General features: G+C 41.8%; 58 protein-coding genes and 1 riboswitch (1 of these 59 running past the window's edge). Of the genes, 40 read left to right on the top strand and 18 right to left on the bottom strand.

Annotation, left to right across the window (positions count from 1 at the left end; translation table 11 throughout):
• Positions 1 to 1621, bottom strand: partial view of a tetratricopeptide repeat protein gene (locus CXF88_RS14055; protein ID WP_101087439.1) — the 5' portion only. 233 nt of this gene lie to the left of the window's left edge; only the first 1621 of its 1854 coding nucleotides appear in the window; the start codon lies at positions 1619 to 1621; its stop codon lies beyond the left edge, outside the window.
• 228 nt (positions 1622 to 1849) lie between these two features.
• Here CXF88_RS14055 and CXF88_RS14050 point away from each other — a divergent pair, with 228 nt between their 5' ends.
• Positions 1850 to 2182 (top strand): multidrug efflux SMR transporter, encoded by a 333-nt coding sequence (locus tag CXF88_RS14050; protein WP_059745271.1) that lies wholly within the window; start codon positions 1850 to 1852, stop codon positions 2180 to 2182.
• Between the two features lie 266 nt (positions 2183 to 2448).
• Here CXF88_RS14050 and CXF88_RS14045 read toward each other — a convergent pair whose 3' ends face one another.
• Positions 2449 to 3612, bottom strand: a complete 1164-nt coding sequence (locus CXF88_RS14045) for an iron-containing alcohol dehydrogenase (protein ID WP_101087438.1) — start codon at positions 3610 to 3612, stop codon at positions 2449 to 2451.
• 253 nt (positions 3613 to 3865) lie between these two features.
• On the opposite strand from CXF88_RS14045, the gene CXF88_RS14040 reads away from it, so the two are divergent.
• The 6 genes from CXF88_RS14040 to CXF88_RS14015 all read left to right on the top strand — a co-directional run bounded on the left by CXF88_RS14040 (position 3866) and on the right by CXF88_RS14015 (position 9082).
• On the top strand, positions 3866 to 4735 hold the full coding sequence (locus CXF88_RS14040) for an AraC family transcriptional regulator (RefSeq protein ID WP_101087437.1): 870 nt from the start codon (positions 3866 to 3868) through the stop codon (positions 4733 to 4735).
• A gap of 67 nt (positions 4736 to 4802) precedes the next feature.
• The gene (yqfB, locus tag CXF88_RS14035) at positions 4803 to 5123 is read left to right on the top strand and encodes a N(4)-acetylcytidine aminohydrolase (protein ID WP_197708450.1); all 321 of its coding nucleotides are present in this window, start codon (positions 4803 to 4805) and stop codon (positions 5121 to 5123) included.
• A gap of 284 nt (positions 5124 to 5407) precedes the next feature.
• Positions 5408 to 6745: a coproporphyrinogen III oxidase family protein gene (locus CXF88_RS14030; protein ID WP_101087435.1), complete on the top strand. Its 1338-nt coding sequence runs from the start codon at positions 5408 to 5410 to the stop codon at positions 6743 to 6745.
• An 89-nt stretch (positions 6746 to 6834) separates the two neighbouring features.
• The gene (locus CXF88_RS14025) at positions 6835 to 7680 is read left to right on the top strand and encodes a PfkB family carbohydrate kinase (RefSeq protein ID WP_101087434.1); all 846 of its coding nucleotides are present in this window, start codon (positions 6835 to 6837) and stop codon (positions 7678 to 7680) included.
• Positions 7681 to 7973: 293 nt separating this feature from the next.
• On the top strand, positions 7974 to 8666 hold the full coding sequence (locus tag CXF88_RS14020) for an MOSC domain-containing protein (protein WP_101087433.1): 693 nt from the start codon (positions 7974 to 7976) through the stop codon (positions 8664 to 8666).
• 56 nt (positions 8667 to 8722) lie between these two features.
• Positions 8723 to 9082 carry a DUF4870 domain-containing protein gene (locus tag CXF88_RS14015; protein WP_101087432.1) on the top strand — a complete coding sequence of 120 codons (360 nt, stop codon included), beginning with the start codon at positions 8723 to 8725 and terminating at the stop codon, positions 9080 to 9082.
• Between the two features lie 66 nt (positions 9083 to 9148).
• Here the strand turns inward: CXF88_RS14015 and CXF88_RS14010 are convergent, their stop codons facing one another.
• Together CXF88_RS14010 and CXF88_RS14005 are read right to left on the bottom strand one after the other, a co-directional pair.
• The gene (locus CXF88_RS14010; protein ID WP_101087431.1) at positions 9149 to 11059 is read right to left on the bottom strand and encodes a methyl-accepting chemotaxis protein; all 1911 of its coding nucleotides are present in this window, start codon (positions 11057 to 11059) and stop codon (positions 9149 to 9151) included.
• 218 nt (positions 11060 to 11277) lie between these two features.
• Positions 11278 to 12927 carry an electron transfer flavoprotein-ubiquinone oxidoreductase gene (locus CXF88_RS14005; protein ID WP_101087430.1) on the bottom strand — a complete coding sequence of 550 codons (1650 nt, stop codon included), beginning with the start codon at positions 12925 to 12927 and terminating at the stop codon, positions 11278 to 11280.
• 236 nt (positions 12928 to 13163) lie between these two features.
• A riboswitch (molybdenum cofactor riboswitch) is annotated at positions 13164 to 13296 on the top strand.
• Between CXF88_RS14005 and moaA the strand changes: the two genes are divergently transcribed.
• The 11 genes from moaA to CXF88_RS13950 all read left to right on the top strand — a co-directional run bounded on the left by moaA (position 13284) and on the right by CXF88_RS13950 (position 21827).
• Positions 13284 to 14264, top strand: a complete 981-nt coding sequence (moaA, locus tag CXF88_RS14000; protein ID WP_101087429.1) for a GTP 3',8-cyclase MoaA — start codon at positions 13284 to 13286, stop codon at positions 14262 to 14264. Its footprint overlaps the riboswitch before it by 13 nt.
• 87 nt (positions 14265 to 14351) lie before the next feature.
• Positions 14352 to 14828: a cyclic pyranopterin monophosphate synthase MoaC gene (gene moaC / locus CXF88_RS13995; protein WP_101087428.1), complete on the top strand. Its 477-nt coding sequence runs from the start codon at positions 14352 to 14354 to the stop codon at positions 14826 to 14828.
• Between the two features lie 64 nt (positions 14829 to 14892).
• Positions 14893 to 15141 carry a molybdopterin synthase sulfur carrier subunit gene (moaD, locus tag CXF88_RS13990; RefSeq protein WP_011635576.1) on the top strand — a complete coding sequence of 83 codons (249 nt, stop codon included), beginning with the start codon at positions 14893 to 14895 and terminating at the stop codon, positions 15139 to 15141.
• Between the two features lies 1 nt (position 15142).
• Positions 15143 to 15613, top strand: a complete 471-nt coding sequence (gene moaE / locus CXF88_RS13985; RefSeq protein WP_101087427.1) for a molybdopterin synthase catalytic subunit MoaE — start codon at positions 15143 to 15145, stop codon at positions 15611 to 15613.
• A gap of 39 nt (positions 15614 to 15652) precedes the next feature.
• Positions 15653 to 16504 carry a molybdate ABC transporter substrate-binding protein gene (modA, locus tag CXF88_RS13980; protein ID WP_101087426.1) on the top strand — a complete coding sequence of 284 codons (852 nt, stop codon included), beginning with the start codon at positions 15653 to 15655 and terminating at the stop codon, positions 16502 to 16504.
• Positions 16504 to 17184, top strand: a complete 681-nt coding sequence (modB, locus tag CXF88_RS13975) for a molybdate ABC transporter permease subunit (protein WP_101087425.1) — start codon at positions 16504 to 16506, stop codon at positions 17182 to 17184. The genes modA and modB overlap by 1 nt, the downstream gene beginning before the upstream one ends.
• Entirely contained in the window at positions 17165 to 18286 is a 1122-nt protein-coding gene (locus CXF88_RS13970) for an ABC transporter ATP-binding protein (RefSeq protein WP_101087424.1), read from the top strand. The genes modB and CXF88_RS13970 overlap by 20 nt, the downstream gene beginning before the upstream one ends.
• 348 nt (positions 18287 to 18634) lie before the next feature.
• Complete coding sequence (locus tag CXF88_RS13965) at positions 18635 to 19111, top strand: hypothetical protein (RefSeq protein WP_242445167.1); 477 nt, start codon at positions 18635 to 18637, stop codon at positions 19109 to 19111.
• Between the two features lie 13 nt (positions 19112 to 19124).
• The gene (locus CXF88_RS13960) at positions 19125 to 19802 is read left to right on the top strand and encodes a response regulator transcription factor (RefSeq protein WP_041413271.1); all 678 of its coding nucleotides are present in this window, start codon (positions 19125 to 19127) and stop codon (positions 19800 to 19802) included.
• A 67-nt stretch (positions 19803 to 19869) separates the two neighbouring features.
• A complete protein-coding gene (locus CXF88_RS13955) occupies positions 19870 to 21111 on the top strand; it encodes a HAMP domain-containing sensor histidine kinase (RefSeq protein WP_101087467.1) in 1242 nt (413 codons plus the stop codon).
• A gap of 38 nt (positions 21112 to 21149) precedes the next feature.
• The gene (locus CXF88_RS13950) at positions 21150 to 21827 is read left to right on the top strand and encodes a TIGR01621 family pseudouridine synthase (RefSeq protein WP_101087422.1); all 678 of its coding nucleotides are present in this window, start codon (positions 21150 to 21152) and stop codon (positions 21825 to 21827) included.
• Between the two features lie 31 nt (positions 21828 to 21858).
• Here CXF88_RS13950 and CXF88_RS13945 read toward each other — a convergent pair whose 3' ends face one another.
• Complete coding sequence (locus tag CXF88_RS13945) at positions 21859 to 23028, bottom strand: GGDEF domain-containing protein (protein WP_101087421.1); 1170 nt, start codon at positions 23026 to 23028, stop codon at positions 21859 to 21861.
• A gap of 305 nt (positions 23029 to 23333) precedes the next feature.
• Positions 23334 to 24539, bottom strand: a complete 1206-nt coding sequence (locus CXF88_RS13940) for a GGDEF domain-containing protein (RefSeq protein ID WP_157822802.1) — start codon at positions 24537 to 24539, stop codon at positions 23334 to 23336.
• Between the two features lie 155 nt (positions 24540 to 24694).
• Here CXF88_RS13940 and CXF88_RS13935 point away from each other — a divergent pair, with 155 nt between their 5' ends.
• Both CXF88_RS13935 and CXF88_RS13930 read left to right on the top strand, forming a co-directional pair.
• Positions 24695 to 24862, top strand: coding sequence for a YqaE/Pmp3 family membrane protein (locus tag CXF88_RS13935; RefSeq protein ID WP_011635586.1), 168 nt, complete (start codon positions 24695 to 24697; stop codon positions 24860 to 24862).
• Between the two features lie 114 nt (positions 24863 to 24976).
• Positions 24977 to 25183 carry a DUF2986 domain-containing protein gene (locus tag CXF88_RS13930; protein WP_101087419.1) on the top strand — a complete coding sequence of 69 codons (207 nt, stop codon included), beginning with the start codon at positions 24977 to 24979 and terminating at the stop codon, positions 25181 to 25183.
• 32 nt (positions 25184 to 25215) lie between these two features.
• Here the strand turns inward: CXF88_RS13930 and moeB are convergent, their stop codons facing one another.
• Together moeB and moeA are read right to left on the bottom strand one after the other, a co-directional pair.
• Positions 25216 to 25986, bottom strand: a complete 771-nt coding sequence (gene moeB / locus CXF88_RS13925; protein ID WP_011635588.1) for a molybdopterin-synthase adenylyltransferase MoeB — start codon at positions 25984 to 25986, stop codon at positions 25216 to 25218.
• A 7-nt stretch (positions 25987 to 25993) separates the two neighbouring features.
• Complete coding sequence (gene moeA, locus CXF88_RS13920; protein ID WP_101087418.1) at positions 25994 to 27247, bottom strand: molybdopterin molybdotransferase MoeA; 1254 nt, start codon at positions 27245 to 27247, stop codon at positions 25994 to 25996.
• A gap of 132 nt (positions 27248 to 27379) precedes the next feature.
• On the opposite strand from moeA, the gene CXF88_RS13915 reads away from it, so the two are divergent.
• Positions 27380 to 27670 (top strand): GIY-YIG nuclease family protein, encoded by a 291-nt coding sequence (locus CXF88_RS13915; protein ID WP_242445166.1) that lies wholly within the window; start codon positions 27380 to 27382, stop codon positions 27668 to 27670.
• Between the two features lie 101 nt (positions 27671 to 27771).
• Positions 27772 to 27906, top strand: a complete 135-nt coding sequence (locus CXF88_RS22195; RefSeq protein ID WP_277949093.1) for a hypothetical protein — start codon at positions 27772 to 27774, stop codon at positions 27904 to 27906.
• A gap of 344 nt (positions 27907 to 28250) precedes the next feature.
• On the opposite strand, the gene CXF88_RS13910 is transcribed toward CXF88_RS22195, so the two are convergent.
• From CXF88_RS13910 to hslR, 4 genes are all read right to left on the bottom strand, one after another.
• Entirely contained in the window at positions 28251 to 30107 is a 1857-nt protein-coding gene (locus CXF88_RS13910) for a M14 family metallopeptidase (protein ID WP_101087416.1), read from the bottom strand.
• A 188-nt stretch (positions 30108 to 30295) separates the two neighbouring features.
• Positions 30296 to 31852 carry a phosphoenolpyruvate carboxykinase gene (locus CXF88_RS13905; protein WP_101087415.1) on the bottom strand — a complete coding sequence of 519 codons (1557 nt, stop codon included), beginning with the start codon at positions 31850 to 31852 and terminating at the stop codon, positions 30296 to 30298.
• A 253-nt stretch (positions 31853 to 32105) separates the two neighbouring features.
• A complete protein-coding gene (hslO, locus tag CXF88_RS13900; protein WP_101087414.1) occupies positions 32106 to 32966 on the bottom strand; it encodes an Hsp33 family molecular chaperone HslO in 861 nt (286 codons plus the stop codon).
• 25 nt (positions 32967 to 32991) lie between these two features.
• The gene (hslR, locus tag CXF88_RS13895; protein ID WP_101087413.1) at positions 32992 to 33390 is read right to left on the bottom strand and encodes a ribosome-associated heat shock protein Hsp15; all 399 of its coding nucleotides are present in this window, start codon (positions 33388 to 33390) and stop codon (positions 32992 to 32994) included.
• A gap of 264 nt (positions 33391 to 33654) precedes the next feature.
• Between hslR and gspC the strand changes: the two genes are divergently transcribed.
• The 12 genes from gspC (at position 33655) to CXF88_RS13835 (ending at position 45271) form a co-directional block, all read left to right on the top strand.
• Positions 33655 to 34569 carry a type II secretion system protein GspC gene (gene gspC / locus CXF88_RS13890; RefSeq protein WP_101087412.1) on the top strand — a complete coding sequence of 305 codons (915 nt, stop codon included), beginning with the start codon at positions 33655 to 33657 and terminating at the stop codon, positions 34567 to 34569.
• 24 nt (positions 34570 to 34593) lie between these two features.
• A complete protein-coding gene (gspD, locus tag CXF88_RS13885; protein WP_101087411.1) occupies positions 34594 to 36726 on the top strand; it encodes a type II secretion system secretin GspD in 2133 nt (710 codons plus the stop codon).
• Entirely contained in the window at positions 36719 to 38278 is a 1560-nt protein-coding gene (gene gspE, locus CXF88_RS13880; protein ID WP_101087410.1) for a type II secretion system ATPase GspE, read from the top strand. Before gspD ends, gspE begins: the two co-directional genes overlap by 8 nt.
• 3 nt (positions 38279 to 38281) lie before the next feature.
• The gene (gene gspF, locus CXF88_RS13875; protein WP_101087409.1) at positions 38282 to 39514 is read left to right on the top strand and encodes a type II secretion system inner membrane protein GspF; all 1233 of its coding nucleotides are present in this window, start codon (positions 38282 to 38284) and stop codon (positions 39512 to 39514) included.
• A 96-nt stretch (positions 39515 to 39610) separates the two neighbouring features.
• On the top strand, positions 39611 to 40045 hold the full coding sequence (gene gspG / locus CXF88_RS13870; protein ID WP_059745209.1) for a type II secretion system major pseudopilin GspG: 435 nt from the start codon (positions 39611 to 39613) through the stop codon (positions 40043 to 40045).
• Between the two features lies 1 nt (position 40046).
• On the top strand, positions 40047 to 40619 hold the full coding sequence (gspH, locus tag CXF88_RS13865) for a type II secretion system minor pseudopilin GspH (RefSeq protein WP_101087408.1): 573 nt from the start codon (positions 40047 to 40049) through the stop codon (positions 40617 to 40619).
• 64 nt (positions 40620 to 40683) lie between these two features.
• Positions 40684 to 41094: a type II secretion system minor pseudopilin GspI gene (gene gspI / locus CXF88_RS13860; protein ID WP_277949094.1), complete on the top strand. Its 411-nt coding sequence runs from the start codon at positions 40684 to 40686 to the stop codon at positions 41092 to 41094.
• Positions 41075 to 41779 (top strand): type II secretion system minor pseudopilin GspJ, encoded by a 705-nt coding sequence (gspJ, locus tag CXF88_RS13855; RefSeq protein WP_101087407.1) that lies wholly within the window; start codon positions 41075 to 41077, stop codon positions 41777 to 41779. The genes gspI and gspJ overlap by 20 nt, the downstream gene beginning before the upstream one ends.
• Positions 41779 to 42765, top strand: a complete 987-nt coding sequence (gspK, locus tag CXF88_RS13850) for a type II secretion system minor pseudopilin GspK (RefSeq protein ID WP_101087406.1) — start codon at positions 41779 to 41781, stop codon at positions 42763 to 42765. Before gspJ ends, gspK begins: the two co-directional genes overlap by 1 nt.
• 51 nt (positions 42766 to 42816) lie before the next feature.
• Positions 42817 to 44022 carry a type II secretion system protein GspL gene (gspL, locus tag CXF88_RS13845; RefSeq protein WP_101087405.1) on the top strand — a complete coding sequence of 402 codons (1206 nt, stop codon included), beginning with the start codon at positions 42817 to 42819 and terminating at the stop codon, positions 44020 to 44022.
• 1 nt (position 44023) lies between these two features.
• Complete coding sequence (locus CXF88_RS13840) at positions 44024 to 44500, top strand: type II secretion system protein M (protein WP_101087404.1); 477 nt, start codon at positions 44024 to 44026, stop codon at positions 44498 to 44500.
• A 9-nt stretch (positions 44501 to 44509) separates the two neighbouring features.
• Complete coding sequence (locus CXF88_RS13835) at positions 44510 to 45271, top strand: type II secretion system protein N (protein ID WP_101087403.1); 762 nt, start codon at positions 44510 to 44512, stop codon at positions 45269 to 45271.
• 168 nt (positions 45272 to 45439) lie between these two features.
• On the opposite strand, the gene yrfG is transcribed toward CXF88_RS13835, so the two are convergent.
• Entirely contained in the window at positions 45440 to 46105 is a 666-nt protein-coding gene (yrfG, locus tag CXF88_RS13830) for a GMP/IMP nucleotidase (protein ID WP_101087402.1), read from the bottom strand.
• A gap of 77 nt (positions 46106 to 46182) precedes the next feature.
• Here yrfG and nudE point away from each other — a divergent pair, with 77 nt between their 5' ends.
• Together nudE and cysQ are read left to right on the top strand one after the other, a co-directional pair.
• Positions 46183 to 46770: an ADP compounds hydrolase NudE gene (nudE, locus tag CXF88_RS13825; protein WP_101087401.1), complete on the top strand. Its 588-nt coding sequence runs from the start codon at positions 46183 to 46185 to the stop codon at positions 46768 to 46770.
• Positions 46771 to 46886: 116 nt separating this feature from the next.
• Entirely contained in the window at positions 46887 to 47696 is an 810-nt protein-coding gene (gene cysQ, locus CXF88_RS13820) for a 3'(2'),5'-bisphosphate nucleotidase CysQ (RefSeq protein WP_101087400.1), read from the top strand.
• Positions 47697 to 47998: 302 nt separating this feature from the next.
• Here cysQ and mnmH read toward each other — a convergent pair whose 3' ends face one another.
• Positions 47999 to 49099, bottom strand: coding sequence for a tRNA 2-selenouridine(34) synthase MnmH (gene mnmH / locus CXF88_RS13815; protein ID WP_101087399.1), 1101 nt, complete (start codon positions 49097 to 49099; stop codon positions 47999 to 48001).
• Positions 49099 to 50154 carry a selenide, water dikinase SelD gene (gene selD, locus CXF88_RS13810; RefSeq protein WP_059745183.1) on the bottom strand — a complete coding sequence of 352 codons (1056 nt, stop codon included), beginning with the start codon at positions 50152 to 50154 and terminating at the stop codon, positions 49099 to 49101. The genes mnmH and selD overlap by 1 nt, the downstream gene beginning before the upstream one ends.
• 196 nt (positions 50155 to 50350) lie before the next feature.
• Here selD and CXF88_RS13805 point away from each other — a divergent pair, with 196 nt between their 5' ends.
• A complete protein-coding gene (locus tag CXF88_RS13805) occupies positions 50351 to 50965 on the top strand; it encodes a TetR-like C-terminal domain-containing protein (protein WP_101087398.1) in 615 nt (204 codons plus the stop codon).
• Positions 50952 to 52808, top strand: coding sequence for an MFS transporter (locus tag CXF88_RS13800; RefSeq protein ID WP_101087397.1), 1857 nt, complete (start codon positions 50952 to 50954; stop codon positions 52806 to 52808). The genes CXF88_RS13805 and CXF88_RS13800 overlap by 14 nt, the downstream gene beginning before the upstream one ends.
• 80 nt (positions 52809 to 52888) lie before the next feature.
• On the opposite strand, the gene CXF88_RS13795 is transcribed toward CXF88_RS13800, so the two are convergent.
• Entirely contained in the window at positions 52889 to 53998 is a 1110-nt protein-coding gene (locus tag CXF88_RS13795; RefSeq protein ID WP_101087396.1) for a fatty acid desaturase, read from the bottom strand.
• Positions 53999 to 54154: 156 nt separating this feature from the next.
• On the opposite strand from CXF88_RS13795, the gene fabR reads away from it, so the two are divergent.
• Positions 54155 to 54772: an HTH-type transcriptional repressor FabR gene (gene fabR / locus CXF88_RS13790; RefSeq protein ID WP_011635616.1), complete on the top strand. Its 618-nt coding sequence runs from the start codon at positions 54155 to 54157 to the stop codon at positions 54770 to 54772.
• A 64-nt stretch (positions 54773 to 54836) separates the two neighbouring features.
• On the opposite strand, the gene trmA is transcribed toward fabR, so the two are convergent.
• Positions 54837 to 55934 carry a tRNA (uridine(54)-C5)-methyltransferase TrmA gene (trmA, locus tag CXF88_RS13785; RefSeq protein ID WP_101087395.1) on the bottom strand — a complete coding sequence of 366 codons (1098 nt, stop codon included), beginning with the start codon at positions 55932 to 55934 and terminating at the stop codon, positions 54837 to 54839.
• Between the two features lie 129 nt (positions 55935 to 56063).
• On the opposite strand from trmA, the gene murI reads away from it, so the two are divergent.
• Positions 56064 to 56843: a glutamate racemase gene (gene murI, locus CXF88_RS13780; RefSeq protein WP_101087394.1), complete on the top strand. Its 780-nt coding sequence runs from the start codon at positions 56064 to 56066 to the stop codon at positions 56841 to 56843.
• Positions 56844 to 56890: 47 nt separating this feature from the next.
• Here the strand turns inward: murI and CXF88_RS13775 are convergent, their stop codons facing one another.
• The gene (locus CXF88_RS13775) at positions 56891 to 57334 is read right to left on the bottom strand and encodes an RNA-binding protein (protein ID WP_101087393.1); all 444 of its coding nucleotides are present in this window, start codon (positions 57332 to 57334) and stop codon (positions 56891 to 56893) included.
• Positions 57335 to 57671 lie beyond the last annotated feature (337 nt).

The raw sequence follows: 57671 nt of genomic DNA, 5'->3' as shown, positions 1-57671 counted from the left end.
TATCGGCTAATTCTACTTTATTCGTTTTAGTGCTTTTCTCCCAAATACTGATGCAATCAATCATAGTATTTACTAATAACTCCGCAAAAGAAGCTGTCAATTCAGAAGGCGATAATGGCGTAGATTCCTGTTGCTGGGCGTCGTCTTGCTCTGCTGTATCGTCATTAGATAATAAAAACAATTGCTGCTTATGTGACTCTATTATGGTCATTAAATGCTGCTGGGCTTTACGTTTTCTATAAATATAAAAGCTCACAATAAAGCCGACTAACAAGCCAACACTGGTGATGCCAAGGATTAAATTAAGTAATTTATCAATTTTTTGGCTCTTCTGTTGGCTGACAATTTGCTCTTCTGCTAACGCTCGTTGCACGCGTTCATTCTCTATATCGCTTTGAATGACTTTAATGTTCTCACTGTATTTTTTCTCCAATAAGGTCTCATGCAACTGTTGATATTTCTTTAGATAAACCAGGGACTCATAAGGGCGGCCATTGTCATAATATAACTCGCTTGCGTAGTGATAAATGTTCATTTTTTGCAATGAATCTTGTTTGGTGTCGCTATAGTCCATTGCGCTTTCAATAAATTTTATTGCCTGAGTCGCATCTTTTTGATGTGTGGCTATTTGGGCTTTTAAATAGAAAATTACGTCATGAAACGAATGGTCATCGCGGGTTAAATATTCCGATAATGTGTTGGCGACATCTAGAGCGGGCGTAAATTCATTAGCATTGATATGGATGGTGGCTACATTAATGAGCGCAGAAAGCCTGTCGTCACCGACAAGGTTATCGTTGTAGGCTTCGATGACCTTATTACTGTAGAAGTTTTTCTTATTAAACTGGTTGTTTATATTATATATCTCAGCAAGGTTTCCGTAGAGATGCGACATATAACCGATAACATGAATATCTACATTATGACTGGTGTAGCGTAAGTAATGCTCCAGTGAGAGTTCAAAATAGCGCTGGGATTCTTTAAATTTTTCGAGTTTTTTATAAATTAGACCAAGGTTGTTGAGGGTTATCGCAGTATTAAAGTCATTACCTAGAGCCTCTTTAATCGCTAAACTCTTCTGGTAGTAACTCAATGCTTTGTCATATTGATTCAAATACTGTTCAGTTAGTGCTAAATCGTTATAGCTTTTAGCCAACCAAATATCTGACTCTTGGGTTTTAGCAATGCTAAAAGCTTGTTCAAATAAGGTTTTAGCTTCTTGATAGGACTTTCTATAAAGTTTTTCCGCGGCTTTCTTACGTAACCAAAGATATTGAATATCGACATTTTGAGTAAATGCAGCGCTGTTTTTAACCTCATCAAGCATTTGTTCCGCAGCTACCTTATCACCTAACTCTTGGTAAATATCATATAAGGTTAGTTGTAACTTGGCGGCAACGATGGGGTATTTATCAATGTCTAATATTTTGAATTGTTGGCTGCAAAAGCCCAAGCTGGCTTGGGGGGGCACCTGTTTTATACGGGCTTTACATTGCTCTAATGCTGAACTGGTTTGTTGTTTCGTTTCTTCTTGGGCTGTTAACTTAGCCGCCGTTGCAGGTATATGCATCGAGCATAACGATAACAATACACATAGAAAAACTGCTGTAAGTCCCTTCACTCAACCACCAAGTCCAATCATTAATATTGTTTAAGTCTTATTACACCGTCAAATAGGTGTAATGTCAGTTAACATATTAACAACATAAACCGATAGCCAACGTAAATACAAGAGATAGTAGCGATTGACCATGTGCAGAGCTAAGTAACAGATCTAAAATCGAAGACTGTTTTTTTATTGTTTAGTCTTTATACTTGCCGGCTGTTTTGTCTTGGTAAAATGTGAAAAATGAAAAGTTGGATATTTTTGAGTGTGGCCATTTTAACTGAAGTTGTGGCAACTTCTGCGCTTAAAGCCAGTGATGGATTTTCAAAATTGGCGCCTTCAATCGTAGTTATTGTGGGCTACGTGTTGTCTTTTTATTTTTTATCCTTAGCACTAAAAGGTATTCCTGTTGGTATTGCTTATGCGACGTGGGCTGGGTTGGGTATTGTGTTAATTACAGCTATCGCTTGGGTGATGTATGGGCAAAAACTCGATTTAGGTGCGCTGGTGGGTATGACGTTTATTTTAGTCGGTGTCGTTGTGATGAATTTATTCTCAAACGTTACGCCGCATTAGTATTAGCGTTAGTACATCACAAATAACATAGACATTGCGTAGCCGAATCCTTGTGTTTTTATTCCCTTTTTTCTCAACTTTTCGAACCGACGGTACCCATTTCTCGTTAATAGTGCTAATGCGCAGCGTTTTTAGGCACAACAAAAGGGGGCTTAACAATGATAGTCATTGTTAAGCCCCCTTTTGTTTAGTGTTAGTCATAGCCTTGGATGTAGCCGCTCAAGCCTAAGCGATGAATGGGTTGATCGCCTAGGTTGTAAGCACTATTACCACGCCATATCTAAAATCTTACGGCTGGTGGCTAAATCGACTTGGCCGCTTTCAGATAATGCCGTCATACCGTGCGCTTCTAAAGCATCTACTACTAGGCTAAGTTGTTCTTGCGTTACACCGTGATCGCGTAAACGTACTGGTAACCCCACTTGCTTAAAGAAAGCCTCTGTTTTATCAATGGCTTGATCTACACGGCTAGCTTCATCACCTTCAGTGATATCCCAAACACGTGCTGCGTATTGCACTAATTTAGCGTGTTTTTGCTCTTTCAGCACACGCCATAGTGATGGCAATACAACGGCTAACGTTTGTGCGTGGTCGATATGGAATAGCGCAGTTAGCTCATGTCCAATCATGTGAGTAGACCAATCTAATGGCACGCCAGTGCCTATCATGCCGTTTAGGGCAGATGTTGCACTCCACATTAAGTTAGCGCGGGCATCGTAGTTCGTAGGCTCTTCAACAGTGATAGGACCAATTTCAATGAGGGTACGCATAATACCTTCTGCCATGCGGTCTTGTACGCGGGCATCAACAGGGTAAGTCGCATATTGCTCAAGCACATGCACAAATGCATCGACAACACCGTTTGCAACTTGAATTTTTGGTAAGCTGAACGTTAATTCAGGATCAAGCATGGCAAATGTTGGGTAGGCACATGGGTGATTTACTGGGAACTTACCACCTTGATAGCTTACGACTGCAAAGGCGTTCATTTCTGAACCCGTAGCTGGCAGGGTAGCAATAACGCCAAGTGGAATAACCTTGTCATTCGCCACTGGAACTGGTGTAAAGCCGTGATGTAATAAGCTTGCCGTGTCGCCATCAAACTGAGTTGCAAGGGCGATAAATTTGGTGCCGTCCATCACTGAACCACCACCAACAGCGAGTAAGAAGTCGATGTTTTCTTTACGAGCAACGTCAACTGCTTTAATCAGTGTGTCGTACTTAGGATTAGCTTCAATACCGCCAAATTCAAATACTGTGCGGTTACCTAATGCTGCTTTGACTTTATCTAGTGTGCCGAAACGTTGTACGCTGCCGCCACCGTAAGTGATTAATACTCGCGCATTGGCTGGGACAAGTTGGTCTAACTCTGCAATACGGTCTTTACCGAAAACAACATGAGTAGGGTTACGATAATCAAAATTAAGCATAATTGGTGCCTTTTGGTTTAGCGATGAAACAAATAAGTGACTGATGATGTAAATAGATTGATGATACACAACAGCAACGATAAATCATGTGGCTATGATAGCCTTTTGAGTCAAAATAAACATACACAGAACTGTCGTGTTCATGCCTATTCCTATCTTTATTGTGTGAATATGGTTATTTATTGGTAATTTTAATACCTTTTACTGCTTTTTTGGTAGTATCGATACCATAGATTTTTCTGAGGGGAAGGGTATGAGTGAGATAGCAACATTAATGGCACTGTTGGCCCCAAAAGAAGGGGTCAATGATACGCATTTATCTGGCGTGCATGTGTTTCGCAGCTCACAATATGGTGCGCGCGGGCCAATGTGCTATTCGCAAGGGGTGCTTATTGTCGGCCAAGGCAAAAAGCGGGTTTATTTAGACAATCAAACCTTTGAATACGATCGCCAACGCTCATTAGTGATGACAGTGCCATTGCCAGTAGAATGTGAAACCTTTGCCAGTATTGAAGAACCTGTGTTGGTGTTGATGGTTGATATTGATTTAGTGCAACTAAATTACATTATCCGGTTAATGGATGAGCATCATCAAATCCCTAAAGATTTAAACGAATCGCGTCAGAGCGGCTTTTTTGTTGCTGATAACACTGAAGATATGGATTGCAGTGTTATTCGGTTATTACAAGCGTTGCAGTCGCCGTTAGAAGCAAAAGTAATGGGCGAGGCGTTAGTGCTTGAGTTGTTATATCGCCTATTGGATTCCCCCAATGCAGCACCGCTTTATGCGTTGTCGTTAAGTCATACCCGTTTATCGAGGGTAGAAAAAGCCCTTAACTACATTCATAAACATTATGGTGAGTCAGTTGAAGTAGACACATTAGCAAGCTTGGTGAATATGAGCCCGTCGGCATTCCATCGTAGCTTTAAAGAAGTTACCGCTTCATCACCAATACAATATTTAAAAAAGATTCGCCTTAATAAAGCCAAAGCGTTGTTACAGTTGCAAAATCTAAAAGTAAAAGAGGTATCAACTCAGGTGGGTTATGAAAGTACGGCTCAATTTAGTCGCGAGTTTAAACGCTACTTTGATCAAAGCCCTGGCGAGTGCGCTAGGTTATAATTTGGATTTGAGCTTAACGAATGTGCTCCTAGAGGGCACGTAATAGTGTGAATGAAGGTTACCAATGATGACAGCCCCCATACATATTACTTTTTTTGAGTTTTTAACGCCGTTAGTCGCATCAGGGCAGAAGACGATTACTATTCGTGATGCCAGCGAAAATGATTATCGGCCTGGCAGCCAGGTTGAAGTGTTTACGCTCGAAAACCATATTAAGGTGTGCGATATCATTATTTTGGCCGTTGAACCATTAGCATTTGATGATATTAACGAGTTTCATGCTACTCAAGAAAGTTTGCCATTAATTGAGTTAAAACAGCTGATACAAACTGTGTACCCTAATCAGCAAGCCCTGTTTATGATTTCATTTAAATTAGTTGATGCGTAATACTCGTGACTCTTTAATAAACGCGAGTTAATATTTCCAATGCTGTTTATTGTTGTTTTATTCCCGTGATAATCCTTTCATCATTGCTAAACAGCAATGTCTAAAACATGATCTGCTTAACAAATGAGCGATGATAACCGTGCTAGTTTGCATATCTATTAGCTACCTCACATTTTAGCCATCTCTAAAGTGATATTTTGTTTTTCTGCTTACGGTATGCGTGTTTTATTAGCGCTTGTTATTCAATGGTTTTGCTCTCAGGGCTCATTCAGTTAGGATTTTTTATGTCTTCAATAATTCAGTCAGCCAGCCAGGAGTTGATTAAACCTTATCAATCTAATATTACCGTCCCCAATTGGATGATTAGCTCTATGGAGCGGGTCATGCAGTATTATGTGGATAAAAATTTACGTTTAGACACTATTTCTACAGACCGCATGCCTAAGCCTGTTGAAGGTAAAAAGTACATGTTGTATGCCCACATTCCGTTTTGTCATACCTTGTGTTCATTTTGTACTTTTCACCGTTTTTTATTCCGCGAAGACAAAGCGCGCGAATACTTTGTCGCGCTGCGCAAAGAGATGCAAATGGCCAAAGATTTGGGCTATGAGTTTGAGTCTATGTACATTGGCGGCGGCACGACTACTGTGCTTGAAGACGAGTTAGCTCGTACCATCGAGCATGCAAAAAATCTGTTTCCTGGCATTAAAGAAGTGTCTTGTGAGTCTGATCCACAACATTTAGCCAGCCCTGAATTTAAGCAATTAAAAGGCCTAGTAGACAGAATGTCGATTGGGGTACAAAGCTTTGACGATGGCATTTTAAAAATGACCGATCGCTTAGACAAGTTTGGCTCTGGCCAACAAACCTTTGACCGCATTATGGCGGCAAAAGAATTGTTTCCGATCATCAATGTCGACCTCATTTTCGGCTTTCGTGGTCAAACGGATGAAATTATCCAGTCGGATCTTGAAATGGCATCTAAGCTCGATCCTCGCCAAATTACCACGTATCCACTGATGATTACCCACCAAACTCGTAAAAGCGTAAAAGGTCAGTTAGCTGCGCCTCATAGTGACATGGTGAATCAGTATCGGCAGATTTTAAATCACTTAACGGGGCAATACACACAATTGTCGGCTTGGGCATTTGGTAAAACCAACGACGAAGGGTTTGATGAGTATGTTATTGATTATGATGAATATCTCGGAGTTGGTTCAGGTTCGTTTAGTTTTTTAAATGACACCCTATACGTGAATACATTTTCACTGAAAAAATACCAACAACGTATTGCCGAAGGCCGTATGGCGGTTGAGCAACAGAAAAAATACCAGCTAAAAGAAGTGATGCAATATCGCTTTTTATTAGGAATGTTTTCGGGGCGTTTATCGCGTAAATATTTCCGTGACACTTTTAACGTTAATTTAGACACTGCGTTGTTTAAAGAAATGACCTCAATGAAAGCCATGGGAGCCATTAAAAATGACCCAGTTAATCCAGACGAATTAATCGTAACTGATAATGGCAAAATGTTGGGGTTATTGATGATGAAGGAGTTTTACTCCGGTATGGACAATGTGCGCGCCCAATTACGACAACCACTTGGCGCAACGGATATGTAATCTTGTTTAGATTAGCAAAGGCCGTGATTATCACGGCCTTTTTGTTATACTCAAGACTCTTTTTATCTACGCTTTTTTAGGTGAGTTGCATGGCCAATATTCTTTTGCTTGCCAATATCAATTGTGATCGCATTTTAATGCTTGATAAGCCCTTACAAACGGGTGGTCGATTTCATTATCAGGATGGTGGATTGCGTTTAGGTGGTGGCGGCGCAAACACGGGATTAGGTTTAGTGTGGGCTCAACATAATGTTTCACTAGTAAGTGAAGTCGGTAGTGATGACATAGGCGACTGGATTTTAGCTAAAGCCAGTACCTTAGGGCTTGATTGTCGTTTGGTACATCGTTTTGTTGGTAATACTTGTGAGATGTTACTGGTGATGACGCCTGATGGTGAACGAACCATTATTCGACCTCAGCGACCTGTTTTTGAACTTCCTGCGCCACCAGATTGGCAACATTGGGATGCTTTTTATATTAATTCATCGGCCAAAGGTGCTGGCGCTTGGGCGGCGGATGCGATGGCGTGTAACCCTAACTGTAAAGTGATATCGCAATTAGCCAAGGATGAACGTAATCGTCCTTGTCATGTGTTGATCGCTTCAATTACCGATATGCAAGGTCGTTGCAATCAGGACCCATGGCGGTTTGCTCAGGCTATTGCTGGTGATGCATTGGAACACTTTATTGTGACAGATGGCGACCAAGGGGCGATGGTGTACAGTAATGCTGGAGAACAACATGTGCCAGCCGTTATTGCCAATGTGGTTGACACGACTGGTGCTGGCGATGCCTATGCCGCAGGCGTTATTCATGGTTTATGTCAGCAAATGTCTATTACTGATGCTATGCATGAAGGTGCGTTGTGGGCATCATTTGCGGTAGCCACAAAAAGCTCTATTCCTGGTAAGGCACTTAAGCAGTATCTAACCTAAGCCCAACACGGGTTAAGTTAAGGTTTGCAGGTGAACATTGTGCATTTGTTAAGTGTGTGCGGATAACTCAAATAATATTGCTTTGTCATTTTAGTGTCATTGTTGGCCTATATGATGAGCCCGTCTAAACAACTTTTATAGCGTCGAATGGTTCAGACCATTTTTAGCTATTATTTTTGCTATATTATCTCCCATTTTATTTATGGCCTTACTCTTCCCCAGTAAGGCTTTTTTTTGTCTGAAAATTGGGTATATTGGCACTCTATAATCATGCTTAAGCAAGGGTATGCTGGATGAGTAAGCTATTGGTAAAGAGTATTTCTGGGCTGTATTTAGGCGACCAAGTGCAAATGCATAACGGTGTTGCCAGTTGTATTAACCAAAAACATGCCGCTAAGCAGTTGACCGTGCAATTTGACCACGTAATAGGCAATCGTGAGGCCGACCCTAAGCATCACGGCGGCCTCGATAGAGTGTTGCATCATTTTCCGCGTGAGCATTATGGCCAATATCGCCGCTGGGATTTAATGACTACGTTTCGTGATGCACCTTCAATGGGTGAAAATATCAGTACCGTTGGCCTTAATGAAGCACAGGTTAATATTGGTGACATCATCCAAATTGGTGATGTCACCTTGCAAGTTACACAACCTCGTTCACCGTGTTTCAAACTCAACCTACAGTTTGGTCATCCTAAATTTGCCTTAGCCATGCAAGAAAGCCGTATGTGCGGCTGGTTTTATCGAGTGTTGTCTGAAGGTGACATTCGTCCGAGTGACAGTATCTGTTTGCTAGAAAGAAAAACGGATATCAGTGTGGCTAAAGCGATGCAGATTTATTTTTTAGCTGAATTTGATGCAGAGCAATATCAGACATTGCTTGAGTGCGAAGGCTTAGCGCAAAGTTGGGTTAATTCATTGCAACGCCGGTTGGATCAGCAAAGTATAGAAGATTGGGCAATGCGCTTATATGGCAACGCCAGTTAATGTCTCCCGGTATGATAAGAACAATATGATAAAAACAACATGATAAGGAATATCAAATGAGTGAACAGATAGTCGAAGTTAGCAAGCAAGCCAAAGATATGGGGTTATTGATCCATGCTGCCAGTTTTGCCGGTTATGTGTTTCCGCTAGGAAGTGTTTTAGGCCCTTTAATTGTCTGGTTAATGAAGCGTGATGAATTTGAGTTTGCCAATCAATGCGGCAAGAACTGTCTTAATTTTAAATTGAGCTTAATGATATATGCCATGGTGTCAGCAATATTAATTTTGATTGGCGTGGGAGTAATACTATTAGCCGCTCTAGCATTGCTTGATATTATTTGTACTATTATCGCGATTGTTAAAGCCAACGATGGCATAGCTTACCAATATCCGCTCACTATCCGGTTTATTAAGTAACCCGAACTCGAAATAAAAACGCCACTCAAATGAGTGGCGTTTTTGTTAAAGCGATATCTAAAGATATTACACTTTAAAGCGGGCTACTAAGACATCTAGTCGACTGGCTAACTGATTCAATGATTTACTCGCATTTGCAGCCGCGTGAGCGGTATCTGCTGTTCGTAGAGTGATATCGTTGATTTCAGTCACATTACGATTAATGTCTTCAACCACGGTAGATTGCTCTTCAGTGGCGGCAGCAACTTGAATGTTCATATCGCTAATTAGTGCAATACGTTCGCTAATACCACTTAACGACTGGCTTGCTTCATCGACAGCTGTAACACCTTCGAGTGAGCGGCTACGAGATTGCTCCATGGCATTAACTGCGCGACTGGTTTCTGATTGAAGCTTATCAATCATATTTTGCACTTGGTTGGTTGATGCTGCGGTGCGAGAAGCTAAGTTACGTACTTCATCTGCAACCACAGCAAAGCCTCGTCCAGCTTCTCCAGCGCGAGCGGCTTCAATGGCTGCGTTCAGTGCCAGTAAGTTGGTTTGCTCTGAAATGGCACGGATAACATCTAAAATACTGCCAATCGATTTAGTGTGTGTCGCTAGCGACTCAATCACTTCACCGACTTGTTCAACGTCTTTAGACAATTGATTAATAGTCGAACGCGCTCGAGTGACCACTTTTTGGCCATCAACGGATTCAGTATCAGCATCACGAGCGGTGACAGCGGCTTGAGCTGCATTGCTAGCAATTTCGTTAACCGTGGCACCCATTTCGTTAATGGCAGTAACAACCATAATGGTACGGTCTTTTTGTAACTGACTATCCGCTAATGTTTGATTAGATTGGTTTGATACATCAAGTGCCGATAAACCTAGTTGTTCGCTGGTTTTGGCAACTTCGACTACAGTATCTTGGATTTTGCTGATGAAGCTATTAAAGCCTCGGGCAAGCTGGGCAATTTCGTCATCGCCATTAACGGGTAATCTTTGGCGTAAATCACCTTCACCTTCACCAATGTTACGAAATAGCTCGGCAATATGTGCAATCGGACGGCTAACCGAACCCGCGACGGCAATTGAAATGGCAATAAATACCGCGGCGATGAGTACGGTCCATAATAATATCTGATAAGCCGACTCTTGTAGCAGGGCAAATACTTCTGCTTCAGGTACTTGAGCGACCAAGTACCAATCCATTGATTTAATGTAGCTACTGGCAATTAACATGTGCTGGCCATCTACTTCTGCTTTAACTAAGTTAAAGTCATTTTTGTTTAGTAGTTGGTTAGTATTGGCGTTAGGGTACAAGTTACTGAGTTTAGATTTACCCACTTTACGAGTGTCTTGGTGCAGTTTAACGTCGCCTTTGGCATCAACTAAATATACGAACCCAGTGTCTTCTATTTTAAATGAAGCCAATAAATTAACCATATCATCTAATGATTTGGCTAAACCAACAAGACCACGACCATTAGGTTGCTGATAGTTGATAAATAATTTTACTTCACCATTCGCTTCGGTGAACACATTCAGCATTCGCTCTTGTTTACTATTGCGATAGTCAAAAAACCAGCCGTCTTGCTCAGGGTTTAATACCCGTAAAAAACCGTCCTGTGTATAGTAAGCCGCGGTTTCACGGTCGGCGTAAGATGCTTGAGCTAAGTCGTATTGATCTTTTATATTATTAAGTTCTGCGATAACAAGGTTTTCTTGGTCTGCAGGGCGACCATTTTCAAGCCATCCAAGCAACATTCGGCTATTGGCTAGTTGCTCCGCCGCATTCATTAAACTACTTATTTCGAGGTCAACTTCATTGCGAATTTGCATGAGTAAACTTGGCATTTCCGAGTTTAGCATCCGCTCTTCAACAACTTGTTTTGCACTTCGTTGACTTAATAATCCGACTAAGATCGTGGATAGCAATACAGCAACCGTCACGGTCAGTAATATTTTTTGCTTAATGGTAAGTGTATTCATCTACAACAGCCTCTTGGGAGTATCTCTATGATATATCGGACACAATGGCAATAAATTGATAGTTATTTTGCTGCTAAGTTGATTCAGTCAGCAAAATAGTCTTTTGGTGTAGGTTGTTTTGATTTTATGTGGGTAATGATAGTCGATAAAACAAAAAAAACGCACCTATATTTAAGTGCGTTTTATTGACTGTGCCAATATTTTAACTATTGGTTCGCTTACATATTTGGATAGTTTGGCCCGCCGCCGCCTTCTGGTGTGACCCAGGTAATGTTTTGGCTTGGGTCTTTAATGTCACAAGTTTTACAGTGAATGCAATTTTGCCCATTAATGACAAACTTTTTGTCACCGGCTGCTTCAACAACTTCATAAACCCCGGCAGGACAGTAACGTTGCGCGGGTTCATCAAATTTAACTAAGTTAACCGATATTGGGATGCTTTGGTCTTTTAGATGTAAATGACACAGCTGATCTTCTTCATGAAAAGTATTCGACAGATATACCGACGATAACTTATCAAAACTCAACTTGCCGTCAGGTTTAGGATAGTCAATTTTATTGTAATCGCTAGCTAAGCCCATCGTGGCGTAATCTGGGGTCGTGTCTCTAAACGTCAGCGGAAACTTACCACCAAACCAATTTTGGTCGATATAGTTAAAGGCGCCACCGATTAGCGTGCCAAACTTATGCATTGCAGGACCAAAGTTGCGCGAGCTATAAAGCTCTTCATGTAGCCAGCTTTTTTCGAAGCGGTCTTGGAAGCAGTCGAGATCTTTGCCGCCTTCAAGCCCGGCAATTAAGCCTTCGCCTAAGGTTTTTGCCGCGATGATACCGCTTTTAATTGCCGTATGCGTGCCTTTGATTTTGGCAAAGTTAAGCGTACCCGCATTACAGCCAATGATTAAACCACCAGGAAAACTCATTTTAGGTAATGAATTTAAGCCGCCTTTGGCAAGGGCGCGAGCACCATAGGATAAGCGCTCACCGCCAGTTAATGTTTCGGCAATCACTGGGTGTGTTTTATAGCGTTGAAACTCATCAAATGGACTGAGATGAGGGTTTTTATAGTTTAAATCAATAATTAACCCAACAGCAACTTGGTTATCTTCCATGTGGTACAGGAATCCACCACCAGATGAGCCATCCACGAGAGGCCAGCCACCGGTATGAACCACTTTACCCTGTTGATGTTGCTCTGCAGGGATTTTCCAAATTTCTTTAAAGCCTAAGCCATAATGCTGTGGCGTTTTACCATTGTCTAAATGGTATTTTTGGATCAGTTGTTTACCTAAATGGCCACGGCAGCCTTCTGAAAATACGGTGTATTTGGCATGCAATTCCATACCCGGCATATAGCTGTCTTTATGTTGACCATTTTCGCCAACACCCATATCACCGATTAAAATGCCTTTAACGCTGTTATCTTCATTAAACAGTAATTCACTGGCTGCAAAACCTGGGAAAATCTCTACGCCCATGGCTTCAGCTCGGTTGGCTAACCAGCGAGCTAAGTTACCCACACTAATGATGTAGTTACCATCATTGTGCATTGTTTTAGGCACTAAACTGTTGGGCATTAAGCGAGATTTTGTCTCTGAGTTTAGCAGGTAGATTTCGTCATGAGTGACTTTGGTGGTTAGCGGGATGTCTGAATCACGCCAATCATTAAATAATTCGTCCAGTACATCGGGTTCAAATACGGCACCCGATAAAATATGAGCACCAACTTCAGAGCCTTTTTCTACCACGCAAACAGTGATTTCTTTATCGGCATCTTTAGATATTTGCATTAAACGACAAGCGGTCGCCAAACCTGCAGGGCCAGCACCGACAATTACTACGTCGAACTCCATTGACTCGCGTTCCATCTTCTCACCTTTCAAAGTTTCCCGTTCATTGCGGGTTTATTGTTTTTTATAACGATTAAAATAAGTAAACGATCGTTTATCCTTTACTCACCTTACCGCAAAATGAACGTTTGTCACAGTGGCAAACTCAATCTTGTTAGCGTGAGTCGAGTCACAAATAGATAACGATATAGTCTTTCAAGCTAAGATATTCACCTAAAGGGGTATTTGTAAAACGGTATTTAGGCCTATAATTGGATCTGACGGTTCTCCGAGCTTTTTGCCCTACGTCAATGATATGGGCAGTTAGCCGTGGTAATTTTGCCACCGGGGTGAGTAAAGAAATGCACTCACCTCCCACACTTGGAAAGGTTAACATGTCCCAACTACAAGACAGCTTTGGTCGACGATTTCACTATTTGCGGATGTCAGTTACTGATGTTTGCAATTTCAAATGCACTTATTGTTTACCCGACGGTTATCGTCCGGATGGTAAACCTACCTTCTTAACCCTCAACGAGATTGAAAATCTGGTTGCCGGTTTCGGTGAGGTAGGCACACAAAAAGTTCGTATCACTGGTGGCGAGCCCACTCTACGCAAGGATTTCACAGATATTGTGCGGATCGTTGCCGACAATCCCAATATTAATACCGTAGCGATGACCACCAATGGGTACCGTTTACAGCAACATGCCAAAGAATGGTATGACGCAGGTTTACGGCGCATTAATGTGTCTGTTGATAGCTTAGATCCTAAAATGTTTTATCAAATTACTGGCGAAAATAAGTTCGACCAAGTAATGCGCGGTATTGACGCGGCTCTTGAAGCGGGTTTTGAGCGAGTTAAAGTCAATGCCGTATTATTAAAAGGCTTAAACGACAAAGATTTACCGCGTTTTTTACAGTGGATTAAAAACACGCCTATTGATTTACGTTTTATTGAATTAATGGAAACCGGTTTAGGTCACGACTACTTCAATGCGCATCATTTGGCGGGTGTAGACATTAAAAAACAACTTGAGCGAGAAGGCTGGTTATATGACTTGCCAAGTGTTGATGATGGTCCTGCGCAAAACTTTAGCCATGCAGATTATCAAGGTCGTATTGGATTAATTATGCCTTACGCCAAGAATTTCTGTGCCAGCTGTAACCGCTTACGAGTTTCTGCAAAGGGTAAATTACATTTATGTTTGTTTACTGAAAATGGCGTCGATTTACGCGATTTAATACAAAACCCTTCGCAGCGAGATGAGTTAATTAGCCGCTTACACGGTCAATTAGCGCAGAAAAAAGAAACCCACTTTTTACATCAAGGCATTACAGGTGTGACTCAACACCTTGCCTCTATTGGTGGTTAAGCCGTTATTGAGTTAAACCGACTGACGCGGCAATACATGTGGCGCTCAGTCGATGGACATTGAATTTGATTAAGGCAGTAAAAAAGCATGAGCAATTGTTTTACCCATATTAACGCCGATGGCAATGCCCATATGGTCGATGTGACTGAAAAAGCCGTCACCGAGCGCGAAGCCCGCGCTGAAGCTTTTATTGATATGGCACCAGATACCTTAGCCATGATCATGAATGGCAGCCATCACAAAGGTGATGTTTTTGCTACCGCACGTATTGCCGGTATTCAAGCGGCTAAGAAAACATCTGATTTGATCCCATTATGTCACCCTTTGATGCTGACTAAGGTGGAGGTGGAGCTTGAAGCTCAGCCTGAGCATAACCGTGTACGCATTACCAGTTTGTGCAAGTTGTCGGGTAAAACCGGTGTTGAAATGGAAGCGCTAACCGCAGCTTCTGTGGCAGCCTTAACCATTTACGACATGTGTAAAGCCGTACAAAAAGACATGATTATTTCTCAAGTTCGTTTGCTTGAAAAACGCGGCGGGAAATCGGGTCATTTTAAAGTCTAATTCGGCCATTACGAACTAACATAAACCCAATATTTGTTATGAATAAATGCATTGAGAGACCACTATGATCCAAGTGTTATTTTTTGCGCAAATCCGTGAGTTATTAGGCACCGCTAAAGTCGAACACAGTGGCGATAATATTGATACTGCAGAAGCATTACGTGCAGCGCTTGCCGCTACTGATGATAAATGGGCCAAAGTGTTGGCATCAGACAAATTGCTGGTGGCGATTAATCAAACCATGAGTCAGTGGGATTCACCGGTAAATGATGGCGATGAAGTGGCCTTTTTCCCTCCAGTCACAGGGGGGTAACATGGAACATCATAGCAACCAAATTGTTGTACGAGTCCATACGGAAGACTTTAGTGTCGCTGATGAATACGCCTTACTTGCCTGTGATAATCAGGACGGTGCCGTGGTTAATTTTGTTGGCAAAGTACGAGACTTTAATGATGGCAGCGCTGTAACTGACTTAACCCTCGAACATTATCCTGGTATGACTGAATCAGTATTACTGCAGATTAGCCAACAGGCTTGTGAACGTTGGCCTTTAAATAAAGTGACGATTATTCATCGAGTGGGTACGTTGTCGCTTGGTGAGCAAATTGTGTTTATTGGTGTGACTAGCGCTCATCGTAAAGCGGCTTTTGCGGCATGTGAGTTTTTAATCGATTTTTTAAAAACGAAAGCGCCTTTTTGGAAGCTTGAAGCAGGTGATACTGGCGCTAAGTGGGTTGAAGCGCGTGATAGCGATCAGCAAGCAGCCAAAATGTGGCAAAAGTAATCGTCTATATGGCTCGTACATAGCAAGGATAAACCCTCAATGTCTTTCATTAACGCCAACATTACTCAGCGTTCATACTCATATCTGCCCCGATTTCGGGCTGGCGCTATCGCATTATTCTTTGCCATTGTTAGTTCCGTAGGGTTTAGTTCTTTAAGTGTCGCGAGTGATGCTCCTGCGATTGCTGCGGCTGCCAACATAAAATTTGCAGTAGATGAGATAGCGATACGTTTTCAGCAGCAAACCGGTTTGGCTCTGCGGATCAGTTATGGTTCTTCGGGTAATTTTGTCACCCAAATTCAGCATGGTGCACCGTTTGAGATGATGCTCAGTGCCGATGAAGATTATATTGAGCGGTTACATCAAGCGGGCTTTACCCAAAATGATGGCGTTGTTTATGCCATCGGTCGGCTTGCTCTTGCAGCACCTAAGAAGTCGTCGTTAATTTTAGATCCTGAGTTAGTTGGGTTAGCGCAATTAATCGCCGATGGAAAGGTGTCTCGTTTTGCAATAGCAAATCCTGATCATGCTCCCTATGGTGAACGTGCGCGTGAAGTCCTTAAAGCGAAAGGTTTGTGGGACGCACTGCAACCTAAACTGATTTTAGGTGAAAATGCTTCACAAGCTGCCCAATTTACCATTAGTGGATCGACTCAAGGTGGTATTGTGCCGTTATCATTGGTGCTATCTCCTGAATTTACCAAGCGTGGTAACTATGTGGTTATCCCTGATTCGCTATATCAACCGCTTAATCAACGGATGGCATTAATGCCTAATGCATCTGAAACTGCGGAGCGATTTTATCAATACATGCAATCAGCAGATGCACAGGAAGTATTAACTCAATTTGGGTTTAATTTACCCAAACCTGCTGTTAAGAAGGCTGATTAATGGATTGGCAAGCTCTGTGGCTGTCGGTCAAACTGAGTTGTTTTACCGTAGTATTGTTAATTCCGTTGGCCATTATTGTCGGGCGGGCGTTGGCATATCGCCAATTTAAAGGTAAATCATGGCTTGAAGCTTTAATCATGGTGCCGTTAGTGTTACCGCCAACGGTAATTGGTTATTACCTGCTAGTGGGGTTAGGTAATCAGAGCATGATTGGTCAATGGGTTGAGCAGTTAACCGGCCAACAATTGGTGTTTCATTTCTCAGGATTGGTAATCGCTTCCATTATCGTCAATATTCCCTTTGCGGTTCAGCCTATTCAACGTGCTTTTGAAACCATTCCTATCGATATTCGTGATGCTGCAGCTTGCTGTGGCATGAGTCGATTACGGATATTTTTTCGAATAGAATTACCTATGATATGGCCTGGTGTATTAACGGCCGTTGTACTGTGTTTTTCCCATGTATTGGGCGAATTTGGTGTGGTGTTGATGTTGGGCGGTAACATTGCCGGTGAAACCAAAACCATCTCAATAGCGATTTATGATAGTGTGCAGGCATTCGATTTCGATTCTGCAGGAATGATGTCTTTGGTATTATTATTGTTTGCGGTGAGTGCGTTAGCGCTCACTACAAGTATGTCGAAGCGCTTAGGAGGGCATCGTGGTGCCTCACAACGCTGACCTTATATGTGATATTTCACAAACATTGCCCATTCCATTGGAAGCTCACTTCAGTTGTCGGGCTGGTGAAGTGCTAGCCGTAGTTGGCCCTTCTGGTGGCGGTAAAACCACCTTACTGAGAATGATTGCCGGTTTGAGTCTACCTCAACGGGGCCACATTCATTGTGGTGATAGATTATGGTTTGATGCAGAGCAGTCTATTTCGTTAACTCCCCAGCAGCGACACATCGGTTATATGCCACAGCATTTTGGCCTGTTCCCACATTTATCTGCACTCGACAATGTTATTTCTGGGCTCGATCATGTGCCGAAAGAATTACGAAAGCAACGAGCATTAGATTGGCTAGAACGTGTCAATTTACATGGGTTGCCTGATCGCTTACCCGCACAATTGTCTGGTGGACAACGTCAACGAGTTGCGCTTGCCCGTGCTCTCGCACGTGAGCCGGCTATCCTACTGTTAGATGAACCCTTTTCTGCGGTAGACCGAGAAACCCGCGAACGCTTGTATATTGAGTTAGCTCGCTTAAAGCAGCAATTGTCTATTCCCGTGGTCATGGTAACGCATGACATCCATGAGGCATTGTTACTGGCCGATAAGATGATACTGATCAGTCAGGGGCAAATGCTGCAACAAGGCAAACCATTTGAGGTACTATCTCATCCTAATAACGAAGCGGTTGCACGGCAAATGGGCTTGAGGAATATTTTTGACGGTCAAGTCGTATCGCAAGATATTGAACGTAATATGACCCAATTTACACTAGGTGATGAATTGATTGTCAGCGACAGTGCACCAACATTAACTGTCGGCCAATCTATCCGTTGGGTTATTCCAAATCAAGGTATTCGCTTTAACGCCATTAGCAGCGGTCGTCTGTGTAAAAGCTTAAATAAATTAGAAGTACTTATTGAATCTGTGTTGGTGATGGGTGAATCATCACGAGTGATAGCGTCAGTTGTAGGCATTGGATCCATTATCAATGCAGACGTGCCGACACATTTAGTGCATAAGTTAGCCTTAGCGCCAGGGGTGCAAACGACTATTGCGCTTAAGTCCGATCAAATTCATATTTTAAGTGCACAGTCTGAACTCGGATAACCAAGGTTAAATAATGATTTTTACTGCTCAGAATGTCAGATTTCTGATAATAAACCGGTGATTGATGTTTGAATAAGGCCATTTAGCGACCTAAATAGCGCATTTGATATAAAACCTTCCCATTTGTGCTGATTTGTATAGGTTTACCCGCCCTCACATTTCTAAAAAATGTTGTGTCATGACAGCCCATCTAACTGAAAATGGTATTTATGATCAATTATTAATCTTAGATTTCTTGGGACTTTGGCTGCTCTTAGGTAGAGTAGGCGTGTGATAGAATTTTCAATTATATAGAGGCTTGTGATGGTTCGGTTGCTGCTAGCAATATGCTTTCTTCCTTGTGCCGTGATGGCCACACCATCTATGCACTCTTTATTGATCAATGGCGACTTTTTAAAGCCAATAACGGTCATGGAACAATTAGAGCAACAAGACGAAGGCACCATATGTGACTTTGATGTTGATGTTGAAGAAGGTTTGTTGGTGTATAAGATTTCTATGGTTAACGTAGAGACTCACCGAATCAATAAATACGAATACCGAGCCTTAGACGGTACATTATTAACTGAAAAATCGTCTGCTTATGCCTCTGATGATATTGGTCAAGTTAATGCGGCAAAAATGCTGCAAGCTAAGCATATGAAGTTTTCAGAATTAGTGACCCTCGCGATTGAAAACCAACAAGGATATTTAACACAGGCGGAATTGGACCACGATTTATCAATTAGTTATCTCGAACTAAAGTTACTCAATCAAGATAGTAGAAATACTATTGCTTTCGATATTGAGACTCTACGTCCACTACCTTTGCTCAAATGGGATTAAAGACTCTATGACTATGCGTATTTTATTGGTTGAAGATGATGCTACTACGTTAAAGTATGTAGCCGACGGATTTACGGCTCAGAAATATCAAGTTGATAGCGCGACTGATGGTCAAGAAGGCCTCACGTTAGCCAAGCATAACCAATATGATTTACTGATCCTCGATCGCATGTTACCAAAGCTAGACGGCTTAACATTATTGTCTGCTCTGCGTACCAGTGGTAATAAAACACCAGTACTTATTTTATCGGCATTAAGTCATGTTGACGAGCGTGTAAAAGGTTTACGTGCGGGCGGTGATGACTACATGACCAAGCCATTTGCCTTTGCAGAATTGTTAGTCCGTGCAGAAAAACTTGCGCAACGTAACGTGGTTGAACCGGCTGCCACCGAAATTGAAGTGGGCAGTTTAAAGATGGAATTATTAACCCGTAAAGTCACCCTTGACGATAGCGAGTTAATGCTACAACCAAAAGAATTTCAATTGCTTAAGTATTTGATGGAGCATCCTAATCAAGTGATTAGCCGCACATTATTATTTGAAGCTGTATGGGACTACCATTTTGATCCTCGCACCAATGTGATTGATGTGCATATTGCCAAGTTACGTCGCAAGTTTGAAGAGCTTGGCCATGGTGAGTTAATTGAAACCGTTAGAGGGGCTGGATATCGCCTTTGTAAAAGGCATTAAGCCTTACCAAAGTAGTGCGTGGCGGATCACGCTGATCTTCTCGACATTAGTAACCATACTCATTGTTATGTTGGTGCTTAGTCTCTATAGACAGTTAGTGATCGAGCAACAAAATCAAGTAGATAAACATCTAGCTGCAGAAATGCAGCGCTATCAACAGTTAGCATTAACGGTTAACCGTCGCAGTTTTGCGGCTCAAATTCGTGCTGCCGATCCTAAAACTGCACTGATTGCCTGGCGCAACAGTGTAGATATGGTGGGCGCATTGACTTTCTTACCCGAAAATATGCCACAACTGCCTGAAACGAAAGATTTCCCTATCTTTACTGGTGGTCCAGATAAACTGCATATTCTTACTGGTGGCTTAGTTATCACCCGTTATGGCCCAGTATTAATTGCTACACGTACCGATCAACTCGCGGCTTTAATCGAGAAGTTTATTAACGCTGCATTTTGGGCCGTTGCATTCACTTTAGGGCTCACGCTAGCGTTAGGCTATATTTTCTCAAAAGCCATTTTGAGACGACTGGTCGAATACAACCGTTTGAGTGAACAGATTGAAGCTGGACACTATGAAACCCGTCTGCCAGTAAGCGAAAGCCAAGATGAATTTGACATGCTGGCACGGCAATTTAATTTAGTACTCGACACCTTAGAGCAAAACTTACGAGCCGTTCGCGGGGTGACCGATAACATTGCCCATGATTTACGTACGCCATTATCGCATTTGCGCATTGGTATTGAGCTATTGTCGCAAAAACCTACAGCTGAACTTGCCGATGCCACTGCTGAGTTACTCGAAGAGTTAGATCACTGTTTGGGAACTTTCGATGCCATGTTATCGTTAACGCGCATCGAAGAAGGTCAGCAAACGCTTGATTTACAGCCGGTGAGTTTACAGCAAATCTGCCAAGATTTATTTGAAATGGCTGAGGTGATTGCCGAGAGTCACGACCAAGTATTGAGTATTAGTCTAGCAGATGATGTTCACGTGAATGGCGATAAGTATTTGTTGTTCCAAGCTTTGTTTAATCTAGTGGATAACGCGATAAAGTATTCACCTAATGGCGCCACGATTAATATTATTCAACACGGTAAACACATTCAAATTAGTGATAATGGACCGGGTATTATTGACGAGGATAAAGAGCGGGTATTCGATCGCTTAGTGCGTTTAGACCCTAGCCGCCATTACAAAGGCACTGGTTTAGGATTATCGATGGTAAAGGCTATTCTATCGCGTCACAAAGCGACGATTTCACTACTCGATAATAACCCTGGTTTACTCGTGAGTATTCACTTTAAATAACCTCGCAAGCCTCCCATTTAATCGTTGTTGGATAATATATGTACCAAGTGATCAGTGATCAAACAGACTTTATTGTCATCAGTAAATCCGTGAATGTTCATTTTCATAGCCAAGATGGCAATGCTGGAGTGATTGCACAGGCTGAGGCTGATGTAGGTTATAAGCTTTACCCTGTTCATCGGCTCGATACACCGACTTCCGGTTTATTGATTGTGGCTAAATCCCCTCAGGCTGCAAATGTGTTTACCAAAATGTTTACTGAGCATAAAGTTCAAAAATATTATTTGGCGATAGCTTGTGGTAAACCTAAAAAGAAACAAGGCTTGATTATTGGCGATATGGCTAAGTCGCGTCGCAGTATGTATAAGTTACTGCGAACCACAGAAAACCCTGCAGTGACACAGTTTTTTAGTCAGAGTATTGCCTCTGGTATGCGGATGTATTTACTAAAACCGCTGAGTGGCAAAACCCATCAATTAAGAGTGGCCTTAGCCAGTATTGGTGTGCCTATTTTAGGCGATAAACTTTATGGTGATGAGCTGAGCGATAGATGTTATTTACATGCCTATAGTTTGCATTTTACCTATCTAGAGCAGGTTTATTGTTTCCAGCAACTGCCTCAGTTTGGTAAGCAGTTTTTGTTACCTGAGTGCCAACAACTTATGATGAACCAATGGCAATCACCGAATGACTTATCGTGGCCTAGTAAAGACTAATCTCTGCCTATTACTCCTATCAGAGGTAAACTTAAGCTGCTGTCTCAATGCAATTACGGCCCGCTTTTTTTGCGCTATACATGGCTTTGTCGGCTCGCGCTAGAATATGCTTAATTGGTGTGTCCGGTGTGACAATCGCACAACCGATACTAGCAGTAATGGCAAGTTTATTTTCCCCTGTATCAATAATAAGGTCGGCAAGTACTTGCTGGCATCGTGAAGCCATTTGATGAGCTTGTTCTAGAGTGCAGTTTGGTAATAAAATCAGAAACTCTTCGCCGCCATAACGGCATAAAAAATCGTCATTCCGAATAACATTATTAATAGCATTCGCTGATTTCTCCAGCACAATATCCCCCATAGCATGACCCCAATTATCATTAATCGCTTTAAAGTGGTCTAAATCGATTAAGAGGATGCAGTAAGGTATGTTGGAAGTGTGCCAACTACTGTGGATGTGTTGTAATTGCTTATCAAGAGAATGACGATTCCAAATACCGGTAAGAGCATCACGGTTGGCAAGGGTGAGGATTTTTGTCACGAGCTTGTTGATGGAGTTACCCACAATTAAAATGTTAACAAGTAATATCAGTATGATATATACCCATAGTGTCGGTTTAGCATCAGCCGTGTTTAAGGTGGCAAAAACAGTGATTTTGTCTGGAAAAAATAACAGTATGATGGGCCTTAGTAGAAATAAACAGCCAATTAATGCTATTGGGATAACTAACCAGTTGGTAGCAAAAGCCGTAAATGTATCTCTAAATGCGTGTAAATGATCTCGAGCTAGCCCAAAAAATAATATTGATGCCGCTAAAGATAAAATAGAGACCAAATAAACGGCTTCGGTGCGCTGTGGTGTGACCAAAAGCATCAATATCGCCGCGATAGTGATGACGGTTAAATCGAATAATTTGCTACTGGGTAATCTGTATAGTCTTTGTGCACCCCAGCGAAGAGTACTCAGTCCAAGTAAGATCATTACATCAGCCGTGAACCAATAAAGGTAACTAGGTTGGTCTGTTCGTTGGGTGTAAAGCAACATGCCAATAAGTACGCATAAATTTGCTAATGAAAAATGAATACTTGCCTTAGGTGCAACTCTCATTGGATAAGCCATAACCCACCAAGAGGCGGTTGCTGCAGCTGCGAGTAAACACAATACTTGCATTAATATTTGTGTGGATTCATGTTCCGTCATAAAGGTGCATATAAAGGTAATTTCTTATTAAATATGCCATTGAGGCTAGTGTAAAAATTTTTTAATGGCAATATTTTAGTTTAATGTTTTCTATTTAACGTTAATTTAATTAACTGATGGTGGAAATCAATAAGATGGATTTACTTAAAATTTATGATGGCCAATGCTATTTTTTGTAACAAGCCTCTCTGGCAAGCCCTGGTCACTAGATAGCTAAATAAAAGCGTTTATTATCTAGAATAGATTTTTAGGCTGTTATTGGTTAAAGATGATGATGTGCATTATGAATTCTATGTTTGAGTTGATTACAGTTGCTGTGTTGACTTAACAGTTGATTCTTCCATTGAATCCATTGAGCAAATTGTATTGCGGCCTTTACTTTTAGCAAGGTACATAGCGTCGTCAGCGAGTTGTAATAATTGTTCAATACTGAGGTGGGTTTTACAGGTAGCATAACCAATGCTGAGAGTGGTATTGATATGGGTCTTCTGCCATAAAACCGTATTTTCATTGATTTTTTGCTGTACTTTTTCGGCCACTATTTGAGCTTCTTTTTTATTGGTTAATGGCAGTATGATTAAAAACTCCTCACCACCATAACGGCAAATGAAATCAATTTTCCTCAATGATTGTTGTAATATGTCGGCGGTATTCTTGAGCACCAAGTCACCCGCTAAATGACCGTAAGTGTCGTTAATGCGTTTGAAGTGGTCTAAGTCGAGTACCATTAAACTATATGCCAACCCATTTCGAAGCCATAGGGCGTCAACTTCTTCGAGCTTGTTCAATAAAGAGTGCCTGTTCCATAAACCCGTTAGCTGATCTTTATTGGCTAATCTGGCGACCTTGTAGACTAAGCGCGTCAGCGCATTACCAAACAATACTAGGTTAGTGAGTAGCAGTAATATGATGTAGCTCCACATGACTAACGATGAGTTAAGCTTGTCTGCTGCTGAAATGTTGGCAAGTTCATCGGGGAAAAGTAATAAAACACCTGCGCGGATGATAAACAGTAAGCCAATGGTGAAAAAAGGCACGTTAATCAACGCCGCATAATACAGCGGTAAGTGTTTTTTTACCGCCCGAAAATTATCAATACCACTAAGGGTGATGAACGTTGCTGCGGTAATACTCATTACAATAACTAAGTAGACTGCATAGGTCAGGGATGGTGGGACCAACAGCATTAATAATGCGGTGGTTGCCAGCAATATCAGATCAAATCGGTAAGATAAAGGCTGTTTAAATAAATGTTGGCAGCCCCAACGCACTAGAGCAAACCCCACAAGTATTGTCATGTCTGCCACAAACCAGTATAAATAGTTAATTGCTTCAGTACGTTGGGTATAAAGCAAAATGCCAATAAGAGTACAAATATTGGTAGCGGCGAAACACCAACTGGCTTTAGGTGCGATGCGTAATAGACTGGCAAGCAATGTCCAAGCTATGGCGCAACTTACTGCGATTAAGCTAAAAAATTGAACAAAAATAATACTTTGGTTATGTTCCATATGACTCATTAGTATCGTGAATAAGACTATTCCATAATTTGATATCAAAAGTGTAGCTAAAATAATAGGCTAATTGTCCTAGTTAACAAATTGTATCGTATACTATTTTTATAATAACTTTAGCTAAATTAATCAACTTAAATAAGGTAACTAAAATGGATTCTAATAAATTATTACTGGTGATTATTGCGATTTTACTGCCGCCTGTAGCAGTTTTGCTCAAAAAAGGCATGGGTAAAGACTTATTAATAAATATCTTATTATGTATTTTCTTTTTTGTACCAGGGCTTGTTCATGCTTTGTGGGTAGTCTTACAAGAATAATGTTTAATACCCTATGCTATTGATGTTGTTTGGTCACTGATAAGCTGGAATCTATAGGGTTTTAATCCGTTTGAGATTATAATTACCTCGTAGAAATGCTATCAAGTGACCAATATGAACCGTAAAAAGAAAATTAATCAAACTCTGAAAGCTAAAGCAAAAAAAGCCAATGCTAAGCTGCATGCTGCTAATAAATCGCCTTATATTGCCAAAGCAGAACGTGCACAGCTTGCCCAAGCTCAATTGGTTATAGCGCCAACAGCTGATTTAGCTGATAGCGCATTAAGCGACTCTGGCGCTGTACATTCGCCAGCACTGTAACACTATAGCGATGACCCTAGAGATGATTTTATCTACGGATTAACACCGCATACTTTACAATGTGGTTGTTTAGGTAAACGCATTTGCCTAAACTCCATGGTCATCGCATCAATCATTAACAACTTCCCCGTTAATGGCTCGCCGATAGCCGTGATGACTTTGATTGCTTCTGTTGCTTGAATGCAGCCAATCATGCCGACCACAGGCGCAAGAATACCTGCCTCAACACACGTTAATTGTTGTTCACCAAATAAAGCACTAAAGCATTGATAGCAAGGGCTGTCTTGTTGGTAGTCAAATACTGTAACAGTGCCTTCCATTCTAATAGCCGCGGCCGACACTAAAGGCACTTGGTGCTCAAAACAGCTTTTATTAAGCTGTTCACGCACTAACATATTGTCTGTGCAATCCAGAATTAAGCTATGTTGACTCACCAACACGTTAATCTCATCATCATCTAATAACGCATTAATGGTATTGATGTTAATTAATGGATTTAGCAGCATCAGCGATTGCTTAGCCGATTCAACTTTTGCTTGACCAATATTGGCGTCGTAGTGCAATACTTGGCGCTGCAAATTAGACAGCTCTACGGTATCAAAATCAACTAAGGTGATTTCACCAACCCCAGCCACGGCAAGGTATTGACTTGCTGCACAGCCGAGTCCGCCTGCACCAATAATTAATACTTTGGCAAGCTTGAGCTTTTCTTGGCCATCGATATCGATAGCCTTAATAGAGATTTGCCGGCTATAGCGCAGCATTTCATTATCAGTGAGTATTTCTTGATCAAGTGAATCCATACTATTCCTAACACAACACGTTATTAAAAGGCTCTACGGTGACTTGGGTGCCTGTTGGTGTGTCGCCTTGGAATTGATCTAATATCACAAAACAATTAGCTAAACTCATTGATGTGAGCATGCCTGAGCCCTGGCCGCCAGTAATCGCTACTTCAAGTTCGCCCAATTCATTTCGACTGAGTATGCCGCGTTGATATTCGACTCTACCAGGGTATTTACGTATATCGGTCAGTAACTTTGCTTGGCAAAATAACGGTTTAACAGGCTTAAGTCCCTGCATTTTATGTAAAATGGGCAACACGAGTTTATAAAACGTTACCATCGAAGAAACGGGATTACCGGGCAAACCGCAAAAAATAGCGTTATCTATTTTACCAAATGCGAATGGCTTGCCTGGTTTAATAGCGAGCTTCCAAAAGGTAATCTGGCCTTCTTCAGACAAAATCTGTTTAGTAAAGTCAGCTTCACCCACTGAGACTCCGCCAGATGTTAATACCATATCAGCCTTGCTGGCTGCTTCTTTAAATGCACCACGAATGGCTTCTTTATTGTCGGCTATTACGCCTAAATCAACCCAGTCAACATGACTTTTACTGAGTAAGCCTTGGATTGAATAGCGGTTAGAATCATAAATTTGTCCGGGAGCCAGTTCACTTCCTACAGGGCGTAACTCATCACCAGTGGAAAAGAAGGCGACTTTTAGTTTACGTGTCACTCTAACTTGGCTAATACCGATAGTGGCGAGTACGCCCATTTCAGCTGCGCGGATAGTGATGCCTTTGTGCAATACTTTGGTACCTGCAAGCAGCTCTTCACCGCGACGGCGGACATTAGCGCCTAATCGATGTGGGTGCTCGATGGTAATTTGATTATCGTCTGCTTGGACTTTTTCTTGCATTTGCACGGTATCAAAACCCACAGGTACAGGGGCGCCGGTCATAATACGAATACAGCTATTGGGTGATACTTGGCCATCGAAAGGGTGGCCTGCAAAAGAACTACCCACGAGGGTAAGGGTTGTTTTATCCTGTGATGCGGCTAAATCGGTAAAACGAAATGCATAACCGTCCATTGCCGAGTTATCAAATGGGGGTAAATCAATACTCGATGCTAGATCTTCCGCTAGCACTCTGTCGATAGCTTGGGTTAATGTGACGAGCTCGGTATCTTGGGTTGCTTCAACTTGAGCTAAAAGTTGCTCAATTGCTTGATCGGGATGAAGCAATGTTGGTTGAGCGCAAGGGTCTTGATTACTGGACATCAGAACTTCCTTAATGAATCGCTAAAATACTATCAACTGTATCTTGGCTGAAATAGGTCTTTGCTTTTAATGGTGCTTAGTATGCCATGATGGCACAAGAGTTTTATGATCACACTTAAGGTTTTATATTTTATGTCGAAAAATAACGCCAATACCGATTGGTACTTATACATTATTCGCTGTGCAAACTCGCATTTATACACCGGTATTACCACGGATATTTCACGTCGTTTTGGCGAGCATCAAGCCAGTGGTCCTAAAGCAGCTAAATATTTAAGAGGGAAAGGTCCGTTAACCCTAGTTTATCAAGAATCATTAGCTGATCGAAGTGAAGCGTCAAAACGCGAAATTGCTGTTAAAAAATATACTCGCCAGCAAAAATTATTATTGATTGAACAGTATGAGTTAACCTGTCCACGGTAACGATAAGTTACCTATATTTATAAGTTTTTCATATCAAAATTTTGGTTTACAGTTTTTTTACGACTAGACTGAAATGATGGAATCTCAATGGTTAATCCACAATGGTCAAGTCGTTAATGAGTGTTGCGCTGATCATGTGTTGCACTGCATTTCCTTCAGCGGCACAACAAGTACGCATTCAACCAGCTCAATCTTCAGAAAATACCACTTACCAATATTATTACGACTTGTTATAGCTGCTATTAACCCAAACCGCTGACGATTATGGCTCGGCGGATATTGTTGTTAGCAATGACCATCCACGCTTAGCGCAACGCATTACTCAAGGTTTAGAGGCATTCATTGCGACAGGTCAGCTACATGAGTTTATTGAGCAGTATGAAACAACTCGAGATATGTTCCCACTGAGTCGATATCGCCACAGTCGAATTTTTGACTTAACTAATTCACCGTTAGCGCCACAAACACCTTTTCAAAACCAAGATTTATGGATTGATTTACCGCATCCCACAAAAAACGCCGCAGCACTTGTGGAGTGATACGGCGTTATTTAATCTCATTGTCTATATAGCGTTGAAGCTTATTTAGACGCTCGCAACACCGGATACTTCATGTATTCGTTGTCATAATATGGGCTGCGTTGGTAAAACCAGCGTAATCTTGCTTGGCTATCTTTAGCAAAATCAGGATCTTTAAGCGCTTGATCAAACTCAGCTTGTAGAGCTGGGTTGTCGAGTAACATTTTTGCTGCTAAAGGCTCCACTGCATAGTCTTCAATGTATTCAGTGCGGGTAAAAATGGTATTGAACATTCCCCAATAAAACAATGAATCCTCAGCCTGAGGTTCAAGTAATAGCATTGCTAAGTCACCCAAAGGTTGGTCGGTTGGAATACGCACGCTACCCGTTGGCAGGAGAGTATTTATTTTGTGAATAGTCGTTGTTGCCGTTACCGTTTGATGACCTTCATAATCAGCACTTGAGAATAGTGGGTCGCTGAATTGATATTGCTGCGCGGTTATCGACGTTGGCTTATTCAGTTGTGTCATTCTAATGCCATGCAAAGATAAACGCTCAATAACGTTTGTCCATTGTGGCGGAATATAATAAGCCACAGGCCGAGTTACCGTGATATCTGCTTTTGTGTTAGCCACAATCGGTAAGTTTTCATATAACTTAGGCTCTCCAGTCCAGCGGACAACTTTGTCACCACTGATTGGGCTTTGCTCAACACGGTAATCAATCCCTTTAAAGTCTTTTCCTTCAGCTAAGGTTTCATTTTGCCAGTTGATGGTTAACTTACTTGGGTTACGATATTTGTCTTCATTAATCGCAGACTTTAGCTTGGTGCTATTTTTTGCCACCGTTTTAAGAGTTTGTTCAAGTGTAACGTAGGTACCAAGAACGCGTTGCTTATAAGGTTTAAGGCTATGGTTCTCTATTAGAATAGTCGGTAAATGACGAGCATCACCGTAACCATTGGAAAAGCGTGGGCTAGGGTTCCACAATGACAAGCCTTTAGTCATGTCTGTATTATCGTTAGCAAATACCAACTGGCCCGGAATGTGGCCTTGCTCTGTTAATGCATGTTCAACCGCTGGGCGGTAAATAGACTCTAACCATGTAAAAATACTTGGGCTATAGCCTTGTGCAACGTTGTAGCCAAAGGTGACATCGTATTGGTAGTCAATACCATCGGTCACATGGATATCAATGTATAAGTCTGGCTGCCATATATTAATCGCTTGAATGAGGTGCTGCATTTCTAGAGTGTCAGCTTTAGCATAATCACGGTTTAAATTAAGATTGTTAGCAGTAGTGCGCCAGCCCATATTAACCGGCCCGCGTTGATTTACTCGATTGAATTTGCTGCTCCGCTCGTGGGCATCGACACTGAAAATAGGAATAAACAGTAAATTAACGTTTTCAAGCAAATCGCGTTTGTTACGATGACTGATATCTCGCAGCAGCATCATACCTGCATCTTTACCGTCAATTTCACCAGAATGAATACCTGCTTGCACTAATACCGTTGCTTTACCGTTGTCACTTAATGCTTGTGCCGTTGATACCCCATCTTGTGACGCGATAATCATCCATATATCTCGCCCTTGGGGGCTTTTACCAATGCTGACTTTTTGCAAAACGTCAGTGCTGTCGACGAGTTTGTCTAACCATTCCATGGTGTCGTGATAGTTCGGGCTTGAAACATAACCTTGTTGCTCAAAAGGGGTTGCCCATGGTTGATCTGCACTTAACAGTAAGCTTTCACTGGCGCCTGACCAAGGATGAATTGGCGGTAGTATACTGTCGTTTTCGAGATGCGTTATTTGCTCTGCCGGTACTTGAGGAGCAGACACAGCATTGTTAGCATGAGTGAAAGTGGAACAGATGAGTAACGGACTAACCATTAAGCTAGCAAGCAAAAAGCGGCGCATGAATATCCCTGTGAATGGTGATGGTGTCGAAATACGGTAATAGCATCATAACACTGCCTATCAACAGTTTCAGTTGCTTTTACCCTTATAAATGAACTGGAACAGTGCCGATAAAAAATCCCAACCGAAGTTGGGATTTTTAAATTACATCGCATTAAATAAAGCGTTGCGAATAATGGGTAGCTTGTTTACACGTTAGGGCCAGCATTTTTGATGGCTTCAGACACTTTATATTTTGCAAAGTTATCACTGAACTCTTGTGCTAGTTGTTGTGCATATTTGTCATACTCAGCTTTATCTGCCCAAGTGTTGACTGGGTTTAACAAAGCAGTATCAACACCCGATACACTAACAGGCACGTTTAAATTCAGTTTATCGATATAAACGGTTTCAACATCTTTTAGCTCACCACTGACAATAGCATCCACAATGGCGCGAGTTGTCGGGATATCAAAACGTTTACCTACACCATGTGGACCACCGGTCCAGCCAGTGTTAACAAGGTAAACTTGGCTGCCAAACGACTCAATGCGTTTCATGAGTAGTTCAGCATACACTCCTGCTGGACGTGGGAAGAATGGTGCACCAAAACACGTCGAGAAAGTTGACTGAATTGCAGACGTTGAGCCCATTTCTGTCGAGCCAACTTTCGCGGTGTAACCCGATAAGAAATGATATGCAGCTTGTTCTTTGCTTAATATCGACACAGGCGGTAATACACCTGATACATCGCAGGTTAAAAACACTACTGCATGAGGTTCTGCACCACGGTTATCTTCTTTACGTTGAGCGATATGCTCTAAAGGATAAGCGGCACGGCTGTTTTCAGTCAGGCTAGTATCTTTATAATCAGGTACTCGATGTTCATCAAGCACCACATTTTCGAGTACGGTACCGAAACGAATCGCATCCCAAATCACAGGTTCATTTTTTTGGCTAAGGTCGATACATTTTGCATAGCAACCACCTTCGATATTAAATACGCCACCAGGTGCCCAGCCGTGCTCATCATCACCGATCAGGAAACGTTTTGGATCAGCTGAAAGAGTGGTTTTACCGGTACCCGATAAGCCGAAGAATAATGTGGTATCACTATCGTGGCCGACGTTGGCCGAACAATGCATGGGTAACACACCTTTAGCGGGTAATAAGAAGTTTTGCACCGAGAACATCGACTTCTTCATTTCACCTGCATATTTCAACCCTACAAGCAGTACTTTTCGCTCGGCAAAGTTCAGAATAACAGCGGCTTCAGAGTTTGTACCATCACGTTGAGGTTCACATACGAACCCTGGCGCATTGATGATTTGCCAGGTGTCTTTGTTACCACGATTAAAGGTTTCTGGAGCGATAAATAAATTACGTGCAAACAATTGATGCCATGCGAACTCAGTGGTTACACGTACAGGAATATAATGTTCATCATCAGCACCAACTTCGAGTTCAGATGTAAACAGTTCTTTGTCTGCAAGGTAGGCTTCTACCCGGCCCCATAATGCATCAAATTTGCCTGCATCAAACGGGCGGTTTACTTTGCCCCATTCAATGTCGGCTTCTGTATTTGCCTCTTTGACGATAAATCGGTCATTAGGTGAACGACCCGTTCTTTCTCCTGTCTTGGCCACTAAGGCACCATTTGCGGTCAGTTGACCTTCTCCACGAAGAAGCGCGATTTCTACTAACTGTGCTGTCGTAGGGTTGAGGTGAACGCGGTTAGATACATCCGCCATAGTGTTGATCTCCATGTCTTTTAGGTCGTGTTTTGCAGTGAAAAGCTATTGGGGGTTAGGTATTCAAACTTAGCTTGTTATTATTTTTGCGCGATGGCTATAAGCTAATGTAGGGATTGTAACGTAAGTTAATGCCGCGGTAACGAACAGTTTGGTAATTTTTTTGAAAGTTTTTGGCGTTTGATGTTTTCTTTAGACGGTTAAGGCATAAAAAAAGCGCATTGCGCGCTTTTTCTGTAAGTGGTTACGTTGTGGGTAACGACATTGATTACTGCTGTGACTGGCTGCTATGACTACCAGAATATAACGCTGCAATATCTATCTCATCAAAAGAGTACTTTGCTGTGCAATACTCACAATCCATCTCGATTTTCCCTTCCTCAGCTAGAATCTCTTCAACTTCAGTTTGGGGTAACGTTTTGATTGCTGCAGCACTGCGATCACGAGAACAGCTACATTTAAACGTAACATCAACAGGATCAAATAAGCGTACTTCTTCTTGATGATACAAGCGATGTAATACCTGTTCAGCATCAAGAGTGAATAACTCTTCTGCTTTAATGGTCGAGGTCAATGCTGAGAGATGTTCAAAGTCGTCAGTATTACCCGATTTTGCTGGTAATACTTGCAACAACATTCCTGCAGCTTGTTTGCCGTTAGCAAATAACTGTATTTGGGTAGGTAGCTGCTCTGATTGATTAAAATACTCTTCTAAGCAAGCTGCTAGATTGACATGGTCTAATGATACAATACCTTGATAACGTTCACCTTCATCAGGCGTTAACGTAATGACCATGTAACCTTTACCGAACATTTGTTGCAAGCTTGCATCGGCAGCAATATCACCGTTCCAACGTGCTACACCGCGTAATACTTGCTTATTGTTACCATTAATTACCGCTAAAGAAACCGGGCCATCGCCTTGTAACTGCACGCTAATGTCACCGCTAAACTTGATAGTTGCCGTGAGTAATGATGTTGCGGCCATTAACTCGCCGATTAGGGCTTGTAAGGCAACCGGATAGATATGTGCAGAAAGCACTTCTTGGTAACTGCTTTCTAATTGGACTATCTCGCCTCGCACATCGGCATTATCAAAAATGTAGCGATGTAAAATATCGTTGTTCATTTGCATTCTCTTACTTTTTGGGCGCCTAGTAATCTTTTAAGCGCATAATCTGTCGTCGTTGTTTTTTATCCGGTTTATGGTCTGGTGCCGGATTGTTCAAAATATTTAGCCGTCGGGCTTCAGCGTTTATAATCCGTTTGCTAATACTCTCTGGTGTTTCTTCGTATAGGGTTTGCGCTACATTAGCACTTTGTCTATGGCCAGATAATTGAAGGACAATAATCTCTTTATCATCATTACCTTGGCGAAGGCGGATTTTTGCACCCGCTTCAGCATTCTTACTGGATTTAGTCCGTTGACCGTTGTAATGTACTTTACCGCCATTGATCATGTCTTTTGCGATAGCGCGAGTTTTATAAAAACGTGCCGCCCATAACCATTTGTCGAGCCGAATAACGCTTTTTTCGGGCTGATTTTGAGTCACATGACCTCCAAAACAGGGATGATTTCACAGACTGAGTAACCTAACTGCCATACAATGCGTGTATTATCGTAATAGAGGGCAATATTATGGCTCTTTTTATGGGCGCAAAGTTAGCATATTTGATGGAGATTCGCCAATCGATATGCTCTGGGGTTGTTGCTTTATCCTGTGTGGGTTAGCATGACGGCTACACATATATTTTCGCATTTTATTAACAATTAGAACAGAGACCTGTACCAAGTCGTATAGAGGGTCCAATAACATATGGATTTATTAGATAAACTGATCACCAACGCTGCAAAAATACCACATAAGCTATTGAGTATGATTGTATTTTGGCTTGGACTGGTCATTGTGTTGCTACTCGCTGCACAGATCACATGGAAGTTGATGCCAGTATCATCGCAGTCTGCGGTGTGGCAACCATCCCCCATCTCAGCAGGCACTGCAAAGCGTATTGAGCTTGCCGGTGTACGTAACCTATTGCTTTTTGGTCGCTTAGACAACAATAGCAATAAACCCAAAGCTGAAGTCGTAGAGCAAATCACCGATGCGCCTAAAACAAACTTGTCTATTCAATTGACAGGGGTTGTTGCGTCTACCGAAGAAGCCCAAGGTTTAGCGGTTATTGAATCAAGTGGGCAACAAGAAACTTATGGTTTAGGCGATAAAATCAAAGGGACTTCTGCTTCTTTAAAAGAGGTTTATGCTGACCGGATTATTATCAGTAATGGTGGTCGTTACGAAACCTTAATGCTTGATGGTCTTCAATACACCACACAAGGTGCAGCAAACTCACAGCTACAACAAGCCAAGGTCGATCAACAGGTAACCCGAGTTGATCGTCGTGATAATCAACGTTTTTCTGAAGATTTGTCTAATTCTCGTGATGAGTTGTTAGCAGACCCAAGTAAAATTACAGACTTTTTAGCTATTTCACCGGTACGTAATGGCGATGAATTAGCGGGTTACCGTTTAAATCCTGGTAAAGATGTCGCGTTGTTTAAGCAAGCGGGTTTTCAGGCTAATGATTTAGCAAAATCAATAAATGGATTTGATCTGACCGATATGGGTCAGGCATTAGAAGTGATGGCACAACTGCCTGAGCTCACCGAAATGGCTGTCATGGTTGAGCGTGAAGGGCAGTTGGTCGAAATCATGTTTAGTTTGCCAGAATAATTTGGCGTTAGAGGATTGAGTAGAATGAATAATAAAGGGATCCGACATAACATTATTGCTGGAATGCTTATGGGCGCTGCAATGATAGCGGCACCGAGTGCTTGGTCGGAACAATATGCCGCCAATTTTAAAGGCACTGACATTCAAGAATTTATTAATATTGTCGGTAAAAACCTCAATAAAACCATTATTGTAGACCCAACAGTACGTGGCAAAATTAATGTCCGTAGTTACGATTTACTTAATGATGATCAATATTACCAATTCTTCCTTAACGTACTTCAAGTGTATGGTTATGCAGTGGTTGAAATGGAAAACCACGTCATTAAAGTCATTAAAGACAAAGACGCCAAAATGGCTTCTATTCGTGTCGCCGATGACAAAGCACCTGGTGTTGGTGACGAAATGGTCACCCGAATTGTTCCTTTATACAATTCTGAAGCGAAACAACTTGCTCCATTACTTCGCCAGTTAAATGATAATGCTGGTGGCGGTAACGTTGTTAACTATGACCAATCAAACGTGTTAATGATTTCTGGTCGTGCAGCGGTAGTGAACAAATTGGTAGAGATTGTCCGCCGAGTTGATAAGCAAGGCGACACCGACGTACAAGTCGTGGCCTTAGATTATGCCTCTGCAGGAGAAATTGTTCGCATAGTCGATACCTTATATCGCTCAAGTGCTAACCAATCACAGCTGCCTGGCCAAGCACCTAAAGTGGTGGCTGATGAACGCATGAATGCGGTTATTGTCAGTGGCGATGAAAAAAGCCGTCAACGTGTAATCGAACTCATTAAACGACTTGATGCCGAACAGGCGAGTACGGGTAACACCAAGGTACGTTATTTACGTTACGCCAAAGCTGAAGACTTGGTTGAAGTATTAACCGGATTTGCACAAAACTTACAAGATAATAAAGAGGGTGCCAGTACTCAGCAAGGCAACTCAAGTAAGCGTCGTAGTGATATCAATATTATGGCCCACAGCGACACTAACTCACTGGTCATTAGTGCTGAACCAGATCAACTGCGTACCATTGAAAGCGTCATTAATCAGCTTGATATTCGCCGCGCACAAGTGCTCGTTGAAGCCATTATTGTTGAAATCGCTGAAGGCGATAACGTCGGTTTCGGAGTGCAATGGGGCAGCGAAGCGGGTGGCTTAACGCAGTTTAACAACATTGGCCCAACCATTGGTGAAGTCGGTGCCGGTGTGTGGTCTGCACGCGAAACTGATGGCACTACAGTAACAGTAGGCAATTCAGATGGCGGCTCTACTACCACCACCAATCCAACCTCTGATGGGGATTACACTTTAATCGCGCAAGCATTAGGTAAAGTGAATGGTATGGCGTGGGGCGTGACCACAGGTAACTTTGCGGCGTTAATCCAAGCTGTGTCGAGTGATACAAATTCAAACGTACTAGCAACACCGTCTATTACCACACTAGATAATCAAGAAGCGTCGTTTATTGTTGGTGATGAAGTGCCGATTATTACCGGTTCAACTTCAAGCTCTAACAATGATAATCCATTCCAAACGGTAGAACGTAAGGAAGTCGGAGTTAAGCTAAAAGTGGTACCGCAAATTAACGAAGGTTCGTCAGTTAAATTAACTATCGAACAAGAAGTGTCGGGTGTTAATGGTAACACTGGTGTCGACATCAGTTTCTCTACTCGTCGTTTAACGACCACGGTTATGGCAGATTCTGGCCAAATTGTAGTGCTGGGTGGATTAATTAACGAAGAAGTACAAGAAAGTATTCAAAAAGTCCCAATTCTTGGCGATATTCCTTTTATAGGTCATTTATTCAAGTCCTCTTCTAGTAAGAAAACGAAAAAGAATTTAATGATTTTTATTAAGCCCACCATTATTCGTGACGGTATGACAATGGAAGGGATTGCCGGTCGTAAATATAATTATTTCAGAGCATTACAGCTGGAACAACAAGCTCGTGGTATTAATTTAATGCCAAATACTCAAGTCCCGGTTCTTGAAGAATGGGATCAAGAGGCTTACTTGCCAGATGACGTGAATGACATGCTTGATCGCTATAAAAGCGGCAAAGGGCTGAGCACCGATATACGTGATTCAGATCCAGCCTTGCGCACTATCGATGAAAACATGCAAAAGGACAAGGCTCAAAACAATGACTGATAGCGTGATGACAGAACCATTAGCCCAAGTATCTAGTGAAGTTGCCATGGAAGTTGTTGAAGGTGATGAGGTTTTTCATTCGACGAGTAAAGAGCGCTTGCCGTTTGCCTTCTCGCACCGCTTTCAATTGGTGTTAGCGAAAGAAAACGAGCAGCTTTGTCTCTTCTACACTGATAACACACCGCTTAGTGCCATGTTAGAAGTACGACGCTACTCGGGTGTTGAGTTACCGTTAATTAAGCTAGAAGTGGCAAAGTTTGAAGCTAAACTGACGCAAGCATATCAAGCTAATTCTTCAGAAGCCCAACAGCTTATGGAAGATATTGGTAACGAAATGGACTTGTTTACCCTAGCTGAAGAACTGCCACAAACGGAAGACTTGCTTGAAGGCGATGATGACGCGCCGATTATTAAGTTAATTAATGCGCTGTTATCGGAAGCGATTAAAGAAGAAGCCTCAGATATTCACGTCGAAACCTACGAGAAACAATTAATTGTTCGTTTCCGTATTGATGGCGTGTTGAAAGAAGTATTAAAGCCAAATCGTAAATTATCGTCTTTATTGGTGTCGCGTATTAAAGTGATGGCACGTTTGGACATCGCCGAAAAACGCCTACCACAAGATGGGCGTATTTCGTTACGTATTGCGGGTCGCGCTGTCGATGTGCGGGTATCAACTATGCCATCAAGTCATGGTGAGCGTGTGGTAATGCGTTTATTAGATAAAAATACCGGCAACTTAGACTTACAACAACTGGGTATGACACCTGGCATTCGTGAAAAATTCGATGAATTAATTCGTAAGCCACACGGCATTATTCTTGTAACAGGGCCGACAGGTTCTGGTAAAAGTACTACCTTGTATGCCGGGTTAACGGAAATCAATTCTAAAGATACCAATATTTTAACCGTTGAAGATCCTATTGAATATGAGTTAGAAGGCGTTGGTCAAACTCAGGTAAACACTAAGGTCGACATGACTTTTGCGCGTGGATTACGCGCAATTTTACGTCAAGATCCCGATGTGGTGATGATTGGTGAAATTCGTGATTTGGAAACGGCGCAAATTGCAGTGCAAGCATCATTAACCGGTCACTTAGTGATTTCAACCTTACATACCAATACCGCATCAGGGGCAATAACCCGCTTGCAAGACATGGGCGTAGAACCCTTTTTAGTGTCATCAAGTTTGCTTGGCGTGCTTGCACAACGCTTAATTCGGACATTGTGCCCACAGTGTAAAGAAGCACATGAGCCTGATGAGCGTGAACGCGAGTTGCTGGGTATTACCGCAAACGACACACGTATTATTTATCGCGCTAAAGGTTGTAAGGCCTGTGGTCAAAATGGTTATCGTGGTCGAACAGGTATTCATGAGTTACTTACCGTTGATGACAATGTCCGTGAGTTAATTCATGGAGGCAGGGGCGAATTAGCCATTGAAAAATATGTACGTAAATCGATTCCAAGTATTCGTCATGACGGCATGAGTAAAGTACTCACAGGTGTGACAACGCTAGAAGAAGTATTGCGCGTTACGCGCGAGGAGTAATCAATGGCGGCGTTTGAATACAAAGCCCTTGATAGTAAAGGCAAGCAACAAAAAGGTGTGATAGAAGCTGATACTGCGCGTCATGCAAGAAGCCAGCTGCGTGAGCAGCGCCTTATGCCGCTAGAACTTCAGCCTGTCAGTGAGAAAGAGGCCCGTTCACAGCGTGGCGGTTTTAATTTAGCCTCCCTATTTAAAAAGCGTATTTCTGTTGCCGAATTGGCATTGATCACGCGCCAAATAGCGACATTAGTGGCCGCAGGCTTACCCATTGAAGAAGCGTTAAAAGCGGTGGGGCAACAGTCTGAGAAAGATCGCTTAGGTAGCATGATTATGGCGGTGCGTTCTCGGGTGGTTGAAGGTTACAGCTTAGCTGACTCAATGGCCGAATTTCCGCATGTGTTTGATGACTTATACCGCGCAATGGTAGCCTCGGGTGAGAAATCAGGCCATTTAGAAGTGGTGCTTAATCGACTTGCCGATTATACCGAGCGTCGTCAGCAACTCAAATCCAAGCTTACTCAAGCAATGATTTACCCTATTGTATTAACCGTGGTCGCTATTGGTGTTATTGCGGTGTTATTGGCAGCTGTGGTGCCAAAGGTTGTTGGGCAGTTTGAGCACATGGGCCAAGAATTACCTGGCACAACTCAGTTCTTGATTCTCGCCTCTGATTTTGTACAACATTGGGGGGTTGTGGTCGTACTGCTTATCTTTGCTGCTATGGTGATGTTTCAGCGACTGCTGACTAATCCGATTATGCGGATGAAATATGACACAGCCCTTTTGAAAATGCCCGTTATTGGCAAAGTAAGTAAAGGGCTGAATACCGCCCGATTTGCGCGAACATTAAGTATTTTGTCAGCCAGCTCGGTACCATTACTTGATGGGATGCGTATTGCCAGCGAAGTTTTACAAAATGTTAAGGTGCGTGCTGCTGTTGATGAGGCTACGGCGCGAGTCCGTGAGGGAACTAGTTTAGGCACGGCGTTGACTAATACTAAGTTATTCCCGGCAATGATGTTGTATATGATTGCATCGGGTGAAAAAAGTGGCCAGCTAGAAAACATGCTAGAACGCGCAGCAGACAACCAAGACCGAGAGTTTGAGTCGAACGTTAATATTGCATTAGGAGTATTTGAACCCATGCTAGTCGTGAGTATGGCATCGGTTGTATTATTTATTGTAATGGCCATTTTACAGCCTATTTTAGAGTTAAATAACTTGATCAGCGGTTAGGTTTGAAGTTATGGATTTTTGTAGGGTAAGCGTAAACCAAGATTTATAGCTGATTTTACGCATGAATATATAGACAATTTTTAGAGGAAGTAATTAATGCAACATAATAATAAACAACGTGGTTTCACCTTACTCGAAGTAATGGTGGTGATTGTTATTTTAGGTATTTTAGCGTCAATGGTTGTGCCCAATTTGATGGGTAACAAGGACAAAGCCGATCAACAAAAAGCGGTATCAGATATTGTGGCGTTAGAAAATGCATTGGATATGTATAAGTTAGATAACAGTATTTATCCAACCACAGAACAAGGTCTCGATGCGTTGGTGCAAAAGCCTAACTCGTCACCAGAGCCACGTAATTTCCGTGAAGGTGGGTATGTTAAGCGTTTACCACAAGATCCATGGCGCAGTGACTATTTACTATTAAGCCCTGGTGAAAATGGTAAAATTGACATCTTCAGCGCAGGACCAGATGGACAACCAGGTTCTGAAGATGATATCGGAAGCTGGAATTTACAAGATTTCCAATAAGATGATTCATCATCGTCAAGCCGGTTTCACTTTATTAGAGGTGTTAATTGTGGCATTGCTAATGGGTTTGGTTGCCTCTGCGGTAACCATGTCTATTAGTGTTGCTGGGCCGGAACAAATGCTCAAAAAACAGGCGCAACGTTTTATGACTGCAACTGAAATGGTGCTTGATGAAAGCGTATTAAGCGGTCAGTTTATTGGCATTGTGATTGACGAAGATCAATATCAGTTTGTGTTTTATAAAGAAGGCAAATGGATGCCAGTTGATCAAGACCGGCTATTATCGGCCAAAAAAATGGATGCCGGTATTACTTTAGATATTGTGATCGATGGCATGCCATTAGTTCAAGAAGACGAGCAAAATGAATCTTGGTTTGATGAACCTTTTATCGACGAAGAGAGCGAAGAAGAAAAAAAGAAACATCCTGAACCGCAAATTTTATTGTTTCCCAGCGGAGAAATGACTCCCTTTGAGTTGGGTTTTAATACGATTAATGACGACCGTCAGCCAGTCAATGTGCTGGTTGTGGGTGACGCGTTAGGCCGTTTAACATTAGGGCGTGTAGATGAATAAACTCACATCACATCGACGCCCTCAATACGGGAAAGTTAACCGCTCAGGTATTAACAACTTAGGTATTAGTCGCTCATTTGTTAGTCACTCTGGCGTTAAAAGCTTACGCGGTAAGAATCGTGGTATGACCTTACTTGAGGTTATCGTTGCTCTAGCTGTGTTTTCCATTGCAGCAGTATCGGTTACCAAAAGTTTGGGTGAACAAATGGCGAACATGCCCATTTTAGAGGAACGAACGTTAGCGCAATGGGTAGCCAGTAATCAAATGGTCGACGTGCGTTTACCTGGTACCTTTCCTGATATAGGCCAAAAAACGGGTCAGTCAGAACTTGCTGGCCGTGAATGGTATTGGCGCCAAGAAGTGATTAAAACCACCGATGATAAATTTAGAATGATCCGTATTAGCGTCAGTGACGACGACAAATTTAAACGCGTAGTGGCTCAGGTAAGCAGTTATGTCCATAACAAAGCCTAGGTATTTCAGCGGCTTTACCTTACTCGAAATGCTTATCGCGATTGCGATTTTTGCCATGTTGGGTATCGCGGCAAACTCAGTATTGTCGACGGTAATGAAAAATGATGAAGTGACCAAAGAGTTTGCTACTCGGCTTAAGTCATTACAGCAAGGTTTTGGTGCGTTAGAACGTGATTTGGGCCAAATGGTAGCGCGTAGCCCTAGATTATTTGAAGGTGATCGTGGCAGCCGTTTTTTTCAGGCTGGCGATAATATCCTCGACTCTGAAACCGAAGCACTGGTATTTTACCGTTTGGGCTGGTTAAACCCCGATGGCATGTTACCTAGAGGCAGCCTGCAATCGGTTGCCTATGTGGTTCAAAATGGCCGTCTTGAGCGTTGGTATTATCCTTATCCTGAACCTGTATCAGGTGCTGAGCCATTAAAAAGCATGGTTATTGACCATGTGCTGTCAATTGAGTATTCGTTTTATATGGATGATAAATGGCAGAAGCAAGTTGATGGAACCGTGATGCCAAAAGGGATTGCGATGGAAATAGAATTAGAAGGTTTGGGTAAAATTCAGCGTCGTTTTTTACTGCCTAAAGGTGCACCAGCAACTAAGTCTGACAAAGACAGTGGCAACAACCGTAACGGTTCAAATAGTAAAGATGAAAATGAAACCGATGATGGGAAATCCTCATAATGGGCGGCCAAAAGCAACGCGGGGTTGCATTAATAGTAGTGATGCTAATTGTTGCTATGGTGGTGATTATTGCCACCAACATTAGTAGTCGCAATCAGCTTTCAATGCGTCGAACGCTTAATTTAGCCCAATACGACCAGGCTTATTGGTATGCCCTTTCTGCTGAAGAGCTGGCGATGAAAGTGCTCAAGCAAGATTTTGAAGATTCAGAAGGAACCGTACATTTACAACAGTATTGGGCCTTGGCCAATGTGGCTTTTCCAGCTGAATACGGTGAAATTGTCGGTGAAATACAAGATATGCGATCATGCTTTAATGTTAATGCCGTCGGTCAAGCATCGAATGAAATTGAAAATGGTCAGCCCAAAATGACCGTCGCAGCTATACAGTTTCAATCGCTGTTGATCAGTTTAGGCGTTGATGAGTTTGGCGCCGAGCAATTAACGTCAACCCTTAAAGATTATATCGACGAAGATACGTTATCGGGCCCATATGGTGCTGAAGATGCCGAATATGAATCGCGTAATGTGCCATATCGTGCGGCCAATACCTTGATGCAGCATCGCAGTGAGTTACGTGCAGTGTTAGGGTTCAACCAAGATGTTTACCTGAATCTTTTACCTTATGTATGTGCAATACCTGGTGAAGACAGTCAGCTATTAAATGTAAATACCATTAAGGTTGAGCAAGCAGCTTTACTGACAGCAATGTTAGAAAATAAAATATCAGTCGGCGAAGCTGAAAATGTTATTAACAATCGTCCAGCGGATGGATATGAAAAAATCGAAGAGTTTTGGGAAGGTTCATCACTCAGTGGTATAAAGATTGAAGCAAATGTAAAGTCGAGTTTTGTGGTTGATAGTCAGTACTTCTTATTGAAGGCTGGTGCCAAAGTCGATACTGCAATATTTCGAATGGATAGTGTCCTGAAGCGTAATGGTAAAGATTTAGATGTGCTCACCCGTCAGTATGGTGGCCAACAATAATAACAAATTCATTGCGTAACAATGCGTATTGAGATCGGTGGAGAATAAACAGTGTCTGAACGGCTATTTATCCGGTTAGGAAAATCATCAGAACACCCATGTTCGTGGCTAGTATGGTCAGAACAAGAGCAAGAGATCATCGCTTCTGGTGAATTATCTGATGCCGCCAGTCTCAGCACTTTAGCTGAGCGTGCGGGTAATCGTCCTGTTGATGTACTTGTGCCTGCGGCCAACATGACATTGACACAAATCATGTTGCCCGAAAAAGGTCAACGCCAAGCATTAAAGGCGTTGCCATACATGTTAGAGGAATCATTAGCGACGAATGTAGACAATATGCATTTTGTTGTTGGGCCTCGTGAAGGTGAGCAGCTTAATGTGGCTGCGGTGGCGCATGAGCAAATGCAAATATGGCTTGAATGGCTCCATCATGCAGGCTTAAAAGTAAAACGTATCGTGCCAGATTGTTTAGCGTTGCCGTTAGAGCAATGTCGCTGGGCGGCAATGAGTGTTGGTAGTGAGTATTTAATCCGAACGTCTGAAGGTGGCGGCGTTAGCGTGCCTAAAGCATGGTCTGCATTTGCACTTCCACACCTATTAACAGCTGCAAAACCTAATGATAATGAGTCAATTAGTGTTGCAAGCTACAGTGACGATATTGTATTTGAAGGCGTGGAAATTAATAACAAGCCACTCGATTTACCTATGATGGTATTAGCAAAAGGCATTTTGAACGCCCCAATCAATTTGCTAAGTGGCATTTATAAACCTAAGCATGAATACAGTAAGCAGTTACTCACCTGGAAAAATACTGCGATTGTAGTGATGATTGCGATTGTTTTAGCCTTAGCGAATAAAGGCATCGCCATTCATCAACTGAATAACCAGACCGCAGGGCTGCAAGCTCAAAGCGAAATGATTTTTAAACAAGCTGTACCGGGTGTAAACCGTATTGTTAATATGCGCTCACAAATGGGCAGTGAATTACGCAGTATGCAAGGCCAAGGTGGCGGTGCAGTATTTTTTGAAATGCTAGATGGTTTAAAGCCAGCGTTTAGTAAGGTGCCAGAACTTAAACCGAACACTTTGCGTTACGAAGCCAATCGTAATGAGCTACGAATGCAAGTGACAGCAAAAACGTACGGCCAAATAGATACATTTAAAGAGCTTGTTAGCAAAGACTATCTTCTCGAAGGTGGTGCCATGAACAGTAGCGAAGAAAGCGTTACCAGTACGCTGACGTTAAGGAATAAATAACATGGAAAACATGCGTAGTTGGTGGCAAGGTTTAGCCATTAGAGAACAACAACTTGTTGGTTTTTGTGCTGCAGTATTGGCGATAGGCATCATTTATTGGGGCATTTGGACACCGATATCGAATGCTCAAGAAACTGCCCAACGTGATAACAGCGCAGCGCAGCAAACGTTAAATTATGTTAAACAAACCGCCAATAAAATAGCGGGTCTGAAACAAGCGGGTGCGCAAGCTAAAGTTCGTGGCAGTTTAAGTTCTTTGGTAAATCAAACAGCTGGACAATATAAGTTAGAGATCACTCGCATGCAGCCGCAAGACGATAAAATTCAGCTATGGATGGATGACGTGCCATTTGATGCGTTACTGGGTTACTTGCATGACTTAGTAGAGCAAAAGGGCTTAACGTTAGACAGCGTAGATCTAACCGAATCAGACGTTGCTGGCTTTGTAAAAGTAAGACGTATTCAGCTTTCTCAGTAAGGATTTTTTGTGAGCTTATTTTCAAAAATAGTCATTGGCGTCATTATTTACCTCGCGTTTTTATTGGTTTATTTACCGGCGAACTGGTTAGTCAGTATCGCTCCGTTACCTAATAATGTGGTTATCACAGGTGCTGAAGGTACACTTTGGCAAGGAAAGGCGGCGTTAATTACCATTGATCAACGCCAAATAGAACACGTTAGTTGGCAGTTAAGTCCATGGGGATTACTGCTTGGTAAAGCCGATATCGATTTTAATATCGGTAATCGAGCTACGGCTGTTAGTGGTAAAGGTAGTGTGAGTTGGTCGTTATCTGGGCTGACTGCCAAAAATATTCGCCTTGATTTACCTGATAGTTTTTTACTAGCGGGCGCCCGTTTACCTTTTAAAACGCAAATTGATGGCGATGTGAGCTTAATGGTTGCAGTGCTAGAGCAAGGTAAACCATGGTGTACACAATTAAACGGTAAATTATTTTTAAATAATACTAACGTTAAAAATCAATATGGCGTGTACCCTTTAGGTAACATTTCATTGGGGCTCAGTTGCCTTGATGGGCAATTACAAATTGCCACTGATGAAACCCAAAACGTATTAGGTTTAACGGGAACTGTTATTTTAGGCGAGTCAAACTTGGTTAAAGTGAGTGCTAAAATTAAACCTACCGATGCCCAACCTAAAGATTTACGTGATTCGTTATCCTTTTTAGGTCGACAAGACAGCCAAGGGTATTACCCTATTAACTATCAAGGCGTTGTGCCTGGCTTGTAAAATCGGTTGATATTTGAATAACTAATGCCTTGATATCACTATCAAGGCATTTTTATATCGGCAATAATTTATCGAATAACCTCAACAGCTACCTTATTAACTATGTTCAGACATCAACCGCTATTTAACGATCAATCACTACTTGAATCGTTTATATAGTGATATTGCTTATACCGATTGAAGTGCCAATGATAGTGGGTGGTAATCTGTAATCGCTGGGAAGTCGGTAAATTCAATATGAGGCTTTTGGCTATCGGGGTTTTTAATCCCGAGTTGATAACCTATGCCAGCCTTTTTCGATGCCGCTAATATCACTTCGCTGTCATCAATAAATAAACACCGTGACGGATCTAAGTTGAACTTAGTCAGTGCATACTGCCAAAATTGCGGATGTTCTTTGGGATAACCGCTTTCATGGCTCGATAACATTTCATCTAAACCATGGCCTAAATTGGTATGAGTTAACTTAAGCGCTAAGCTTTGTGGGTGAGCATTAGTAAACAAAATGCGTTGTTTACTTGCCCCTGCTAATGCCTGTAAAAAAGGCATGCTGTCTTGGCGAAGTTTAATTCTATCAGCCGATGCATGGTGTAATGCCAAAATATCGAGTTGTAAATAGCGTTGCCAGTAATCAAGACTATACCAATCTAAGGTGCCAACGACATCATAGTAAGCTTGTTTAACGAGTGTATTGGCTTCATCCAAACTTATTTGACGCTGCATGCTTAATTGTTGTGGCACTAAATGTAACCAAAAGTGGTTATCAAAATGCAGATCAAGCAAGGTACCATCCATGTCGAGCAGCACTGTATCTATTTTATACCAAGGAAACATGTAAATTCCGGTTGTAGAATATACCCATAATAGTAAGATTGTACCCTGTATATATTAATTCGTCACACGAGGCTTCAATGACACAGCGGCATAAAAAGCCGGAAATCCTGCATACCGAAATTGTTGCCAAAAGCAGACTGTTTCAAATCGAGCAGGTACACCTTAAGTTTTCTAATGGCGTAGAGCGTCAATATGAAAGAATGAAGGGCGGTAGCAGAGGGGCGGTGATGATCGTGCCTATTCATCAAGGTAATTTATTATTAGCGAGTGAATACGCCGCTGGCACTGATCATTATGAACTCGGTTTTCCGAAAGGGTTGATAGATCCAGGCGAAACGGCAGTTGAAGCCGCTAATCGAGAGCTCCAAGAAGAAATAGGTTTTGGCAGTTATCAATTGACCTATCTAAAAGAGCTATCGCTTGCGCCAGGCTACTTTTCCAGCAAAATGCATATTTTTGTTGCTGAAAAACTGTACCCTAGCCGTTTAGAAGGGGATGAGCCTGAACCAATAGACGTGATCCCTTGGCCATTATCTGATTGGCAGTTATTACTCGAGAATGTTGATTTTTCAGAATCTCGAAGTGTTAGTGCGCTTTTTTTAACTCAGCAATATCTCAATACACCAACAGATAATCTTACACGTGAAGTCAACGCCGTAAAATAGGTTATTCACAAGTAGTATTGAGTTAGTCATTGAACAGCAACATCGAATAGGCAATAGCCTTATTTATTGATGTCCTTGTGAGGTCATCCTTATCGAATCCAGCAATTGGAGTAATAATGAAGCCAGAAGATGTAATTGAGCAAGTTATAGACATCGCAACGGAAGCTGGGCAAAAAATTCGTGATATTTACCTTAAAGGTAACTTCAAACGCGAAATTAAGTCCGACAATACCCCTGTCACGTCTGCCGATTTAGCCGCGCACGATATTATTTGCCGTCAGTTAGCTGAACTCACGCCCGACATTCCTATTTTAAGTGAGGAAGCTGCAGATATTCCACTAAGTGTGCGTGAAACATGGAAACGCTATTGGCTAGTCGATCCATTAGATGGCACGGGTGAGTTTATTGCTGGCAGTGGTGATTTTTCAGTGATCATTGCTTTAGTTGAACATAACCGTCCTATCATGGGAGTGGTTTATGTGCCGATGACTAAGGTGTGTTATTACGCAATAGCCGGGCTAGGTGCTTATAAGCGTGATGGTAAGAACGAGATACGTATCACCAGTAAACAATTAACCGGTGATGAACCAGAGCATTTACGTTTAGCCGTCAGTCGTCGTCAAGATCCGCAATCGGTTTTAAAGTTACTCAATAAACCCAATCATTGTGAGTTAGTGGTGATGGGTGGTGCAGCATTAAAAAGTTGTTTGGTGGCCGAAGGACGTGCTGATTGCTATGTCCGTTTAGGACCCACTGGTGAATGGGATACTGGTGCTGCGCAGATTATTATTGAAGAAGCAGGTGGTGCACTGATTGATATTAATTTACAGCCTATGACCTACAATGAGCGTGAAACACTCGAAAACCCAAATTTTATTGTGGTAGGCAGTGCTAACCTCCCGTGGGATATATTGTTAACTAATTAATTTGTTTATATTTTAATGGACATAAATTAATATTTTGGATGTGTTGCTTTTTCGAACAGAGATTAATTTATTAATCATATGATGGCAATGACATGAGTAACGATATGGCAACAGTAGCCACTAGAAACCATCAACACTATATCGTGCATCGTGGTTAAATAACGATGGCAGTGTGCAGTTTTATCCGTTAATAACAGTGAGTCTTGAACTACTGTGACCAGATTTATGTTGATTTCAATACTGAATTTGGTGAGATACACATAAAAATGCCCTCATCATGAGGGCATTTTTGCTTAAATGACTTATGACTTATGACTATCTAACCATTGATGTATCGCTTTTCTGTCACCTTGAAAGATAACTCTGTCCTGTTTCTTTTCAAGTTGATACAGATACATCGGGTCATAATAAATATCGAGTAACAGGCTTATCCAGTCTAAATGCTTACTGGTATCATTTTGGCTTTGTTGTACGTTAAGCGCATTATCAACCAAGTCCTGCAATTCTTGATGTTGCTTACCGCCTAAGCGTTTACGAATGCCCAATAAACTTTGAGTCAAATATGCTTTAAATGCATCGAAACCCGCTTGCTCACCTAATCCAGATACATAATCAGCCAGTTTTTGCTCAACATAGTCATTTAATAAACGCGGTAAACGCGCGTCTAATGGCTCGTCGAGTACGATAATATCAGCTTGTTGCATGGCGCTGTAAAAATGCTTTGGCAGGGCTGAACGACCAATTAGCATACTTTCATCTTCTAACAGCAAATGGTTATGTTGCTGTTGTTGATGCTGCAGCAATGCCACGGCTAAATTATTTTCGAAGTTGATTTGACTGGGTTGCGGATCGATATTTTTGCCAAAGCTCGACCCTTTATGGTTGGCAAGGCCTTCAAGGTCGACTGATTCATTCCGTTGATGGATAACTTCCGTTTTACCACTACCTGTTATGCCACTTAAAATCAGCACTTTAGATTGGCTTGGCGCTTGCTCGATAGTATTAATTAAAAAACTACGTATGGCTTTATAACCCCCTTCAATATAAGGGATGTTCATGCCTGATTCTTTAATCCATTGCTGTGATAGCTTTGAGCGCAAACCGCCACGAAAACAATATAAATAGCTGTCAGGATGTTGTGACAATTGAGTAAGCCAAGCATCTATACGTTGCTGTTTAATTTTACCTTTCACCAGCTCATGACCTAATGCTATAGCAGCCTCTTGGCCACGTCTTTTATAGCATGTGCCCACTTTTTCGCGTTCACCATCTTGCATTAATGGTAAATTAATCGAGTGGCCAAAAGCACCTTTAATGAATTCGATAGGCGCTCTTACGTCAATTAATGGACGGTTTTCTAATAGAAGTCTGCCATATTCTGAGCTGGGGATGACCTCGCTCATTAGTTTAATTCCACAAGGATATCGTGTCCGTCAGCGCGTGGCTCATAAGTATTGAGCATACCGATACAAATAGCGTCAATTCCATTGGCTTCTAATAGTGTTTTAAGTTCCTGTTCAGCCTCTGCACTCACGGCAACTAATAGTCCTCCACTGGTTTGTGGATCGCAAATAATCGCTTTCTGGTCATCTGTTAATGGCGGCAAATGTTCGCTATAACTGTCAAAATTGCGATGGGTACCGCCTGGAATACAACCTTGAGCGAGGTAATCACTGACTTTAGGGAGTAAAGGGACTTGGGATAAAACGATATTAGCTTTAAGTTGTGCACCTTGGCAGACTTCAATTAAGTGACCCGCTAGTCCAAATCCTGTGACGTCCGTTAATGCATTAACCCCAGTAATTTTAGCGATATCAATACCTATCGTGTTGAGCTGACACATCGCATTTGGGGCAATTTGACTGTCTTCATCACGCAGCTTTTTCTGTTTCTGTGCTGTAGTCAGAATGCCAATACCAATTGGTTTGGTGAGATATAGACGATCATTCGCTTTGGCAGTGTTGTTCTGTTTTACTCGCTCAAGCGGGATTTGCCCTGTAACCGCTAAACCAAAAATAGGTTCAGGCGCATCAATACTGTGACCTCCAGCCAACATAATACCTGCATCGGCACAAGCTTGGCGTCCGCCATCAACCACTTGCTGTGCCACTTCTGGTGGCAATACATTAACCGGCCAGCCTAAAATGGCAATAGCCATAATTGGCGTGCCGCCCATGGCATAAATATCGCTGATGGCATTGGTTGCGGCAATTCTTCCAAAGGTAAATGGATCATCTACAATGGGCATAAAAAAGTCGGTGGTACTGATAATGCCGGTTTGCTCATTGAGTTTATAAACTGCAGCATCGTCACGGGTTTGATTACCGACTAATAAATTGGGGTCAGTAAACACGGGGAGTTGTGACGCAAGAATGGTGCTTAAGACTTTAGGAGAGATCTTACAGCCGCAGCCTGCGCCATGGCTATATTCTGTTAGTTTTATATCGGTATGAGGCATGGTTATGTTTCTGTCGCTGGCTTATTGATGAGCAATTATAATGTTTCTCAAGGATTATTTCTTGGTTATTCGCGGTTTATCAAACCTAGTCGTGTATTTTTAATTAAAAAAATAATTATTATGAACGTTGTTTTTTATTTTGTTTGCTGTTAATTTATCAACTTAATAAGGTGCATATCATTTTTAGGTTGGTATTGTGGCGAGACGAAAAGAGCATACGCATGAACAGATCCGCCATATGGCTATTAGTGCTGTGGTTGAGCATTTACAATGCCATGGTGTCGATAACCTAAGTTTGCGAAAAGTTGCAACCACCATTGGTTACGTGCCAAGCACGTTAATCAATATTTTTGGTAGTTACCAATATTTATTACTCGCGGTATCTGAACAAACATTGTTACAGCTAGCTGCGCAGTTACAGTTAATTAAACCGACCAGGCCAAAACAAACCATTGAGCAAATGGCAATCGTTTATAGTCAGTTTGCTTTAGCTAATCGACGCTGTTTCCGATTGGTATTTGAATTAACAATGACAGATGACCAGCCTTTACCTGCAGCTCACCTCGGGTTGATTAAGTCATTATTTTCTGATGTTGAGTCCCAACTAAGTCAATACTTTCCTTCTGCATGTGAGCAAGAGGTGGAAATGATGAGCCGCGTACTTTGGGGGGGAATACATGGGTTAACGTGTTTGTCATTGGATGGAAAACTATTTGAGACACAATCCTGTTTACAAGACATGTTGACGAGTCATGTAAACAGTTATATTGATGGAATGAGCATAAAAAGGAATTCAAATGCTGCTAACTAAACGATTTTTTCCCTATTTTGCGACCTTATGTCTAGGGGCGCTTAATGACAATTTTTATAAAAATGTGTTGCTCTTACTGGTAACGTACAGCCAATTAAATGCATTACCGATTGACGTTAACTTGTTTGTTAATTTGGCCGCTGGCGTATTCATTTTACCTTTTTTCTTGTTTTCTGCTCATGCTGGTATCGTGGCTGACAATATGAATAAGGCAAAATTGATTCGACGGTTAAAGTTGTTAGAGCTGATTATCATGTCAACAGCGGCTATCGCGATTATCAGTCAGAGTTATATGGTGATGTTGCTGCTGCTATTTTTAACCGGCAGCCAGTCTGCATACTTTGGCCCAGTAAAATACTCATTATTACCTCAAGCCCTAAGCGAAGCAGAGTTAGTAAAAGGTAATGCTCTGGTTGAAATGGGCACTTTTTTGTCGATTCTTGTCGGTACCCTAAGCGCCGGTTTGGTGGTGTCTAATGAAAATGGTTTAACGTGGGCTGCAATCATTGTCTGTGTGTTGGCTATTTGTGGTTATCTTGCCAGCCGTGCGATTCCTTCATTGCCTGCCCAAGGTGATTTAAACCCTAGTAAATTTTCGTTATTTTCTGGTACTTGGCGTTGTATTAATAAAGCGCGACAAACCAAGACTATTTGGATGGCCATTCTCGCCATTAGCTGGTTTTGGTTCTTGGGTGCCACCTATTTAACTCAATTCCCTAACTTTGCCAAGCTGCACTTACATGCCGATGCCACCGTCGTGTCATTGTTACTGGCGCTATTTTCTGTCGGTATTGCGGTTGGGTCATACGTGTGTGAGCGTTTTTCGTTTGGGCATGTTGAGTTAGGCTTATTACCATTTGGGGTCTTGGGCTTAAGCGTATTTAGTTTTGACATGATAGCGGCTATTCCGCTAGAGCTTGTTGAGCCAGGTTTTGTGTATAGCTTCGAGTCATTTATCGCTAACGCGCAGCATTATCGTGTGATGATCGATTTGTTTCTTGTCGGCCTAAGTGGCGGGATATTCATTGTGCCTCTGTATGCGTTTATTCAAACTCGTGCAGAAAAACAAGAATGTGCTCAAGCTATTGCGGCGAATAACATCATTAATGCCTTCTTTATGGTGGGCTCTGCAGTATTATCGATAGTGTTGCTTGGGGTATTTCAATGGAGTATCCCTGAATTATTTATGCTTGTCGGGGTGCTTAATTTGGTTGTGCTGTTATATGTCTACTCACAAGTGCCAGAGTTTACTCAACGCTTTATCAGTTATTTGCTGAGCCATGTTATGTATCGGGTGAATGTACATGGTAGAGAACATATTCCGGCACAAGGGGCAGGAATTATTGTCAGTAATCATGTGAGTTACGTTGATGCGTTAGTCATTATGGGCGCATCGACTCGACCTATTCGGTTTGTAATGGATAAGTCGATTAGCGAAATTCCATTATTAAAGTACTTGTTTCGGCACGCTGGCGTTATCCCAATCTGTTCACCGAAGAAGTGCGAGTCGACATATCTAAATGCATTCGAACAGATACACCAAGCATTAGCTAATGATGAGTTAGTGTGTATTTTTCCGGAAGGGAAGTTAACTCCAAACGGTGAAATTGGTGAGTTTAGGCCTGGTATTGACAAAATTTTACAACGGGATCCTGTGACAGTAATACCGTTAGCGTTAACAGGGTTATGGGGATCTTACTTTAGCCATAAAAGTGGGCATGCACTGACCACTTTGCCTAAACGTTTCTGGTCTAAAGTATCGGTGAGTATTGCACCTTCAGTTGACGGAGCTACGACCAATTGCAAAGCGTTACAGCAACAGGTGACTCAGCAATTTAATTAGCTCATGATGTACTAGTGAAGCTGCTCAAAACAAAAAAGGTCACGCGTGGGCGTGACCTTTTAAATGATTAAGCATTAGCTTTACTGTGCGTAGGCAGCTGTTAGGCTTTTCCAATTACGTTGTTGTTCAAGAAATTGGTTACGCAATAATTGCACTTGTTGCTTCAGATTGTGATCTGTAAGTTGCTTACGCTTCGCCTCTAACAAACTCTTTTTGGCTTGATAATAGTCAACTAAGTGTTGCTTCATCAGCTCATACTCTGCTTGAAACTTTTCTATAATTTCATCGCAGTTAGGTAAGTGAGCAACCTGATTCTGAGCTTGTAAAAGTTGCATCTGCAAACGTGCACTTTCAATACGTTCTTGTGGCACTTTACGTAAATCACTCGCTAAACCAAACCAGTTCATCAGTTTGATTAACCATTTGGTTGGATCGTAGTCCCACCATTTGATGCCATTGCGATAATCGTTTTCAAAAATATGATGGAAGTTGTGATAGCCCTCACCGTATGTAAGTAACGCTAAAAATGCATTATCTCGGGCTGAGTTTTTATCTGTGTACGGTTGTTTACCCCAAATATGGGCTAATGAGTTAATAAAGAAAGTACAGTGATGCACTACCACTAAGCGTAATAAACCTGCCATAAGTACCATTGATAAAATATCGCCATTTAGCCAGCCTATAAATGCCGGTAAACCAATATTCATTAAGATCACTAAGGCTAAGTAGTGCTTGTGCTGCCACATAACGATACGATCGTTTTGTAAGTCGCGCACGTTGTTGTAGTCACTGTAACGACTCGCTTGATACTCGCGCAGCATCCAACCTATGTGGCTGTACCAAAATCCCATTTGAGCTGAGTACGGGTCTTTATCATTATTATCAACATGTTTGTGATGAATGCGGTGATCACTACACCAATGTAATGCGCTATTCTGTAGCGCCAATGCCCCGCCTAGTGCGTATAAAAAACGAACTGAAGAGTGAGCTTTATAGGCTTTGTGTGACCATAATCTGTGGTAACCCGCAGTAATCGATAGACCACTTGCGTAAGCGAAAACAACAAATGCAATCCATTCAATGCCATCAAAGCCATGGGTAAAACCACGCCAAGGGATTAATACCACCGCGCCGATAAAAGTAATGGCAAATAACAAGGTATTAAGCCAAATGATTGGAGGTTTTTTCATTTAGTAGGGTTCCAATAATAGGTTTAAATAAGTTGAGCGTACAATTGTACGCTAATTTTACTTAGGGAACTAGTCATGGTCAACTTTAACAGTGCTGTGTTTCTGTTTTAAAAACGGTATTATCGGTGAATTAATATTGACTGAATGGATTAGTAAATGGGTGTTAGAGCACAACAAAAGGAAAAAACCCGCCGTGCATTAGTGGATGCTGCATTTAATCAACTCAGTGCTGAACGCAGTTTTTCCAGTCTAAGCTTACGTGAAGTTGCTCGTGAAGCTGGTATTGCACCCACATCATTCTATCGCCATTTTAAAGACATGAACGAACTTGGCTTGACCATGGTCGATGAAGGTGGATTAACCTTACGTCAAATGATGCGTAAAGGTCGTCAACGTGCAGAAGCCGGTGGGAGTGTGATCCGTATTTCTGTCGACACGTTTATGGAAGTATTGGAGTCAAACCCGAACGTATTTCGAATACTACTTCACGAACGTTCAGGTACCTCAGCGGCATTTAGAGCCGCAGTTGAGCGCGAAATTGAACATTTTATTTCTGAACTTGCTCATTACACCGAGGCCCAGGCAAATCGTACTCCTGTGTTAGCGCGTGCTCAAGCTGAAGCATTAGTTATTTTAGTCTTTAATGCCGGAGCATCAGCGTTGGATTCCAAGCGTAGTGAGCGTAAGTCATTAGCCGATCAGTTAGTACTACAACTGCGTATGGTGGCTACAGGCGCTGAAGCGTTACAGCATAAAATTGACAACCGTGCTTAATTTATCGCGATTATAACCAAACAGGGCGCTAATCATTAGCGCCCTGTTTGTTCGTTAAGCTGTATTACTTACGTTCTAGTAATACTCCTGATTCCATATGATCGGTATATGGGAATTGGTCAAATAGCGCAAAGCGAGTTATTTTATGTGTTTGACCTAAGGTTAACAAATTGTCATTCAGTGTTTCTGGATTACATGAAATATACAAAATCCGCTCGTAACCTTGGATAAGCTTTAATGTTTCAGGATCAATGCCTGCACGAGGCGGGTCAACAAAGATAGTATTGCAATCGTAACTGTCTAAGTCGATGCCTTCTAAACGTCTAAATTGACGCTTTTTCGCCATGGCATCACTAAAGTCTTCAGCTGACATGCGAATAATTTGAACATTATCAACGTGATTAATATCTATGTTGTATTGCGCAGCATCAACTGAAGGCTTGGCCAGCTCTGTTGCTAATACACGATTGAAGTTTTGCGCCAATGCAATCGTAAAATTACCATTACCACAGTACAACTCTAGTAAATCACCCTGACTGTTTTTAGTTGCATCAATAGCCCACTCCAGCATTTTTACAGAGACTTTCGCATTAGGCTGAGTAAAACTGTTTTCAATTTGCTTGTAATGCAATACCTGTTCATTAACCGTTAAGGTCTCAACAACGAAATCTTTGTCTAAATCGATTTTTTGCTTACGCGCACGACCTATAATGTTGACATTGAATTGAGCAGATAACTTTGCTTTTAATAGAGTCGCGTGTTCACGCCACTCTTCATCGAGCTGGCGGTGGTACAACAAAGACACTAAAATTTCGCCGCTTAATGTCGACAAGAAATCTACTTGAAACAATCGATAACGCAATGCAGGATTAGGTGTTAACTCTGCTATTAATGCGGCCATCATTTGATTAATAATCAAACCAGCGGGTAAATATTGATCGCAACGCACTTTTGCATTCAGTGCTTTATCAAACATGTAGTAATATAAGTCATCATCTTGATGCCACATTCTAAATTCAGCACGCATACGATAATGCATAGGCTCAGAAGCAAAGACTTCAAGCGCCGGTGGATTGAAATCGGCAAAGGCCTGTTCTAGCTTGATGCGCTTTCGTTGTAATTGTGCATCGTAGTTTTTAGGATCCATTGCAGCTAAATTCATATCGTCCACCTAATACTGTAAAAAAGGGCGCAAATATTATACTAAATGACGCTGATGTCTAGTATTACGCACCTAAGTATAAAGTGGCCCGACGATTAATGCTGAGCATATACATATTTGGAGACCATATTGTCTGGACCTATTTTAGTGTTTGATTCTGGTATCGGCGGATTGTCGGTAATGAACCAAATTAGAAAACAGTTACCACAACATGATTATTGTTACTTATTTGACAATGCACGCTTACCTTATGGCAACTTATCAGAGCAAGAGTTAATAACTGGATGTGTTGCACTTATTACTCATCATGCACGACGTTTGAACGCCAGTATTGTGGTGGTTGCCTGTAATACCGCCAGTACTTTGGTATTGCCTCTATTACGCCAGCAATTAACCATTCCTATCGTGGGAGTTGTTCCTGCTATTAAACCTGCAGCCATGTTATCGAAGAAAAAGCACATTGGTTTATTGGCTACGCCTGGGACAGTGAAACGAGATTACACTCAAGCATTAATCAATCAGTTTGCCGGAAACTGTAAGGTTGAATTATTTGGGACTTCAGATTTAGTGTTACTTGCGGAGCAGTATGTAGCTCAACAGCCAATCGATATGGATAAGCTAAACGATATCTTAGCACCCATCGCGGCAACTAATATTGATGTACTGGTGCTGGGCTGTACTCATTTCCCAATGATAGCGACAGAAATAAGTCATTATCTTGGCGAAGGAGTAACACTATTAGATTCAGGGGAGGCGGTAGCAAAACGGGTAAGGTTTTTACTGAGTAAAGAAAGTAATGGCAATAAGCAATTACAAGCATGTTATACCAAAGATATTAGCCAAGGGCTTAAAGCAACATTAGTCGATTATGGTTTTAGTGATTTTTCGCTGGTAACCATAACCGACTAACAACACTATTAATTTACTATAGTGCTAAGAACCTAGTTCAATAACGATTAGCTATTTTCCGAATCAGATTCTTGTGATTTGGCTTCTCTTACCTTTAACGTGCGCTCTTGAAAGCTATAGTCGTTTAATTTCGACATTGCTTTTTGTGCGCCCGCTTCAGACATCTCAACAAATCCAAATCCTTTGCGACGTCCAGTTTTACGGTCTCGTACTAAACGAACTGAGTTAACAGGCCCGTACTCACCAAACAATGCCTTTACTTCTCCCTCATGAACACGATAAGGCAAGTTGCCAACATATAGTGTCATTGTAGGACCAACATAAGGTTCGTCAGAAGAGCTTGAACCACTTGTTGGTATAAAGGTGAAAATTAACGTCGCAACGACTACACCAGCAATAAACGCTACCGAAGATGATGTGCCGCCAAACTGAGAAAAAACAAAAGCGCCAAGAAGCGCCGCAATCAAAACAATCACGAATGATTTCTGCATAAAATAATCTCTAATGAATATAAAAATGATAAATAACTGTTAAATACTATTACATACTAATTAAAAATTACCAGATAAACCAGACCACTGTTGAAAAATTGAGCTCAAAAGCGACTTAAATATCAAAAACAAGTAATTTACTAATTAGCCAAAGGTGGTTATTTAATCAAAAAAGCTAAAAAAAGAACGATCTGCATAAAAGTTCAACGCTCGAAACATATCTTGAATAAAAGCGCTTGCACTAAATCTTAAGCTGCCTATAATGCGCATCCACTGACACGGCATACAGCGAAAGCGAAAACCGGTTAGCGTTATTAACAACTACTTAGTGGTGTTG

The organism is Shewanella sp. ALD9, from assembly GCF_002836315.1.
In the GTDB taxonomy this organism is placed as follows: Bacteria; Pseudomonadota; Gammaproteobacteria; order Enterobacterales; family Shewanellaceae; genus Shewanella.
The sequence above is the reverse complement of the archived record's forward strand: the minus strand, read 5'-3'. Positions and strand labels throughout refer to the sequence as shown.

Excerpts from the sequence above, each read along its gene's own strand:
- CXF88_RS13775 (WP_101087393.1), bottom strand. The coding sequence starts at position 57,334 with ATGCAGAAATCATTCGTGATTGTTTTGATTGCGGCGCTTCTTGGCGCT.
- cysQ (WP_101087400.1), top strand. The coding sequence starts at position 46,887 with ATGAAGCCAGAAGATGTAATTGAGCAAGTTATAGACATCGCAACGGAA.
- gspE (WP_101087410.1), top strand. The coding sequence starts at position 36,719 with ATGACTGATAGCGTGATGACAGAACCATTAGCCCAAGTATCTAGTGAA.
- selD (WP_059745183.1), bottom strand. The coding sequence starts at position 50,154 with ATGCCTCATACCGATATAAAACTAACAGAATATAGCCATGGCGCAGGC.
- fabR (WP_011635616.1), top strand. The coding sequence starts at position 54,155 with ATGGGTGTTAGAGCACAACAAAAGGAAAAAACCCGCCGTGCATTAGTG.
- CXF88_RS14040 (WP_101087437.1), top strand. The coding sequence starts at position 3,866 with ATGAGTGAGATAGCAACATTAATGGCACTGTTGGCCCCAAAAGAAGGG.
- yqfB (WP_197708450.1), top strand. The coding sequence starts at position 4,803 with ATGACAGCCCCCATACATATTACTTTTTTTGAGTTTTTAACGCCGTTA.
- CXF88_RS22195 (WP_277949093.1), top strand. The coding sequence starts at position 27,772 with ATGGTCAAGTCGTTAATGAGTGTTGCGCTGATCATGTGTTGCACTGCA.
- CXF88_RS13930 (WP_101087419.1), top strand. The coding sequence starts at position 24,977 with ATGAACCGTAAAAAGAAAATTAATCAAACTCTGAAAGCTAAAGCAAAA.
- gspJ (WP_101087407.1), top strand. The coding sequence starts at position 41,075 with ATGTCCATAACAAAGCCTAGGTATTTCAGCGGCTTTACCTTACTCGAA.
- CXF88_RS13795 (WP_101087396.1), bottom strand. The coding sequence starts at position 53,998 with ATGAAAAAACCTCCAATCATTTGGCTTAATACCTTGTTATTTGCCATT.
- gspC (WP_101087412.1), top strand. The coding sequence starts at position 33,655 with ATGGATTTATTAGATAAACTGATCACCAACGCTGCAAAAATACCACAT.
- modA (WP_101087426.1), top strand. The coding sequence starts at position 15,653 with ATGTCTTTCATTAACGCCAACATTACTCAGCGTTCATACTCATATCTG.
- gspK (WP_101087406.1), top strand. The coding sequence starts at position 41,779 with ATGGGCGGCCAAAAGCAACGCGGGGTTGCATTAATAGTAGTGATGCTA.
- CXF88_RS13955 (WP_101087467.1), top strand. The coding sequence starts at position 19,870 with ATGTTGGTGCTTAGTCTCTATAGACAGTTAGTGATCGAGCAACAAAAT.
- trmA (WP_101087395.1), bottom strand. The coding sequence starts at position 55,934 with ATGAATTTAGCTGCAATGGATCCTAAAAACTACGATGCACAATTACAA.
- CXF88_RS13905 (WP_101087415.1), bottom strand. The coding sequence starts at position 31,852 with ATGGAGATCAACACTATGGCGGATGTATCTAACCGCGTTCACCTCAAC.
- gspH (WP_101087408.1), top strand. The coding sequence starts at position 40,047 with ATGATTCATCATCGTCAAGCCGGTTTCACTTTATTAGAGGTGTTAATT.
- CXF88_RS13840 (WP_101087404.1), top strand. The coding sequence starts at position 44,024 with ATGGAAAACATGCGTAGTTGGTGGCAAGGTTTAGCCATTAGAGAACAA.
- gspD (WP_101087411.1), top strand. The coding sequence starts at position 34,594 with ATGAATAATAAAGGGATCCGACATAACATTATTGCTGGAATGCTTATG.
- nudE (WP_101087401.1), top strand. The coding sequence starts at position 46,183 with ATGACACAGCGGCATAAAAAGCCGGAAATCCTGCATACCGAAATTGTT.
- CXF88_RS13965 (WP_242445167.1), top strand. The coding sequence starts at position 18,635 with ATGGCCACACCATCTATGCACTCTTTATTGATCAATGGCGACTTTTTA.
- CXF88_RS13910 (WP_101087416.1), bottom strand. The coding sequence starts at position 30,107 with ATGCGCCGCTTTTTGCTTGCTAGCTTAATGGTTAGTCCGTTACTCATC.
- CXF88_RS13960 (WP_041413271.1), top strand. The coding sequence starts at position 19,125 with ATGCGTATTTTATTGGTTGAAGATGATGCTACTACGTTAAAGTATGTA.
- CXF88_RS13950 (WP_101087422.1), top strand. The coding sequence starts at position 21,150 with ATGTACCAAGTGATCAGTGATCAAACAGACTTTATTGTCATCAGTAAA.
- CXF88_RS14010 (WP_101087431.1), bottom strand. The coding sequence starts at position 11,059 with ATGAATACACTTACCATTAAGCAAAAAATATTACTGACCGTGACGGTT.
- CXF88_RS14050 (WP_059745271.1), top strand. The coding sequence starts at position 1,850 with ATGAAAAGTTGGATATTTTTGAGTGTGGCCATTTTAACTGAAGTTGTG.
- CXF88_RS13940 (WP_157822802.1), bottom strand. The coding sequence starts at position 24,539 with ATGGAACATAACCAAAGTATTATTTTTGTTCAATTTTTTAGCTTAATC.
- modB (WP_101087425.1), top strand. The coding sequence starts at position 16,504 with ATGGATTGGCAAGCTCTGTGGCTGTCGGTCAAACTGAGTTGTTTTACC.
- CXF88_RS13915 (WP_242445166.1), top strand. The coding sequence starts at position 27,380 with ATGTCGAAAAATAACGCCAATACCGATTGGTACTTATACATTATTCGC.
- CXF88_RS13800 (WP_101087397.1), top strand. The coding sequence starts at position 50,952 with ATGCTGCTAACTAAACGATTTTTTCCCTATTTTGCGACCTTATGTCTA.
- gspF (WP_101087409.1), top strand. The coding sequence starts at position 38,282 with ATGGCGGCGTTTGAATACAAAGCCCTTGATAGTAAAGGCAAGCAACAA.
- CXF88_RS13945 (WP_101087421.1), bottom strand. The coding sequence starts at position 23,028 with ATGACGGAACATGAATCCACACAAATATTAATGCAAGTATTGTGTTTA.
- CXF88_RS14030 (WP_101087435.1), top strand. The coding sequence starts at position 5,408 with ATGTCTTCAATAATTCAGTCAGCCAGCCAGGAGTTGATTAAACCTTAT.
- CXF88_RS14025 (WP_101087434.1), top strand. The coding sequence starts at position 6,835 with ATGGCCAATATTCTTTTGCTTGCCAATATCAATTGTGATCGCATTTTA.
- yrfG (WP_101087402.1), bottom strand. The coding sequence starts at position 46,105 with ATGTTTCCTTGGTATAAAATAGATACAGTGCTGCTCGACATGGATGGT.
- moaA (WP_101087429.1), top strand. The coding sequence starts at position 13,284 with ATGTCCCAACTACAAGACAGCTTTGGTCGACGATTTCACTATTTGCGG.
- CXF88_RS14015 (WP_101087432.1), top strand. The coding sequence starts at position 8,723 with ATGAGTGAACAGATAGTCGAAGTTAGCAAGCAAGCCAAAGATATGGGG.
- gspG (WP_059745209.1), top strand. The coding sequence starts at position 39,611 with ATGCAACATAATAATAAACAACGTGGTTTCACCTTACTCGAAGTAATG.
- CXF88_RS14020 (WP_101087433.1), top strand. The coding sequence starts at position 7,974 with ATGAGTAAGCTATTGGTAAAGAGTATTTCTGGGCTGTATTTAGGCGAC.
- moaD (WP_011635576.1), top strand. The coding sequence starts at position 14,893 with ATGATCCAAGTGTTATTTTTTGCGCAAATCCGTGAGTTATTAGGCACC.
- mnmH (WP_101087399.1), bottom strand. The coding sequence starts at position 49,099 with ATGAGCGAGGTCATCCCCAGCTCAGAATATGGCAGACTTCTATTAGAA.
- CXF88_RS14005 (WP_101087430.1), bottom strand. The coding sequence starts at position 12,927 with ATGGAACGCGAGTCAATGGAGTTCGACGTAGTAATTGTCGGTGCTGGC.
- moeB (WP_011635588.1), bottom strand. The coding sequence starts at position 25,986 with ATGGATTCACTTGATCAAGAAATACTCACTGATAATGAAATGCTGCGC.
- hslO (WP_101087414.1), bottom strand. The coding sequence starts at position 32,966 with ATGAACAACGATATTTTACATCGCTACATTTTTGATAATGCCGATGTG.
- CXF88_RS14045 (WP_101087438.1), bottom strand. The coding sequence starts at position 3,612 with ATGCTTAATTTTGATTATCGTAACCCTACTCATGTTGTTTTCGGTAAA.
- CXF88_RS13935 (WP_011635586.1), top strand. The coding sequence starts at position 24,695 with ATGGATTCTAATAAATTATTACTGGTGATTATTGCGATTTTACTGCCG.
- moeA (WP_101087418.1), bottom strand. The coding sequence starts at position 27,247 with ATGTCCAGTAATCAAGACCCTTGCGCTCAACCAACATTGCTTCATCCC.
- moaE (WP_101087427.1), top strand. The coding sequence starts at position 15,143 with ATGGAACATCATAGCAACCAAATTGTTGTACGAGTCCATACGGAAGAC.
- moaC (WP_101087428.1), top strand. The coding sequence starts at position 14,352 with ATGAGCAATTGTTTTACCCATATTAACGCCGATGGCAATGCCCATATG.